57 protein-coding genes, 1 tRNA gene and 1 pseudogene (1 of these 59 only partly in view) are annotated in these 55962 nt (G+C 69.1%); 42 read left to right on the top strand and 17 right to left on the bottom strand.

Annotation, left to right across the window (positions count from 1 at the left end; translation table 11 throughout):
- The 5 genes from AB0F17_RS61170 to AB0F17_RS61150 form a co-directional block, all read right to left on the bottom strand.
- Nucleotides 1-1236 carry the beginning of an Ig-like domain-containing protein gene (locus AB0F17_RS61170; protein WP_358045102.1) on the bottom strand. 2772 nt of this gene lie to the left of the window's left edge, so the window shows 1236 of its 4008 coding nt (coding positions 1-1236); it begins with the start codon at nt 1234-1236; its stop codon lies beyond the left edge, outside the window.
- 20 nt (nt 1237-1256) lie between these two features.
- Nucleotides 1257-3365 (bottom strand): beta-L-arabinofuranosidase domain-containing protein, encoded by a 2109-nt coding sequence (locus tag AB0F17_RS61165; RefSeq protein ID WP_358045099.1) that lies wholly within the window; start codon nt 3363-3365, stop codon nt 1257-1259.
- Nucleotides 3358-4122: a carbohydrate ABC transporter permease gene (locus AB0F17_RS61160; RefSeq protein ID WP_358045096.1), complete on the bottom strand. Its 765-nt coding sequence runs from the start codon at nt 4120-4122 to the stop codon at nt 3358-3360. The genes AB0F17_RS61165 and AB0F17_RS61160 overlap by 8 nt, the downstream gene beginning before the upstream one ends.
- Entirely contained in the window at nt 4119-4988 is an 870-nt protein-coding gene (locus tag AB0F17_RS61155; protein WP_358045093.1) for a sugar ABC transporter permease, read from the bottom strand. The genes AB0F17_RS61160 and AB0F17_RS61155 overlap by 4 nt, the downstream gene beginning before the upstream one ends.
- Nucleotides 4989-5086: 98 nt before the next feature.
- The gene (locus tag AB0F17_RS61150; protein ID WP_358045090.1) at nt 5087-6352 is read right to left on the bottom strand and encodes a sugar ABC transporter substrate-binding protein; all 1266 of its coding nucleotides are present in this window, start codon (nt 6350-6352) and stop codon (nt 5087-5089) included.
- A 124-nt stretch (nt 6353-6476) separates the two neighbouring features.
- Here AB0F17_RS61150 and AB0F17_RS61145 point away from each other — a divergent pair, with 124 nt between their 5' ends.
- The 9 genes from AB0F17_RS61145 (at nt 6477) to araA (ending at nt 17217) form a co-directional block, all read left to right on the top strand.
- On the top strand, nt 6477-7484 hold the full coding sequence (locus AB0F17_RS61145) for a LacI family DNA-binding transcriptional regulator (protein ID WP_358045087.1): 1008 nt from the start codon (nt 6477-6479) through the stop codon (nt 7482-7484).
- Nucleotides 7485-7822: 338 nt separating this feature from the next.
- A complete protein-coding gene (locus tag AB0F17_RS61140) occupies nt 7823-8806 on the top strand; it encodes a LacI family DNA-binding transcriptional regulator (RefSeq protein WP_358045131.1) in 984 nt (327 codons plus the stop codon).
- A gap of 74 nt (nt 8807-8880) precedes the next feature.
- Nucleotides 8881-9858: an ABC transporter substrate-binding protein gene (locus AB0F17_RS61135; RefSeq protein WP_358045084.1), complete on the top strand. Its 978-nt coding sequence runs from the start codon at nt 8881-8883 to the stop codon at nt 9856-9858.
- Nucleotides 9859-9919: 61 nt separating this feature from the next.
- Nucleotides 9920-11443, top strand: a complete 1524-nt coding sequence (locus AB0F17_RS61130; protein ID WP_358045081.1) for a sugar ABC transporter ATP-binding protein — start codon at nt 9920-9922, stop codon at nt 11441-11443.
- On the top strand, nt 11440-12453 hold the full coding sequence (locus AB0F17_RS61125; protein ID WP_358045078.1) for an ABC transporter permease: 1014 nt from the start codon (nt 11440-11442) through the stop codon (nt 12451-12453). The genes AB0F17_RS61130 and AB0F17_RS61125 overlap by 4 nt, the downstream gene beginning before the upstream one ends.
- Nucleotides 12450-13433: a galactofuranose ABC transporter, permease protein YjfF gene (gene yjfF / locus AB0F17_RS61120; RefSeq protein ID WP_358045075.1), complete on the top strand. Its 984-nt coding sequence runs from the start codon at nt 12450-12452 to the stop codon at nt 13431-13433. Before AB0F17_RS61125 ends, yjfF begins: the two co-directional genes overlap by 4 nt.
- Nucleotides 13434-13475: 42 nt before the next feature.
- Entirely contained in the window at nt 13476-15122 is a 1647-nt protein-coding gene (gene araB, locus AB0F17_RS61115; protein ID WP_358045072.1) for a ribulokinase, read from the top strand.
- The gene (locus AB0F17_RS61110) at nt 15119-15766 is read left to right on the top strand and encodes an L-ribulose-5-phosphate 4-epimerase (protein WP_358045069.1); all 648 of its coding nucleotides are present in this window, start codon (nt 15119-15121) and stop codon (nt 15764-15766) included. The genes araB and AB0F17_RS61110 overlap by 4 nt, the downstream gene beginning before the upstream one ends.
- Nucleotides 15763-17217 (top strand): L-arabinose isomerase, encoded by a 1455-nt coding sequence (gene araA, locus AB0F17_RS61105; protein WP_358045066.1) that lies wholly within the window; start codon nt 15763-15765, stop codon nt 17215-17217. The genes AB0F17_RS61110 and araA overlap by 4 nt, the downstream gene beginning before the upstream one ends.
- On the opposite strand, the gene AB0F17_RS61100 is transcribed toward araA, so the two are convergent.
- Nucleotides 17214-17558: a PLDc N-terminal domain-containing protein gene (locus AB0F17_RS61100; RefSeq protein WP_358045063.1), complete on the bottom strand. Its 345-nt coding sequence runs from the start codon at nt 17556-17558 to the stop codon at nt 17214-17216. The genes araA and AB0F17_RS61100 overlap by 4 nt on opposite strands.
- Before the next feature lie 117 nt (nt 17559-17675).
- Between AB0F17_RS61100 and AB0F17_RS61095 the strand changes: the two genes are divergently transcribed.
- The 3 genes from AB0F17_RS61095 to AB0F17_RS61085 all read left to right on the top strand — a co-directional run bounded on the left by AB0F17_RS61095 (nt 17676) and on the right by AB0F17_RS61085 (nt 20126).
- Entirely contained in the window at nt 17676-18878 is a 1203-nt protein-coding gene (locus AB0F17_RS61095) for an FAD-binding protein (protein ID WP_358045060.1), read from the top strand.
- A gap of 90 nt (nt 18879-18968) precedes the next feature.
- Entirely contained in the window at nt 18969-19697 is a 729-nt protein-coding gene (locus tag AB0F17_RS61090; protein ID WP_358045057.1) for an LLM class flavin-dependent oxidoreductase, read from the top strand.
- Between the two features lie 36 nt (nt 19698-19733).
- Nucleotides 19734-20126, top strand: coding sequence for a DUF3224 domain-containing protein (locus AB0F17_RS61085; protein ID WP_358045055.1), 393 nt, complete (start codon nt 19734-19736; stop codon nt 20124-20126).
- Here AB0F17_RS61085 and AB0F17_RS61080 read toward each other — a convergent pair.
- Complete coding sequence (locus tag AB0F17_RS61080; RefSeq protein WP_358045053.1) at nt 20114-20824, bottom strand: SDR family NAD(P)-dependent oxidoreductase; 711 nt, start codon at nt 20822-20824, stop codon at nt 20114-20116. The two genes, AB0F17_RS61085 and AB0F17_RS61080, sit on opposite strands and share 13 nt — an antisense overlap.
- Nucleotides 20825-20905: 81 nt before the next feature.
- Between AB0F17_RS61080 and AB0F17_RS61075 the strand changes: the two genes are divergently transcribed.
- On the top strand, nt 20906-21439 hold the full coding sequence (locus AB0F17_RS61075) for a helix-turn-helix domain-containing protein (RefSeq protein ID WP_358045050.1): 534 nt from the start codon (nt 20906-20908) through the stop codon (nt 21437-21439).
- Between the two features lie 86 nt (nt 21440-21525).
- Nucleotides 21526-22617 (top strand): class I SAM-dependent methyltransferase, encoded by a 1092-nt coding sequence (locus AB0F17_RS61070; protein ID WP_358045047.1) that lies wholly within the window; start codon nt 21526-21528, stop codon nt 22615-22617.
- 6 nt (nt 22618-22623) lie between these two features.
- Here the strand turns inward: AB0F17_RS61070 and AB0F17_RS61065 are convergent, their stop codons facing one another.
- The gene (locus AB0F17_RS61065; protein WP_358045044.1) at nt 22624-23598 is read right to left on the bottom strand and encodes a helix-turn-helix domain-containing protein; all 975 of its coding nucleotides are present in this window, start codon (nt 23596-23598) and stop codon (nt 22624-22626) included.
- A gap of 6 nt (nt 23599-23604) precedes the next feature.
- On the opposite strand from AB0F17_RS61065, the gene AB0F17_RS61060 reads away from it, so the two are divergent.
- The 4 genes from AB0F17_RS61060 (at nt 23605) to AB0F17_RS61045 (ending at nt 26997) form a co-directional block, all read left to right on the top strand.
- On the top strand, nt 23605-24660 hold the full coding sequence (locus AB0F17_RS61060) for a 3-oxoacyl-[acyl-carrier-protein] synthase III C-terminal domain-containing protein (RefSeq protein ID WP_358045041.1): 1056 nt from the start codon (nt 23605-23607) through the stop codon (nt 24658-24660).
- Nucleotides 24657-25160, top strand: coding sequence for an isoprenylcysteine carboxyl methyltransferase family protein (locus AB0F17_RS61055; protein ID WP_358045038.1), 504 nt, complete (start codon nt 24657-24659; stop codon nt 25158-25160). The genes AB0F17_RS61060 and AB0F17_RS61055 overlap by 4 nt, the downstream gene beginning before the upstream one ends.
- A 94-nt stretch (nt 25161-25254) precedes the next feature.
- Nucleotides 25255-26775 (top strand): von Willebrand factor type A domain-containing protein, encoded by a 1521-nt coding sequence (locus AB0F17_RS61050; RefSeq protein WP_358045035.1) that lies wholly within the window; start codon nt 25255-25257, stop codon nt 26773-26775.
- A gap of 149 nt (nt 26776-26924) precedes the next feature.
- Nucleotides 26925-26997 (top strand) — tRNA-Ala (locus AB0F17_RS61045).
- A gap of 304 nt (nt 26998-27301) precedes the next feature.
- Here AB0F17_RS61045 and AB0F17_RS61040 read toward each other — a convergent pair.
- Complete coding sequence (locus tag AB0F17_RS61040) at nt 27302-27547, bottom strand: helix-turn-helix transcriptional regulator (RefSeq protein ID WP_358045032.1); 246 nt, start codon at nt 27545-27547, stop codon at nt 27302-27304.
- Nucleotides 27548-27661: 114 nt separating this feature from the next.
- Nucleotides 27662-27988, bottom strand: coding sequence for a DUF2625 family protein (locus tag AB0F17_RS61035; RefSeq protein WP_358045030.1), 327 nt, complete (start codon nt 27986-27988; stop codon nt 27662-27664).
- A 232-nt stretch (nt 27989-28220) separates the two neighbouring features.
- Here AB0F17_RS61035 and AB0F17_RS61030 point away from each other — a divergent pair, with 232 nt between their 5' ends.
- From AB0F17_RS61030 to AB0F17_RS61015, 4 genes and pseudogenes are all read left to right on the top strand, one after another.
- Entirely contained in the window at nt 28221-29057 is an 837-nt protein-coding gene (locus AB0F17_RS61030; protein ID WP_358045027.1) for a hypothetical protein, read from the top strand.
- Entirely contained in the window at nt 29054-29680 is a 627-nt protein-coding gene (locus AB0F17_RS61025) for a hypothetical protein (RefSeq protein ID WP_358045024.1), read from the top strand. The genes AB0F17_RS61030 and AB0F17_RS61025 overlap by 4 nt, the downstream gene beginning before the upstream one ends.
- A gap of 129 nt (nt 29681-29809) precedes the next feature.
- Nucleotides 29810-30718 (top strand): hypothetical protein, encoded by a 909-nt coding sequence (locus AB0F17_RS61020; RefSeq protein ID WP_358045021.1) that lies wholly within the window; start codon nt 29810-29812, stop codon nt 30716-30718.
- Nucleotides 30719-30956: 238 nt separating this feature from the next.
- Nucleotides 30957-31385: pseudogene (locus tag AB0F17_RS61015) on the top strand (group II truncated hemoglobin); the annotation flags it as partial.
- A gap of 165 nt (nt 31386-31550) precedes the next feature.
- Here the strand turns inward: AB0F17_RS61015 and AB0F17_RS61010 are convergent.
- The gene (locus AB0F17_RS61010) at nt 31551-32183 is read right to left on the bottom strand and encodes a hypothetical protein (RefSeq protein WP_358045018.1); all 633 of its coding nucleotides are present in this window, start codon (nt 32181-32183) and stop codon (nt 31551-31553) included.
- 648 nt (nt 32184-32831) lie between these two features.
- On the opposite strand from AB0F17_RS61010, the gene AB0F17_RS61005 reads away from it, so the two are divergent.
- The 3 genes from AB0F17_RS61005 to AB0F17_RS60995 are packed head-to-tail and all read left to right on the top strand — an operon-like array spanning nt 32832 to nt 35792.
- Nucleotides 32832-33509 carry a TetR family transcriptional regulator gene (locus AB0F17_RS61005; protein WP_358045015.1) on the top strand — a complete coding sequence of 226 codons (678 nt, stop codon included), beginning with the start codon at nt 32832-32834 and terminating at the stop codon, nt 33507-33509.
- Nucleotides 33506-35002: an FAD-dependent monooxygenase gene (locus tag AB0F17_RS61000; protein WP_358045013.1), complete on the top strand. Its 1497-nt coding sequence runs from the start codon at nt 33506-33508 to the stop codon at nt 35000-35002. Before AB0F17_RS61005 ends, AB0F17_RS61000 begins: the two co-directional genes overlap by 4 nt.
- Before the next feature lie 25 nt (nt 35003-35027).
- Nucleotides 35028-35792 carry a class II aldolase/adducin family protein gene (locus tag AB0F17_RS60995; protein WP_358045010.1) on the top strand — a complete coding sequence of 255 codons (765 nt, stop codon included), beginning with the start codon at nt 35028-35030 and terminating at the stop codon, nt 35790-35792.
- A gap of 164 nt (nt 35793-35956) precedes the next feature.
- Here the strand turns inward: AB0F17_RS60995 and AB0F17_RS60990 are convergent, their stop codons facing one another.
- Nucleotides 35957-36904: a helix-turn-helix domain-containing protein gene (locus tag AB0F17_RS60990; protein ID WP_358045007.1), complete on the bottom strand. Its 948-nt coding sequence runs from the start codon at nt 36902-36904 to the stop codon at nt 35957-35959.
- A gap of 71 nt (nt 36905-36975) precedes the next feature.
- Between AB0F17_RS60990 and AB0F17_RS60985 the strand changes: the two genes are divergently transcribed.
- Both AB0F17_RS60985 and AB0F17_RS60980 read left to right on the top strand, forming a co-directional pair.
- Entirely contained in the window at nt 36976-38238 is a 1263-nt protein-coding gene (locus tag AB0F17_RS60985; protein WP_358045004.1) for an MFS transporter, read from the top strand.
- Nucleotides 38235-38894, top strand: a complete 660-nt coding sequence (locus AB0F17_RS60980; protein WP_358045001.1) for a peptidyl-tRNA hydrolase — start codon at nt 38235-38237, stop codon at nt 38892-38894. Before AB0F17_RS60985 ends, AB0F17_RS60980 begins: the two co-directional genes overlap by 4 nt.
- Before the next feature lie 9 nt (nt 38895-38903).
- Here the strand turns inward: AB0F17_RS60980 and AB0F17_RS60975 are convergent, their stop codons facing one another.
- Entirely contained in the window at nt 38904-39869 is a 966-nt protein-coding gene (locus AB0F17_RS60975) for a DUF3616 domain-containing protein (protein ID WP_358044998.1), read from the bottom strand.
- 165 nt (nt 39870-40034) lie between these two features.
- Here AB0F17_RS60975 and AB0F17_RS60970 point away from each other — a divergent pair, with 165 nt between their 5' ends.
- From AB0F17_RS60970 to AB0F17_RS60935, 8 genes are all read left to right on the top strand, one after another.
- Nucleotides 40035-40832, top strand: a complete 798-nt coding sequence (locus tag AB0F17_RS60970; RefSeq protein ID WP_358044995.1) for a hypothetical protein — start codon at nt 40035-40037, stop codon at nt 40830-40832.
- Nucleotides 40833-40867: 35 nt separating this feature from the next.
- The gene (gene ftsH / locus AB0F17_RS60965; protein WP_358044992.1) at nt 40868-42826 is read left to right on the top strand and encodes an ATP-dependent zinc metalloprotease FtsH; all 1959 of its coding nucleotides are present in this window, start codon (nt 40868-40870) and stop codon (nt 42824-42826) included.
- A 29-nt stretch (nt 42827-42855) separates the two neighbouring features.
- Nucleotides 42856-43398, top strand: a complete 543-nt coding sequence (locus tag AB0F17_RS60960; RefSeq protein WP_358044989.1) for a DUF937 domain-containing protein — start codon at nt 42856-42858, stop codon at nt 43396-43398.
- A gap of 16 nt (nt 43399-43414) precedes the next feature.
- Nucleotides 43415-43996 (top strand): nucleoside triphosphate pyrophosphatase, encoded by a 582-nt coding sequence (locus AB0F17_RS60955; RefSeq protein ID WP_358044986.1) that lies wholly within the window; start codon nt 43415-43417, stop codon nt 43994-43996.
- Between the two features lie 10 nt (nt 43997-44006).
- Nucleotides 44007-44741 (top strand): EI24 domain-containing protein, encoded by a 735-nt coding sequence (locus tag AB0F17_RS60950; RefSeq protein ID WP_358044983.1) that lies wholly within the window; start codon nt 44007-44009, stop codon nt 44739-44741.
- Between the two features lie 106 nt (nt 44742-44847).
- Nucleotides 44848-45918 (top strand): DUF4192 domain-containing protein, encoded by a 1071-nt coding sequence (locus AB0F17_RS60945; RefSeq protein WP_358044980.1) that lies wholly within the window; start codon nt 44848-44850, stop codon nt 45916-45918.
- 101 nt (nt 45919-46019) lie between these two features.
- The gene (locus tag AB0F17_RS60940) at nt 46020-46280 is read left to right on the top strand and encodes a type II toxin-antitoxin system prevent-host-death family antitoxin (RefSeq protein ID WP_358044977.1); all 261 of its coding nucleotides are present in this window, start codon (nt 46020-46022) and stop codon (nt 46278-46280) included.
- Entirely contained in the window at nt 46265-46672 is a 408-nt protein-coding gene (locus AB0F17_RS60935) for a PIN domain-containing protein (protein WP_358044974.1), read from the top strand. Before AB0F17_RS60940 ends, AB0F17_RS60935 begins: the two co-directional genes overlap by 16 nt.
- A 121-nt stretch (nt 46673-46793) precedes the next feature.
- Here AB0F17_RS60935 and AB0F17_RS60930 read toward each other — a convergent pair whose 3' ends face one another.
- The 3 genes from AB0F17_RS60930 to AB0F17_RS60920 form a co-directional block, all read right to left on the bottom strand.
- Complete coding sequence (locus AB0F17_RS60930) at nt 46794-47585, bottom strand: arginase family protein (protein WP_358044971.1); 792 nt, start codon at nt 47583-47585, stop codon at nt 46794-46796.
- Between the two features lie 58 nt (nt 47586-47643).
- A complete protein-coding gene (locus AB0F17_RS60925; RefSeq protein ID WP_358044968.1) occupies nt 47644-47826 on the bottom strand; it encodes a hypothetical protein in 183 nt (60 codons plus the stop codon).
- A gap of 461 nt (nt 47827-48287) precedes the next feature.
- Nucleotides 48288-48413, bottom strand: coding sequence for a hypothetical protein (locus AB0F17_RS60920; protein ID WP_358044965.1), 126 nt, complete (start codon nt 48411-48413; stop codon nt 48288-48290).
- Between the two features lie 154 nt (nt 48414-48567).
- Here AB0F17_RS60920 and AB0F17_RS60915 point away from each other — a divergent pair, with 154 nt between their 5' ends.
- The 6 genes from AB0F17_RS60915 to AB0F17_RS60890 all read left to right on the top strand — a co-directional run bounded on the left by AB0F17_RS60915 (nt 48568) and on the right by AB0F17_RS60890 (nt 54722).
- Nucleotides 48568-49593 (top strand): LacI family DNA-binding transcriptional regulator, encoded by a 1026-nt coding sequence (locus AB0F17_RS60915; protein ID WP_358044962.1) that lies wholly within the window; start codon nt 48568-48570, stop codon nt 49591-49593.
- Between the two features lie 131 nt (nt 49594-49724).
- The gene (locus AB0F17_RS60910; RefSeq protein ID WP_358044960.1) at nt 49725-50966 is read left to right on the top strand and encodes a sugar ABC transporter substrate-binding protein; all 1242 of its coding nucleotides are present in this window, start codon (nt 49725-49727) and stop codon (nt 50964-50966) included.
- Nucleotides 50967-50985: 19 nt separating this feature from the next.
- Nucleotides 50986-51936 (top strand): sugar ABC transporter permease, encoded by a 951-nt coding sequence (locus AB0F17_RS60905; RefSeq protein WP_358044957.1) that lies wholly within the window; start codon nt 50986-50988, stop codon nt 51934-51936.
- 7 nt (nt 51937-51943) lie between these two features.
- Nucleotides 51944-52768 carry a carbohydrate ABC transporter permease gene (locus AB0F17_RS60900; RefSeq protein WP_358044954.1) on the top strand — a complete coding sequence of 275 codons (825 nt, stop codon included), beginning with the start codon at nt 51944-51946 and terminating at the stop codon, nt 52766-52768.
- Between the two features lie 44 nt (nt 52769-52812).
- Nucleotides 52813-53592, top strand: a complete 780-nt coding sequence (locus AB0F17_RS60895; protein ID WP_358044951.1) for a ThuA domain-containing protein — start codon at nt 52813-52815, stop codon at nt 53590-53592.
- Entirely contained in the window at nt 53589-54722 is a 1134-nt protein-coding gene (locus tag AB0F17_RS60890; protein WP_358044948.1) for a Gfo/Idh/MocA family oxidoreductase, read from the top strand. Before AB0F17_RS60895 ends, AB0F17_RS60890 begins: the two co-directional genes overlap by 4 nt.
- A gap of 44 nt (nt 54723-54766) precedes the next feature.
- On the opposite strand, the gene AB0F17_RS60885 is transcribed toward AB0F17_RS60890, so the two are convergent.
- Nucleotides 54767-55108 (bottom strand): hypothetical protein, encoded by a 342-nt coding sequence (locus tag AB0F17_RS60885; RefSeq protein ID WP_214642774.1) that lies wholly within the window; start codon nt 55106-55108, stop codon nt 54767-54769.
- 130 nt (nt 55109-55238) lie between these two features.
- Between AB0F17_RS60885 and AB0F17_RS60880 the strand changes: the two genes are divergently transcribed.
- Nucleotides 55239-55832: a DUF1707 and DUF4870 domain-containing protein gene (locus AB0F17_RS60880; protein ID WP_358044945.1), complete on the top strand. Its 594-nt coding sequence runs from the start codon at nt 55239-55241 to the stop codon at nt 55830-55832.
- Nucleotides 55833-55962 lie beyond the last annotated feature (130 nt).

Raw genomic sequence — 55962 nt, 5'->3', positions numbered from 1 at the left:
GCGCAGGATCGCGGGCTGCCCGCCGTGGAGCTGGTAGCTCTCCAGCGCCGAAGCCGAGATGTACTGGGTGTAGCTGTTCGACCAGTTCTCCGGGTCACCCGGGTTATCCGTATATTTCGAGTTACGCGATACTTCCCCGGCCGAGACCCAGGGGCCGTACGAGTAGATCGGATTCCGCAGGTATTTCAGGTCCTGAAGGAACATCGGCACGGTCAGCACGATCGCGTTGTTGTAGCCGAGCGCCCCCTCCACCGACGTCGGGAACTGGAAGTCGTTCCCCGGAATGTCGGCGTCGAGGAAGTTGAACCTCATCAACCACCAGCGGTAGTAGACGAACTTCTTGATGTTCTCGTCCGGTACGTCGATGTACGGCAGGTTCTCCGCCCACCAGGCGTTGTAGTCCTGGAGCTGCCGACGTAGCGCCTTCTCCGGCGAGCGCCCCTTGTAGCCGTCGTACTCCGACCGCGACCCGGCCAGTTCCTCGGTGACGAACCCCAGCTGCACCTTGGTCCGTACGGTCTTGCCCGGTTCGACGGCGAGCGTCCCCTTGAGCGTGCCGTCCGCGACCTTCAGGCCGTCACCGCTGAGCCGGGGGAAGATCGTGGTCAGCCGGTTCTTCGCCGCCACCACGCCGGTCAGCTCGCGGTCGCCGTCCGCGGTCTTCGTGTACGGCGAGGTCACCGTGACCGGTACGTCCACCTTCGCGGTGCCCGTGTTGGTGACCGCCAGCGTGGTGACCGCGACGTTCTCCTGCGTGATGAACTTCTTGACGGTCACGGCCAGCCCGCCGCCCGCGTACTGGCCGGTCCAGTGGCTGGGCATCTGCAACCGCTTGCTCACGTCCTCCTTGAGGTCCGTGCCGAGCGACACGGTGTAGGCGTCGCGGTTGTCGATGCTCTCCCAGTACGCCACGCTGCCGCCGAAGCCGATGACCGAGGGGTCGTGCTCCTTCATGAACACCGCCCGGCCACGCGACATCAGCCACGTCCCCGCCGGGTCGTCGCCGGGGCGGGCCAGCATGCGGTCGATCCAGTACGAGTCGCCGCCCTTCTCCTTCTTGTAGATCTCCGCCATCATCTTGCGCGGCTCGTAGCGGACGGGCTCGGCCGGGACGGGATCTTCGCCGGTGAAGACCGGCATGCCGAGGTCGTCCTGGACGGCTGTGGCCGGGGAAGCGGCGCCGAGCAGGCTGCCCGCGACGGCTAACGCGACCAGGCCCGGCAGGGTTCTGCGCACAAAGTCCTCCATGGGGGGTGCTACTCGGCGGCGGGCAGCCAGACGCGCATGGTGGCGGGGCCGCGGTTGCCCCACCGGTGGTACGGCACCAGCCGCAGCACGGTGTCCACGCCCTCCACCGGATCGGACGCCGTCCCGTACGGCCAGCCATTGGCCTCCGGAGCGCCGAGCACAACGGCGACCTCCACCTCGACAACGGGATCAACCGCGGGCCCAGCGGGCTCGACGGGCGCGCCCGCGACGGGAACGGGCGCGCCCGCCTCGGAACCGGCCGCTTCCGGCGCGGGGGCGGCTGCGGACGCCCCAGCCGGAGAGTCGGCCAGGTGGCCGGTGGGGTGGTTTGTGGGGTGGTCGGCCAGATGGCCGGTCAGGCGGTCAGTGGGTGGGGACGAGACGCGGGCGGCCACGTCGGCGAGTGGGGGCTCGTCGGCGACGGACTCCGCGCAGTAGACGAGCGGCCCGCGCTCCACCGCGACGCTCCCGCGCACCGCGTCCACGCGCCGGTCGGGGAAGGTCCACCGGGGAGCCATGGGCAGTTCGAGGCGGATCTCGTCACCGGGCCGCCAGTCGCCCTCGACGACCGCGTACCCGGGCTCGACCTCCCGAGCTCCCGACATATACGAAATGCCGGACGTGGCCGCGCCCGGCCCGGCGCCCAGACGCGAGCCGGGCCCCGAGACCGGCCCCCCGCCCGGTCCGTTCGCGCCGCCTGGTCCGTGAGCACCGTCCGGTCCGCTCGCGTCGGACGGCGCGGCCGGCCCGTACGAGAGCGTCGCGCCCTTCGCCCAGGCGGGGACCCGCAGCGAGATCCGCCCGCTGCCGCCCGACAGCACCCGCACGCACACCCCGCCCGACCACGGATACCCGGTCTCCACCCGCACCCCGAGCGACCCGTGGGTGATCTCGCCGGGCGTGAAGTGGTGAATCTGCAACCCGCCCGCGTCGGAGGTCGCCACGTAGGCGGCCAGTGAGGCGAGCGTGCGGGCGATGTTGTGCGGGCAGCACGACACGTCGAACCACGGCGACCGCAGCCCGCCCTCGGCGGCGTGGTTGACCCCCTCCAAGGGCTCGGCCGGCACCCGCACGCGCAGCGGGTTGGCGTAGAAGAACGACTTCCCGTCCAGCGCCACCCCGGTGGCCAGCACGTTGTACAGCGTCCGCTCGGCCAGGTCGGCGTACCGGGCGTCGCCGGTGGCCAGCAGCAGCCGGTGCGCCAGCATGATCGACCCGATGCCCGCGCAGGTCTCTGAGTAGGCGCGGTCCGGCGGCAGCTCGTAGTCCTCGCCGAAGGACTCGTCGGAGTGCCGCGAGCCCATGCCGCCCGTCAGGTGGGTGCGCCTGGCGACCGCGCGCTCCCACTGCGCCTCGACGGCCTTGAGCAGCTCCCCGTCACCCGTCTCCACGGCCACGTCCACGACGCCGCTGGCCAGGTAGAGCGCCCGTACGGCATGCCCGCGCAACGACTGCGCCTGCCGTATCGGGACGTCGTCCTGGAAGTAGGCACGGCCGAACGGGATCTCGCCCAGGGCGGGCAGGCCGCGGCGTTCGACGAAGCGGCGGGCCATCTCCAGGTAGCGCTCGGTGCCGGTGGCCCGGTACAGCTCGACCAGCGCCATCTCCACTTCGGGGTGGCCGCAGGTCTCCGAGGTGTCCATGAAGCGGCGGCAGATGTGGTCCGCCGCCCGTATGACCACCTCGGTCAGCCGGTCCTCGCCGTGCATGCGGAGCCTGGCGACCCCGGCCTGGATGAGGTGGCCGTAGCAGTACAGCTCGTGGCCCCACTCGAAGTCGGTGTAGCGGTTGCCGGTCCAGCGGGTGTTGAGGTAGCCGTCGCCCTCCTGGGCTCTGGCCACGGTCTCGGCCAGCTCGGGCAGCGCGGGGTGGTCGGCCCACGCCATCGCCTCCAGTAGCTTGTAGGTCTCCGAGTCGCTGAACTCCCTGCCCTTGCGGGGGAGACGGCCGCGGAAGTTGCCGATCCAGCCTTCGCGTTCCTCCCATTCCTGGCAGTGGGCGATGGTGACGTCCCGGTTGAGGGCGACGCGGTCGCCCCAGAAGCCGGGCGCCAGGCGTACCGCGTCCAGGCCGAGGGGGGACAGCACGCCCGATGAGGGCAGGACAGGATTAGCCACGCAGAGCTCCCGACATGAATCCGCGCACGTAGTGGCGCTGCAGAATGACGAACAAGATGAGACAGGGGAGGGCCATGACCATGACGCCGGCCTGGAGCATGCCGTAGTCGATGGCGCCGAACGTGCCCTGGGTCATGCTGACCACCGCCACCGGCAGGGTGAACGACGAGCCGTCGTTGAGCAGGATGAGCGGCGCGAAGAAGTCGTTCCACGAGGCCAGGAAGGCGAACAGGCCGACCGTGACGAGAGCCGGCCGTACGGCGTGCAGCAGGATCCGGGAGAAGGCCCGGAAGGTGCCGCAGCCGTCGACCAGCGCCGCCTCCTCCAGCTCGCGCGGGATCGCCTCGAACGCGTTGCGCATCATGAACAGCGCGAACGGCAACTGGAACATCACGAACACCAGCGACAGCCCCAGCAGCGAGTTCTGCAGGCCGAGGTAGCCGAGCAGCACGTAGAGCGGAATGAGGATCGTCGCGTAGGGCACCATGAGGATCGCCAGCGTGGCCAGGAACAGCAGGTTCTTGCCGGGGAAGTCGAACCGGGCGAACGCGTAGCCGCCGAGCGCGGAGACGATCAGCGTCCCGGCGACGGTCATCGACGACACCAGCACGCTGTTGGTGGCGTAGGTGCCGACGCCCTCGCCGTACGCGGCCATGTTCAGGTAGTTCTGCGGCTTCTCCAGTGACGCCCAGCCGCTCCACAGCAGCGGGAACAGGAACAGGATGGCCAGCGCCGTGACCGTGGGGTAGTACCTCACCTGAGCCTCCGCATCAGCAGCGTGTTGAGCCCGACCAGGGCGATCAGCAGCACGACGGACAGCGCCGCCGCCCCGCCGAGGTCGAAGCGGAAGAACGCGTCGCGGTAGACGACCATGACGATCGAGGTCGTGCTGTTGTCCGGGCCGCCGTTGGTGAAGATGAAGAACTGGTCGAAGGCCAGCAGCGAGCCCGTCACGCTGAGGATCAGCATCAGCGCCAGCGTCGGGCGCAGCAGCGGCAGTGTGATCTTGGTGAAGATCTGCCAGCGGTTCGCGCCGTCGCTCCTGGCCGCCTCGTACACCTCGACGGGGATCGACTGCAGGCCGGTCAGCAGGATGAGCATGTTGAACCCGGCGAAACGCCACAGCACCAGCGCGATCGTGGAGAACAGCGCCATGTTCGGGGTGCCGATCCACTTGATCGGCTCCTTGGTGATGCCGAGGTTCTGGAGCAGCGGGCCGATCGGGCCGAAGTCGTTGTTCAGCATGCCGTAGAACAGCAGCGCGGCGGCGGCGAAGCCGACGGCTCCGGGCAGGAAGAACGCGGTGCGGAAGAAGGCGACGCCGGGCCGCCGCTCCTGCACCAGCAGGGCCAGGCCGAGCGCCACCGCCGACAGCAGGACGGTGGTGATGGCGGTGTACTTCAGCGTGAAGAGCACCGCGTCGAAGAACAGCGGGTTGTTCGGGATCTTGGTGTAGTTGTCGGGGGCGTTGAACACCGCCTGGCCCAGCAGCGGCCAGCGGTTCAGCGACATCCAGACGACCAGCACCAGTGGTGCGATGAACAGGGTCCCCACGATGACGGCGGTCGGCGCGGCGTACAGCCAGCCCTGGGCCTGCCTGCCCCGCCATCGGGCGGACGGCACCGTGTGTGCCGCCCGCCTGAAGGGAGGTCGCGCTCCCGACGAAGTCGGGAGCTTCTTGAGCGACCGACTCGCCGAACGGAGTGAGGCCATAAGCAGAGTCATTGCTGGAGGGACTTCGTGATCTCGGCGTTCAACTGGGGGACCTTCGAGGCGTCGCCGAACACCGCCTCGCGGGCCAGCCGCAGCCAGGGTCCCTGCGGGTCGTTGAACGTCTGGCCGAAGCGCAGCGCGAACGGCGTCTGCCCCTTGGCGACCAGCGAGTTGATCAGGACCACTCGCGGGTCCTCCGCCGAGTACTTGTTGCTGGACAGGTCGGTACGCGCGAGCACGTCCTTGTTCTTCGCCATGACCTCGACCTGCGCCTCGTCGGACACGGTCCAGGACAGGAACTCCCAGGCCGCGTCGGCGTTCTTGGAGGTCGAGGAGATGCCGATCGAGTCGCCGCCCACGAACGTCGACTCGCCGCCGTCGGGACCGGCGATGGGCGTGACGCCGATCTTCATCTCCGCGGGCATCGTGCCGAGCGTGGTCGACGGCATGGGCATGACGCCGATCTCACCCTTGGGGAAGAAGCCGGTCCAGGTCGGGCCCTGCTCCTCCTTGGCCGTCGGGCCGGTGACCTTCTTCGCGTACAGGTCGCGGTAGGTCTTGAACACCTCGGTCATCGCGGTCTGGTCGTTGAGCGAGGTGGTGCCCTCGGGGTTCATGACCTGGCCGCCGGCCGCCCAGACCGAGGGCCAGAAGGTGAAGACGTAGCAGCCGCCGCAGTTGCCGCCGAAGAACGTGCCGTGCACCTTGCCGTCCTTGCCCAGCTTCTGCTGGATCGTGGTGGCCTGCTCGGCGAACTCCTTCAGCGTCTTGGGCCCCTTCTCCGGGTCGAGCCCGGCCTTGGCGTACAGGTCCTTGTTCCAGAACCAGACCGACAGGTCCAGCGTGTGCGGGAGGGTGTAGAGCTTGCCGTCCAGCGTGCCGAGCTTCATGTGGGAAGGAGCGAGGCTGTCCTTGTACGGCAGGGCGCCGACCCTGTCGGTGATGTCCATGAACAGGCCCTGCGAGGTGTAGTTCGGGACGAAGATCACGTCGGCGGCGAACACGTCCGGGAGCTGTTTCGCCCCCGCCGCGGCCGCGATGCGCGGCTGGTAGTTGTCCGTCGGGATGACGGTCAGCTTCACCTGGTTCTTGTGATTGCTGTTGTAGGCCTTCACCAACCGCTCGCTCTGGGCCTGCGTCGCCGCGCGGGTCCACATGGTGATCGTGACCGGGCCTGCCGCCTGTGGCTGCTTCTCGCTCCCACCGCTGCCGCAGGCGGCGGCTGTGAGCGCTAACAATCCGAGGAAGGCGATCCCAGCCAGCCGTAGTCTCATGGTTGTCTCCTTCGGGACCCCCGTGAACTGAAAGGTTTTCGGAAACGTAGAAGAAACATCCGGGCCTGTCAATGGGTGTTAGGGTTTGACCCAGATATCGGTGACTGAAAAGGGTTTCGAAAATATGGCAGGTAGGCGCGCGACCATCAACGACGTGGCCTCCCTGGCAGGGGTGTCGATCGCCACGGCCTCCAAGGCGCTCAACGGACGGCAGGACGTGCGGGCCTCGACCCGGCAGCGCGTGCTCGCCGCGGCGGAGGAGCTCGCCTTCCAGCCGAACGCGCTGGCCAGGGGGCTGCTGTCCGGGCAGACACGCACGGTCGGGCTGCTCACCTCCGACAGCGCGGGCCGGTTCGGCATACCGGTGCTGCTCGGGGCGGAGGACGCGTTCGGCGCCGGGGAGATGGCGGTGCTGCTCTGCGACGCCCGCGGCGACGCCATCAGGGAGCAGCACCACCTGCGCGCGCTGCTGTCGCGCCGCGTCGACGGGCTGATCGTGGTGGGCGAGAGCACCAACCCGCGGTCCTCGGTCAGCAGGGACCTGCCGGTTCCCGTGGTGTACGCCTACGGGCCGTCCGAGGATCCCGAGGACGTGTCGTTCGTGCCGGACGACGTGGGCGGGGCGGCGATGGCCGTACAGCATCTGGTGGCGCTGGGCCGGCGCAGGATCGCGCACGTCACCGGGCCCGCCCACTACAAGGCGGCGCGCGACCGCGTCGAAGGGGTGGAGCTGGCGCTGGGTGAGGCGGGTCTCGCGCAGGCGGGGGAGGCGCTCTGGGGGGCGTGGTCGCAGCGGTGGGGGCGGCACGCGGCGGAGATGCTGCTGATGTCACAGCCGGAGATCGACGCGGTGTTCTGCGGCAGCGACCAGATCGCGGCCGGGTTCGTCGAGGGCGCCCGCGAGCGGGGGCGGCGGGTGCCCGACGACATCGCGGTGATCGGCTACGACAACTGGGAGGTGCTGTCCACCGAGACGCGCCCGGCCCTGACGACCGTGGACATGAACCTGGAGCTCCTCGGCAGGACGGCCGCCCAGCACCTGTTCGCGGCCATCGACGGGCGGGCCACGCCGGGCGTCCACCGCATGCCCTGCCAGCTGGTGATCCGCGACTCCACCGCGTCGTCGTCGTGAACGTGCCCGGGCGGGAAGGGCAGGTCCCCGCCCGGGCACGGCTCTTGGTGAGCTGGACGAAGGTCACCCGGCTCGCGGGCCCCTGATCAGCGCGGATAACACCGTTCGCGGCATGGCTAGGGACTCCTCAGCTATGTTAGCGTTAACATTTCGGGTGAGCGTTCACAACCAGGACGGTCGCCAAGTTAAGAGGATCGCGCCGCGACGTCAAGAGGCCTCGTGTGACGCGACCGTAATCGGACGACCCCTTGACGAGACCTGTTGTTAACGTTCACAGTCATGCCAAGCCAGGAAGGGAGCACGCAGTGGGATCGACCCAGGGGCGTCGCCCGCCGGTCATGGCCGACGTGGCCAAAGAGGCCGGGGTATCGCACCAGACGGTCTCACGCGTGCTCAACGAGCATCCCAACGTGCGCAGCGAGACTCGCGCGAGAGTGCAGGAGGCGATCGACAAGCTCGGCTACCGCCGCAACCTCGTCGCTCGCGCTCTTGTCACCAAGCACTCCAGGACACTCGGCGTCGTCAGCTTCGACACCACGCTGTACGGCCCGGCCAGCACGGTCTACGGCATCGAGCAGGCGGCCCGGGCGGCCGGCTACTTCGTCAGCATCGTGAGCCTCAAGTCCATCGACAAGCTCGGCGTCAACGACGCCCTCGACTACCTGACGGATCAGGGCGTCGACGGCATCGTCGTGGTCGCGCCGCAGCGGTCGGCCGCCCAGGCGCTGGCCGAGCTCCCGTTCGGGGTGCCCACGGTCGCCGTCGAGGGCGGCGAGGCCGGCGAGGCCTCGGTCGTCTGCGTGGACCAGGTCGAGGGGGGCAGGCTGGCCACCGAGCACCTGCTCTCCCTGGGACACGAGACGGTCTGGCAGATCCGCGGCCCCTCCGACTGGCTGGAGGCCGAGGGACGCGTGGCCGGGTGGCGGGCCGCGCTGGAGCAGGCGGGCCGTCCGGCCCCGGAGCCGCTCGCCGGAGACTGGAGCCCACGCTCGGGATACGAGGCGGGCCGCAGTCTGGCGAGCATGAAGGACGTCACAGCGGTGTTCGTCGCCAACGATCAGATGGCGCTGGGCGTGCTGCGGGCGTTCACCGAGCAGGGGGTGAGAGTGCCTGATCAGGTGAGCGTCGTCGGTTTCGACGACATCCCCGAGTCGGAGTTCTTCTCGCCGCCGCTCACCACCATCAGGCAGGACTTCGGCGCGGTGGGCAGGCACAGCATCGAGGTGCTCCTTCGGCAGATCGAGGGCCAAGGCTCCCACGAGCGCGAACGCCTCGTGGTCCCGCCCTCGCTCATTCCCCGGGCCAGTACGGCCCGGCGGTAGCCCGTACACGAAAGACAGGGCGGCGCTGACACGACGCGGTTCGATGTTAGCGCTCACACCAGAAGGGACCCCACGTGTTGAAGAGGATCTCGGCTTTGATGCTCGCCGGGCTCACCGCGATGGCGGTGGGCGGATGCGGTGGCAGTGGCGGGGGCGGTGCCGCGTCGGGCGGTGGCGCGATCACTATGGGCTTCTCGCAGGTCGGCGCGGAGAGTGGGTGGCGCACCGCGAACACCAAGTCCGTGCAGGACTCGGCCAAATCCGCGGGCATCACCCTGAAGTTCTCGGACGCCCAGCAGAAGCAGGAGAACCAGATCAAGGCGATCCGCTCCTACATCCAGCAGAAGGTGGACGTCATCGCCTTCTCGCCGGTGGTGGAGTCGGGCTGGGACACGGTGCTCAAAGAGGCCAAGAACGCCAAGATCCCGGTGATCCTCACCGACCGGGCCGTGGACTCCAAGGACACCACGCTCTACAAGACCTTCCTCGGCTCGGACTTCGTGGAGGAGGGCAAGAAGGCCGGCACGTGGCTGGTGGATGAGTACAAGGACAGCAAGGACCCGGTGAACATCGTCGAGTTGCAGGGCACCACCGGCTCGGCCCCCGCCAACGACCGCAAGTCGGGCTTCCAGGAGGTCATCGGGGCCGATCCCAAGTTCAAGATCGTCGCTTCGCAGACCGGCGACTTCACCAGGGCCAAGGGCAAGGAGGTCATGGAGGCCTTCCTGAAGTCCACTCCGGACATCGACGTCCTTTACGCGCACAATGACGACATGGGGCTGGGTGCGATCGAGGCCATCGAGGGCGCGGGCAAGGTGCCCGGCAAGGACATCAAGATCATCACGGTCGACGCCGTCAAGGACGGCATGCAGGCGCTCTCCGACGGAAAGATCAACTACATCGTCGAGTGCTCCCCGCTCCTCGGCCCGCAGCTGATGGACCTGGCCAAGAAGGTCGTCAAGAACGAGACCGTACCGGCCCGTGTGATCACGGAGGAGACGGCGTTCAACCAGGAGCAGGCCAAGGCCGCGCTGCCCAACCGCCAGTACTGACCGTTGACCGGGCCGGCCCGCGCGGCCGGCCCACTCCCAAGAGGAGGAGAGGGGCGCCGAGATGGCCGTACCCGCGCCGATCCTGCAGATGAGCGGAATCGGCAAACAGTTCCCCGGCGTGAAGGCTCTCGACGGCGTGGACCTGCGACTGCTGCCGGGCGAGGTGCACGCGCTCATGGGCGAGAACGGCGCGGGCAAGTCCACCCTGATCAAGGTGCTGACCGGCGTCCACCCCATCGACGCCGGCACCATCGAACTGCTCGGCGAGCCCGTCGCGTTCGGCAGCCCGCTGGCGGCGCAGGGGGCCGGCATCAGCACGGTCTACCAGGAGGTCAACCTCTGCGCGAACCTCTCGGTCGCCGAGAACATCTTCGTCGGCCGCGAGCCGCGCCACTGGGGCCGGATCGACTGGCCCCGGATGCGGGCCCGGGCCGCGGAGCTGCTGGCCCGGCTGGAGCTCGACCTCGACGTCTCGGCGCCCCTGTCGACCTACTCGCCGGCCATCCAGCAGATGGTCGCCATCGCGCGGGCCATCGACATCGAGGCTCGGGTGCTGATCCTCGACGAGCCGACCTCCAGCCTCGACGCGGTCGAGGTCGAGCAGCTCTTCAAGGTGATGCGCAGCCTCAAGGAGGAGGGCATCGCGATCCTGTTCGTGTCGCACTTCCTCGACCAGGTCTACGAGATCTCCGACCGGATGACGATCCTGCGCAACGGGCGGCTGGTGGGCGAATACCTCACCAAGGAGCTCAGCCAGATCGAGCTGGTCGCCAAGATGATCGGCCAGGAGCTCGCCGCGCTGGAGAAGCTGCACGGCGAGGCCAAGGTGTTCGACCGGTCGCTCATCGAAGCGCGCGGGCTCGGCCGGGCCGGGGCGATCGAGCCGTTCACGCTGACCGTCCACGAGGGCGAGGTCGTGGGGCTGGCCGGGCTGCTGGGCTCGGGCCGTACCGAGATCGCGCGGCTGCTGTTCGGCGCCGACCACGCGAGCGCCGGCGACGTGACCGTGGACGGCACGGCCGTCTCGTTGCGCACGCCGCGTGCCGCGATGAACCACCGGATCGCGTTCTGCTCGGAGAACCGCAAGTCGGACGGGCTGATCCCCGACCTCACGCTCCGGGAGAACATCATCCTGGCCCTGCAGGCCACCAGGGGCTGGACTCGGCCGGTCCCGCGTGAGCAGCAGGACGAGCTGGTCGGTAAGTACATCACCGCGCTGAAGATCAGCCCGCCCAACCCGGAGCACCTCGTACGCGACCTCAGCGGCGGCAACCAGCAGAAGGTGCTGCTGGCCAGATGGCTGATCCTGGAGCCCCGGCTGCTCATCCTCGACGAGCCCACCCGCGGCATCGACATCGGCGCGAAGACCGAGATCCAGCGGCTGGTCGCCCAGCTCTCCGACGGCGGCATGGCGGTGCTGTTCATCTCCGCCGAGCTGGAGGAGGTGCTGCGGCTCAGCCACAAGGTCGGCGTCCTCCGCGACCGCAGGCTGGTCGCCGAGCTGCCCAACGACGACGACCTCACCATGGACGTGCTCATGGAGACCATTGCAAGTGGCGGCGCGAGCGGAGGCCGAGCCGAATGAGACGCCTGCTCTGGCCGGCCGTCATCCTGGCCGTGCTGCTCCTCGTCAACGTGTTCTTCACCGCGAACTTCTTCTCGATCCAGATGCGCGACGGCCACCTCTACGGCAGCCTGATCGACATCCTGCGGTTCGGCGCCCCGCTGATCCTGGTGTCGCTCGGGATGACGCTGGTCATCGCGACCGGTGGCATCGACCTGTCGGTCGGCTCGGTGGTGGCGATCTCGGGGGCGCTGGCCTGCCTGCAGATCAGCCAGGACGCCGGCGTGTTCACCGCCGTGGTGCTGGCGCTCGGCCTGTCGGTGCTGCTCGGGGCGTGGAACGGCCTGCTCGTCGCGGTCGTCGGCATTCAGCCGATCATCGCCACGCTGATCCTCATGGTCGCCGGGCGCGGCCTGGCCCAGCTGATCACCGGCGGGCAGATCATCACCATCAACAGCCCCGCGTACAAGATCATCGGTGGCGGCTACTGGCTGACCGTGCCCTTCGGCATCCTCCTGGTCGCGGTGGTCCTGGCGATCACCCTGTTCCTCACCCGCAGGCTTGCCCTCGGGATGCTGATCGAGTCGGTCGGCGGCAACGCCGAGGCCAGCAGGCTGGCCGGCATCCGGTCGCGCGGCATCATCATCATGGTCTACGCGTTCGCCGCGCTCTGCGCCGGCGTCGCCGGGCTGATGATCAGCTCGAACGTGTCCAGCGCCGACGGCAACAACGCCGGCCTCTGGGTCGAGCTCGACGCCATCCTGGCCGTGGTCATCGGCGGCACCTCGCTGTCGGGCGGGCGCTTCTCGCTCGGCGGCACCGTGCTCGGCGCGCTGATCATCCAGACGCTGACCACCACCATCTACTCGATCGGCGTGCCGCCGGAGACCACGCTGCTGTTCAAGGCGCTCGTGGTGACCGCGGTCTGCCTCATCCAGTCGAAGTCGTTCCGCGAGAAGGTGTTCGGCCGGCGTCGCCGAGCCGTGCCGCCCAGCCCGGCGGCGGAGGAGAAGGTCCGGGTGACGGCATGACGACCGTGACGCTCAACGGCCTCAGGACGATCCCGGCCAAGTACGTGCCCGTCCTGGTGACCGCCTGCCTGTTCGTGGCGATGTTCGTCGCGGGCGGCATCCGCTACGAGGGCTTCGCCAGCGGGCAGGTGATACTCAACGTCTTCATCGACAACGCCTTCCTGCTGGTCGTGGCCGTCGGCATGACGTTCGTGATCCTCACCGGGGGGATCGACCTGTCGGTCGGCTCGGTGGTCGCGCTGTCGACGATGATCTCGGCGAGCCTGATGAAGGGGCCCGGGTGGCCGCCGTACCTGGTGATCCCGCTGGTGCTGCTCATCGGCTCCGCGCTGGGGATGGTGATGGGGTACATCATCCACGCCTTCGAGATCCAGCCGTTCATCGTCACGCTGGCCGGGATGTTCCTGGCCAGGGGGCTGTGCTACACGATCGGCACCGACTCGATCCCCATCGAGGACCCGACGTTCACGGCGTTCGCGCAGACCAGGATCGACCTGTTCGCCGACCTGTGGATCTCGCCGAGCGTGATCATCGCGGTGGTGGTGGTGCTGGTGGCGGCGTACGTGCTGCACTACACGCGCCTGGGCCGCTCCGTCTACGCCACCGGCGGCAGCGAGCAGTCCGCGTTGCTGATGGGCCTGCCCGTGGCCCGGACGAAGATCACGGTCTACACGATCAGCGGGTTCTGCTCGGCGCTCGGCGGGGTGCTGCTGTCGTTCTACATGCTCTCCGGGTACGGTCTGCACGCCGTCGGCATGGAGCTCGACGCGATCGCGGCGGTCGTCATCGGAGGTACCCTCCTGACCGGCGGCTCAGGATTCCTGCTTGGTACCGTGCTGGGCGTGCTGGTCCTGGGCCTGATTCAGACGGTCATCAGTTTCGAGGGCACGCTGAGCTCTTGGTGGACCAAGATCTTCATCGGCCTCCTGCTGTTCGTCTTCATCCTGCTTCAGCGCCTATTCTCGGCACGCCGAACCTGACCTCCGGGGCGACCCTGTCGTGGCGGATCCAAGGGAGATTATGTGAACGCTAACAACACCTACGTGATCGGTGTCGACTTCGGCACGCTGTCCGGCCGCGCCGTGGTGGTGCGGGTGGGCGACGGCGCCGAGGTCGGCACCGCCGTGCACGAGTACACGCACCGCGTCATCGAGGAGCGATTGCCCGGCTCCGAGATCCGGCTGGGACCCGACTGGGCGCTGCAGTCCCCGCAGGACTGGCTGGACGTGCTGCGCACCGCCGTGCCGGAGGCCGTGGCCGCCGCGGGGATCGACCCGGCGCAGGTCGTCGGCCTCGGCACCGACTTCACCGCGTGCACGGTGCTGCCGACCACCCGTGACGGCACGCCGCTCTGCTTCCTGACGCCCGAGCGGCCGCATGCCTGGCCCAAGCTGTGGAAGCACCACGCGGCGCAGGCGCACGCCGACCGCATCAACGAGCTGGCCGCCCGGCGCGGGGAGAGCTGGCTGCCGCGCTACGGCGGCAAGATCTCCTCGGAGTGGGAGTTCGCCAAGGGCCTGCAACTGCTCGAGGAGGACCCGGAGACGTACGGCCGGGCCGAGCGATGGGTCGAGGCGGCCGACTGGATCATCTGGCAGCTCGCCGGGGTCGAGACGCGCAACGTCTGCACCGCCGGATACAAAGGCATATTTCAGGACGGGAGCTACCCCTCCGAAGACTTCCTGGCCGCGCTCAACCCCGATTTCTCCGGATTTGTCGGCAAATTGGGGCAGGAGCTGTCGCCGCTGGGCGGGCTCGCCGGGCGGCTGACCGCGCAGGCCGCCGAATGGACCAAGCTGCCCGAGGGCATCGCGATCGCGGTCGGCAACGTCGACGCGCACGTCACCTCCGCCGCGGCCGACTCGGTCCGGCCCGGCCAGATGGTCGCGATCATGGGCACCTCCACCTGCCACGTGATGCCGTCCGACCAGCTCGCCGAGGTGCCCGGCATGTGCGGGGTGGTCCGCGACGGGATCGTGCCGGGGCTGTGGGGATATGAGGCGGGACAGTCGGGCGTGGGCGACATCTTCGCCTGGTTCGTCGACAACGCCGTGCCCGCCTCGTACGCGCGGCTCGCCGCGGACCGGGGCCAGTCGGTGCACGACTACCTGACCGAGCTGGCCGCCGCGCAGCGGGTCGGGCAGCACGGCCTGGTCGCGCTCGACTGGCACAACGGCAACCGTTCGGTGCTGGTCGACCACGACCTGTCCGGCGTGATCGTCGGCCAGACCCTGGCCACCAAGCCCGAGGACGTCTATCGCGCGCTCATCGAGGCCACCGCGTTCGGCGCCCGGGTGATCGTCGAGACGTTCGAGGCGTCGGGCGTGCCGGTGGCGGAGTTCGTGGTGGCCGGCGGCCTGCTGAAGAACCGCTTCCTCATGCAGGTCTACGCCGACGTGTTGCGCAGGCCGCTCTCGGTCATCGTCTCCGAGCAGGGCCCCGCGCTCGGCTCGGCGATCCACGCGGCCGTCGCGGCGGGCGCGTACGACGACATCGAGCAGGCCGCGGCCGCGATGGGCGCGCGGCAGGAGAACGCCTACGTGCCCGACGCTGAGCGGGCCGACGCCTACGACCGGCTCTACGCCGAATACCGCACACTGCACGACTACTTCGGGGACGGACGAATGCTGCACAAGCTGCGCGCCATCAGGAACGAGGCGAGCGCATGAGGAAGACGGTCTGCGACCTGCACGCCGAACTGGTGCGCAACAACCTCGTCGCGTGGACCGCCGGGAACGTCTCCGGACGCATCCCCGGCGAGGACCTGTTCGTCATCAAGCCGTCCGGGATCTCCTACGACGACCTGACCCCGGAGAACATGGTCGTGTGCGACCTCGACGGCAACCTGGTCGCGGGTGAGCACGCGCCGTCCAGCGACACCGCCGCGCACGCCTACGTCTACCGCGTCATGCCGGAGGTGGGCGGGGTGGTGCACACCCACTCCACCTATGCCACCGCCTGGGCCTCGCGCGGTGAAGCCATTCCGTGCGTGCTGACCGCCATGGCCGACGAGTTCGGCGGTGAGATCCCGGTCGGGCCGTTCGCGCTGATCGGCGACGACTCCATCGGCCAGGGCATCGTGGCGACGCTCAAGGGACACCGCTCGCGGGCCGTACTGATGCAGAACCACGGTGTCTTCACCATCGGCCCCACCCCCAAGGCGGCGGTGAAGGCGGCGGTGATGTGCGAGGACGTCGCCCGTACCGTGCACGTGGCCCGGCAGCTCGGCGAGCCGCTGGCCATCCCCCAGGACGACATCGACCGCCTGTACGACCGCTATCAGAACGTCTACGGACAGAGGAGCCCGCGTTGAACATCTGGTTTCTGACCGGCAGCCAGGGGCTGTACGGCGAGGACACGCTGCGCCAGGTCGCCGAGCAGTCGCAGCGGATCGCCGCCGCCCTCCCGGTGACCGTCGAGTGGAAGCCCGTGCTCACCGACGCGGCCGCGATCAGGCGCGTGATGCTGGAGGCCAACGCGGACGACTCGTGCGCCGGCGTGATCGCCTGGATGCACACCTTCTCCCCGGCCAAGATGTGGATCGCCGGGCTCGACGCGCTGCGCAAGCCGCTGCTGCACCTGCACACGCAGGCCAACGTCGAACTGCCGTGGAGCTCCATCGACATGGACTTCATGAACCTCAACCAGGCCGCGCACGGCGACCGTGAGTTCGGCCACATCCAGACCCGGCTGGGCGTGCCGCGCAAGACCGTGGCCGGGCACGTCAGCGACCCGTTCGTGGCCGACCGGGTGCTCGCCTGGTCGCGGGCGGCGGCGGGCCTGGCGGAGGTGCGCACGCTCAAGCTCGCCAGGTTCGGCGACAACATGCGCGACGTCGCCGTCACCGAGGGCGACAAGGTCGAGGCGCAGCTCCGCTTCGGCGTCTCGGTCAACACCTACGGCGTCAACGAGCTGGTCGAGGTCGTGGACGCCGCCTCCGACGCGGACGTGACGGCGCTGGTCAAGGAGTACGCGGAGCTCTACCGGGTGGCGCCGGAGCTGCTGGGCGAGCGGCACGAGTCGCTGCGCTACGCCGCCAGGATCGAGCTGGGCCTGCGCGGCTTCCTGGAGGCGGGCGGGTTCCGCGCGTTCACCACGAACTTCGAGGACCTCGGCGGGCTGCGCCAGCTCCCCGGCCTGGCAGTGCAGCGGCTGATGGCCGACGGGTACGGCTTCGGCGGCGAGGGCGACTGGAAGACCTCGGTGCTGCTGCGCACGCTCAAGGCCATGGCGCCGGGCGGCACCTCGTTCATGGAGGACTACACCTACAACCTGACGCCGGGCGAGGAGCTCATCCTCGGCGCGCACATGCTGGAGGTCTGCCCGTCGATCGCCACGGGCACCCCGACCTGCGAGATCCACCCCCTGGGCATCGGCGGCCGGGAGGACCCGGTGCGGCTGGTGTTCGACGCCGAGCCGGGGCCCGGCATCGTCGTCGGGCTCGCCGACATGGGGGACCGGTTCCGGCTGGTGGCCAACGAGATCGACATCGTCGCGCCGCCGCACCCGCTGCCCAAGCTGCCGGTGGCGCGCGCGGTCTGGCGGCCCCGCCCGAACCTGCGTACCTCCGCCGAGTCCTGGCTGACCGCGGGCGCGCCGCACCACACGGTGCTCTCGACGGCGGTGGGCGCCGAGGAGCTGACGGACCTGGCCGACATGCTCGGCGTCGAACTGCTGATCATCGACGCGGACACGACGGCCCGCAGCTTCGCCAAGGAACTGCGCTGGAACCAGGCGTACTACCGGCTGGCGCAGGGCTTCTAGGCGTCTTCGTCGGGTGGTTTCGGGGCGTTCTTGCGCTGTTCCTCGGCTCGCTCCCGGAGGCGGCGCAGGAACTCCTCGTCGTCGTCGGGGTTGGTCGTGGTCGCGGGCCCCGGCCGGTCGTACTCGGGGAACCCGGTCGGCCGCGCCGCCTGGACCGCCTGCGGCCGCCCGGCCACCAGCCAGATCACGGAGCCGACCAGCGGGAACAGCAGCACGACGAGCACCCAGAGGATCTTCGGCAGGTTGCGGCACGCCTCTTCCGGCGTGGTGATCGCGTCGAACAGGCAGTACAGCCAGAGCACCATCGTGGCCAGGCCGAGAGCCTCGGACAGGTAGAGCACGGAATTCTCCTTGGCGACGCCCTCGTCAGGAACGCCTTTGTCGTCGGCGCTTTCGTCGCGGCACTCGAAACTAGCGCCCGCTCGCGGCGCCGACAAGAGGTATGGAAGGGTAAAGCGGTGACGCTGAAGAATTGGGCGGGAAATATCGCCTTTCAGGGGAAAACCGTCCACCATCCCTCCACCCTCGACGAGCTTCAGAACCTGGTCGCCGGCACGGCCACCATCCGGGCATTAGGCAGCGGGCACTCCTTCAACGACGTCGCCGACACGACGGGCGACCTCGTCACCCTGGACCGCCTGCCGTCCGAGGTGGAGATCGACAGCGCCGCGGCGCGGGTGCGGGTCGGGGCGCGGACGACGTACGCGGAGCTCGCGCCCGTCCTGCACGCGAACGGGTTCGCGCTCGGCAACCTGGCCTCGCTCCCGCACATCTCGGTGGCGGGCTCGTGCGCGACCGGCACGCACGGCTCCGGCGGCGGCAACCAGAGCCTGTCGGCGGCCGTGGCGGCGCTGGACCTCGTCACCGCCGACGGCTCCCTGACCACCCTCCGGCGGGGTGAGGCCGACTTCCCCGGCGCGGTCGTGGCGCTCGGCGCGCTCGGCGTCGTCACCTCGGTCACGCTCGACCTCGTACCCGCCTTCGAACTGCGCCAGTACGTCCGGGAGGACCTGCCCGACGACTTCGACTTCGAGGCCGTCATGTCGGCCGGATACAGCGTCAGCCTGTTCACCGACTGGCTGTCCACCCGCGTGTGGCTCAAGCGCCGCACCGAACTGCCCGCCGGCGACTGGCACGGCACCCGCGCGGCCGACGGCCCCCGCCATCCGGTGCCGGGCATGCCGGCCGGGAGCTGCACCGAGCAGCTCGGCGTGCCCGGGCCGTGGTACGACAGGCTGCCGCACTTCCGGGCCGACTCGCCGCCGAGCAGCGCGGGCGACGAGCTGCAGTCGGAGTTCCTGCTCCCCAGGGCGCGCGCGGCCGAGGCGCTGCGCGAGCTGCGGGCCATCGGCGACCGCGTCAGGCCGGTGCTGCAGATCTCCGAGGTACGCACGATCGCCGCCGACGACCTGTGGCTCAGCCCGTACAACGGCCGCGACACGGTGGGCGTGCACTTCACCTGGGTCAAGGACACGGCGGCGGTGCTGCCGGTGATCGAGCTGGTCGAGGAGCGGCTGGCGCCGTTCGATCCCCGGCCGCACTGGGGCAAGCTGTTCACCCGGTGGCCGTCGTGCCCGGAGCGCTTCCGTGACCTGGTGGGGCGCTATGACCCGGCGGGCAAGTTCCGCAACGACTTCGTGCGGATACTGCTGGGGGAGTAGGCGGGCCGGCCGGGCTTGCGCCCGGCGGGGTAGTGGATCACCGGTCTCGGGGACGATGTCTCGCCGGGGCCGGTGGCCGATCGTAGGAGCATGACCACGCACCCGTTCAGATTCGGCGCCGTCGCCGGTCACGATCTCCATCCCGACGGCTGGGGCGAGCTGGGCCGCCGCGCGGAGGGCCGCGGCTTCGACACACTGCTGGTGCCCGACCATGTGCCGGGTGCGCTGTCTCCGTTCGCCGCCGCGGGCGTCGTCGCCGCCGCGACGACCACCCTGCGCGTCGGGACGTACGTCGTGAACGGTCCTTCGTGGACGCCGGAGAGCGTGGCGCGGGAGACGGCCGGGTTACGCGCGTTCAGCGGCGGCCGGTTCGAGCTGGGCCTGGGCGCGGCCCCGCCGGTGACGGGCGACACGCCCGCCGAGCAGGTCAGGCGACTGGCGAGGACCGCCGCCGCGGTACGCGACGTGCCGATCCTGATCGCCGCGTCCTGCAGCGGGCTGCTCAAGGTGGCCGCCGAGAAGGCCGACACGGTGGCTCTCCGGCTGCCGCCGTGGTGCGCCGAGGCGCAGGTGGCCGCGATGCTGGACGAGCTCTACGAGCTGGCCGGTGACCGCTACGACCACCTGGAGCTCAGCATGGGCCTGGCCGTCGCGGGCGAGAGCCCGTACCAGGGCGCCGGAGTGCTCACCGGGACCGCGGACCAGATGGCCGACACCTTGCGGAAGTGCAGGGACAAGCTCGGCATCTCGTACGTGACAGTGACCGTGGGGTCCATGGACGACTTCGCCCCCGTTGTGGCCAGACTCAGCGGTACCTGACCGTTCCTGACAGGTATCCCCGTCACCATGGGACGCATGACAGCAAAGGGAACCTTCGACACCGCCGACTGGAACGCCCAGCCCCCGTACGAGGAGGCCGACGGCGTCTCGCTCGGCCACGTCACCATGGGTAAGACCTTCCACGGCGACCTGACCGGCACCAGCGTGGTCCATCTGATCGTGGCGGGGACCCCGGTGGAGAACTCGCGGGCGTACGTGGCGATGGAACGGGTCGTGGGCAGCTTGGACGGCAGGTCGGGCAGCTTCGTGTTCCAGCACTTCGCGGTGGATGACCAGGGCGAGCAGTCGCTGCGCGTCGCGGTCGTACCGGACTCCGGGACCGGCGAGCTGAGCGGCCTCAGGGGTGAGCTGGACATCCTCATCGCCTCCGACGGCTCGCACTCGTACGTCTTCGACTACCGGCTCTGAGCAGGCGGGGGCGAGGCCGGGGCGGTGTTCAGCCCGTTGATCGCGGCCTGGACCGTCGCCAGGTCGCCCAGGATCACCTCGTTGCGGTCCCGGTCGGTGTGCAGGCGCCAGTGGGTTTCGGCCACCGCCTCGGGGGCGGCCGGAGAGCCCGGGGCGATGGCGGCGCCGATGGGGACGTGACCCACGTGGACGCCACGGCTCGACACCGCCTGCGCCAGGGCGAGGACATAGTTACGCAGCCCCGCCACGGCGATGCCGATGTTGCCCAGGAAGTCGATCGGGTGGACGGCCGAGATGCCCGAGGTGAACAGCAGCGTGCCGGAGCCGCGTTCGAGCATCCCGGGCAGCACCGCGCGGACGGCGGTGACCGCGCCCAGCACCGCCCCGTCGAAGGCGTCCTGCGCGCTCTCCCGCGTCACGTCCAGCGCCGAGGTACGGGAGCCGGCGACGCCGGCGCCGTTGTAGACGAGGACGTCGACCGGGCCGACACGATCGAGGGCCGTCGTCAGGGAGGCGGGATCGGTCAGGTCGGCGGGATGCGCCGACGCCACGACGCCGTCACGGGCGAGCTCACCGGTCAGCGCGGCCAGGTGTCCGGCATCCCGGGCGGTCAGCGCCACGTCGAACCCTTCCCGGCCGAACCTGCGGGCCACCGCCAAGCCGACACCGGGCCCCGCGCCGACGATCGCGATCTTCATGTCCGAACTCCTTAAGTCGAGGGTGATCCTCAGGTTAGCAGAAACATGAGGGCATGCCTCGACTTCGGTAGGATGGGCGGCGTGATCCGCCGCGACGCCCAGCGCAACCGTGAGTCCTTGGTCGCGGCCGCCCATGAGGTGCTGGCCGAGCGGGGCGTGGACGCGCCGCTGGAGGCCGTGGCCCGGCGGGCGGGCGTCGCGATCGGCACCCTCTACCGGCACTTTCCCCAGCGCGGTGACCTGGTCGACGCGATACTCGAGGAGAAGACGCGGGCCTGGGCCGACCTGGCCCGCGAGTCGCTCGCCGCCGACGACCCGTGGCGGGGGCTGGCGGGGTTCCTGGAGCGTACGTGTGAGCTGCAGGCCGCCGACCGGGCGTTCACCGAGCTGGCCTGCCTGTCCCACCAGGACGACGGGGCCGAGATCAATGAGCTGATCCAGCGGCTCGTGGCGCGGGCGCAGGGGGCCGGGGTGCTGCGGGCCGATGTGGGGCCGCTCGACCTGGCGTTCTTCATGATGGCCAACTCGCGCGTGGCCGAGGCCGCGCCGAGCCAGTGGCGACGCCACTTCACGCTGATGCTCGACGCCCTGAAGGCCGTCTCTCGGGCGGGCTAGAGTCCCGCGCGCACAGGACGGCCGTCGCGGGGCTTCCGGCGGACCGATTCGCCATCGACGGCCGTCCATGAAACGGTCGGAGTCTGATGACGATCCGATGGACTGAGGCGGGCGAGGAACGTTCGGCGCCGTGGCGTTCCGCGCTGGGCGCGCCGCCGCCCAAGCGCGTGGTGATCGCCGACGACCGGACGAAGGCCGACACCGCCTACCGCCTGGCCTGCGAGGGCACCGCCCTGCTGTGGCGCGGCGACTTCCAGAACGCCCGCCAGCTGCTCCAGGCGATGGGCCGCCGGTGCAAGCCGGCCGATCCCGGCGCCACGTTCTACCAATACCGCCAGGCCCAGGGTCAGCGGGCGCGCACGCTCGGCATGCTGCTGATCCCGTACGACGAAGGCCACCTCATCCCGCTCACCCGCGCTCCCGACGTACGGCAGGCGTGCGAGGAGGTCTACGGCCCGGCGGCGGGCCCGGTGGTGGGCCAGTTGCGCGAGCTGCTCGGCCTGATCGGGGCGTACGAATGGCGGAAGAAGGGCGTCGAGGTCCCGGCGCTGGGTGCCCGGATCCATCCGCACTACGGGGTGTTCTCCCCGATTCGCGGCGAATACGTTGATCTGGTGGCTCAGGCGCCCCTGCCCGACAAGCGACTGGCCTTCGACCTCGGCACGGGCACCGGCGTTCTGGCGGCGGTGCTGGCCAACCGGGGCGTCGAGCGGGTCGTGGCCACCGATCTCGACCCGCGCGCGGTGGCCTGCGCCCGCGACAACCTGGCCCGGCTGGACCTGGCCGATCGGGTCGAGGTGGTGGCGGCCGACCTGTTCCCGCCGGGTCGCGCGCCGCTCGTCGTGTGCAACCCGCCCTGGCTGCCCGCCAAGCCGTCGTCGCTGCTCGACCAGGCCGTGTACGACCCCGGCGGGCGCATGCTCCAAGGTTTTCTCGACGGCCTGGCCGATCACCTGGAGCCGGGTGGCGAGGGCTGGCTGGTGATGTCGGATCTGGCCGAGCACCTGGGGCTGCGGTCCCGCGCCGACCTGATGGCCGCCTTCGACGCGGCGGGGCTGCGCGTCGCGGACCGGATCGACACCCGGCCGCGTCATCGGCGCGCGTCGGATGACACCGATCCGCTCAGCGCCGCGCGGGCCGCCGAGGTGACGTCTCTGTGGCGGCTTGCGGTGGGTTGAAGCTGGTCAAGCGTCGCTGAAGGCGCGCCGGTAGGCCGAAGGCGACGTACGCATCGCGCGGGTGAAGTGGTGCCGGAACGTCACAGGGCTCTCGAACCCCACGGCGGCCCCGATCTCCTCCACCGGCGCGGCCGTGCCCTCCAGCATCGGCAGACTGGCCGCCACCCGCTGGGAGATCACCCAGCGCAGCGGGCTCGTGCCCGTCTGCCGCTTGAAGTGCCTGATGAACGAGCGTTCCGACATGTGCGCCACCCTGGCCAGGTCTCCGACGCTGATCGGCTGTGCCAGGTGGTCCATGGCCCAGGCCATCGCCCTGGCCACCGCGTCGTCGTCCTCGACCGGCGTCACCGCGGCCTGGATGAACTGCGCCTGCCCGCCCTCCCGATGCGGCGCGACGACCAGGCGGCGGGCCACCGCGTTGGCGACGTTCGGGCCGTGGTCGCCGCGGATCAGGTGGATCAGCAGGTCGAGCCCGGCCGCGCTGCCCGCACTGGTCAGCACGTCGCCGTCGTCCACGTACAGGACCGAGGCGTTGACGGACACCTTGGGGAAGCGCTCCTGGAGCAGCTCGGCGTACTTCCAGTGGGTGGTCGCCGCGCGCCCGTCGAGCAGCCCGGCGGCGGCCAGCGCGAACGCCCCCGAACAGATCGACACCATGCGCGCGCCCCGATCGTGCGCCAGCCGTAGCGCCGCGACGAGCTCGCCGGAGACCTGCCCGCGTACGTCGGCCACGCCGGGGACGATCACAGTGTCGGCCGAGACCAGCGCGTCGAGCCCGTGCGCCGCCTGCAGCGTGAACCCGCCGACCGCCCGGAGCGGCTGGGACGTCTCCGCGCAGACCTTGAGGTCGTACCAGGGCACGCCGAGTTCGGGCCGGGGAAGCCCGAAGATCTCCACCACACACCCCAGCTCGAACGGCGACATCCCATCGAACGCGAGCACGGCGACACTCGGCAGTCCAGCGCGTACGGGCATGAGCATGGCCGCATGTTAGCCCGCCCCTCTCAGCGGCAGAAGAGATATATGCATATTTCGGGGGTACAGACCGTTTTGCCCGATTACCGCTACGCGCAGGCGGAGATCACCGAGGCATTCTCCCGGTTGACCGAGGCCGACCACGACCAGCTCGAACGTTTCCACGAGGCCACCGGCGTCCAGAGCCGGAATCTGGCGCTCTCGCTGGACGACTACGCCAAGCTCGACTCGTTCGGTCGCGCCAACGACATCTATCTTGAGATCGCGCTCGATCTGGGCGAACGGGCGCTCCGCGGCGCGCTGGACAAGGCGGGCGTATCCCCGTGGCGGGTGGATCACCTGGTGTTCTGCTCGACCACCGGCCTGGCCACACCGTCCATGGACGCGCGGCTGATGCAGCGTGTGGGGCTGCGGCCGGACGTCAAACGGGTGCCGATGTTCGGGCTGGGCTGCGCGGCGGGAGCGTCGGGTCTGTCGCGGCTGAACGACTACCTGCGCGGCTGGCCCGAACAGGTCGCGGCGCTGGTCTGCGTGGAACTGTGCTCACTGACCATCCAGCGCGAGGACACCTCGATCGCGAACCTGGTCGCCAGCGGGCTGTTCGGCGACGGCGCGGCGGCCGTCGTCGCGGTGGGACGCGGCCAGGGCCCGGAGGTGGTGGCCACGCGCAGCAGGTTGTACTCGGGCACCGAGCACCTCATGGGCTGGCAGGTGAGCGAGAGAGGCTTCCACCTCATCCTGGACGCCGAGCTCACCGGCTTCGTGGAGAAAGTGCTCGCGGGTGACATCAGGAGCTTCCTCGCCGACAACGGGCTCACCCCGGAGCAGGTCGGCACCTGGATCTGCCACCCGGGCGGCCCGAAGGTGATCGACAAGATCGTGGAGCGGCTGGGCCTGGAACCCTCGGCTCTGGAGGTCACGCGGCGGTCACTTCGTGAGCACGGGAACATGTCGTCGGTCTCCGTCCTGCACGTCCTACAGGAGACGCACGGCCGTCCGGGTCAGCCGGCCGTGCTCCTCGCCCTCGGGCCCGGTTTCTCGGCCGAACTGCTCCTGCTGCACTGGTGAGTCCCTACACGATCCTGATCGGGCTGGTCGCCGCCGAACGGCTGGCCGAGCTCGCCGTGGCCCGCCGCAACCTGGCCTGGGCCAGATCGAAGGGCGGCATCGAGTACGGCAGGCGGCACTATCCCTGGATCGTCCTGGCCCACACCGGTCTGCTGATGGCCTGTCCGGCCGAGGTGTGGCTGTTCGACCGGCCCTTCATCCCGGTGCTCGGCTGGCCGATGCTCGCGATCGTCCTGCTGGCCCAGGGGCTGCGCTGGTCGTGCATCGCCGCCCTGGGCCGGCAGTGGAACACGCGTGTCGTCGTGGTGCCCGGGATGCCGCTCGTCAGCGCCGGGCCGTACAGATGGTCACGTCATCCGAATTATGTGGCCGTGGTGGCGGAAGGGGTGGCGCTGCCGCTCGTACACACCGCTTGGCTGACCGCGCTGGTGTTCACGCTGGTGAACGGGGTGTTGCTCGCGGTCCGGGTCTGGGTGGAGGAGGCGGCGCTGGCCGGCTGAGCGGATCACGTGTTGATCGCGGTTTGCGCTCGCTTGCGTCACCGGCCCGGCCACGCCATTTCCGGGAGCCGTCATAGGGCCGGAGGTGGTTGCGATGAAATTTCGTCCTTTAGTAGCCAGTGTCGGGGTTGTTGGGCTCCTGACACTGGCCGCCTGTGGCGGCTCGGGGGGAACCCACGAAGACTCCGCCGCGCGGGCGCCCGCTACCGGTCCCGCAGCACCAAGAGCGTCGGCCACATCCGGGGGCAAGCCGCCCGCGGATGCCAAGTCACAGTCCGAGTCTCAGGCGTCTGCCTCTCCGGAGACGCAGAAGGACACGTCCGCGGCGCAGATCTCGACGTTCGCCCTGGACGTGGACACCGCTTCGTACACCTATGCCCGCCGTACCCTCCAGGAAGGACGCTGGCCCGAACCGGGGCAGATCCGGCCGGAGGAGTTCGTCAACGCGTTCCGGCAGGACTACGCGCAGCCGTCCGACGACGGGTTCACCGTACACGTCGACGGCGCCAGGATGCCGTCACGCAACCAGGCCGTCCTGCGCGTCGGGCTGCAGACGCGCGGCTCCGACGCGGCGGCGCGGCGGCCCGCCAACCTCACGTTCGTGGTCGACGTGTCGGGTTCGATGGCCGAGCCCGGCCGGCTCGACCTGGTGAAGCAGTCCCTGCACACGCTGATCGACCAGCTCGCGCCGGGCGACCAGGTGTCGATCGTCTCCTTCAGCGACGAGGCCAAGGTACTGGCCTCGATGACGCCGCTGGCCGCGCGCTCCGAACTGCACGCGGCGGTGGACCAACTGGCCGTGGCCGGCAGCACCAACCTGGAGTCCGGGCTGGTCACCGGCTATGAGGAGGCGGCCAAGGCGTTCCGCCCCGCGGCCACCAACCGGGTCATCCTGCTCTCCGACGGCCTGGCCAACCAGGGCAGCACCGAGTGGCGTTCCATCCTGGACCGGGTCAAGGAGTACGCCGGCCGGCAGGTCACCCTGCTGACCGTGGGCGTCGGCCGGGACTACGGCGACGAACTGATGGAACAACTGGCCGACAACGGCGACGGCGCCGCCGTCTACGTCAGCACGCAGGAGGACGCGGACAAGGTCTTCGCCGCCCAGCTCCCGGCCACGATCGAACTGCGGGCGCGCGACGCCAAGGCGCAGGTCGTGTTCAACCCGTCGGTCGTGGAGGGGTACCAGCTCATCGGATACGAGAACCGGGCCCTGACCACCGAGGAGTTCCGCGACGACAGCCGCGACGGCGGCGAGGTCGGCCCCGGCCACTCGGTCACGGCTCTCTACGCGGTACGGCTCAAGTCCGGCGCGAGGGGGCAACTGGCCCAGGCGACCGTACGCTGGCAGGACCCCGACACCAGGAACCCCTCCGAGGCGAGCAAGGCGGTGGACGTGGGCGCGCTGACCGAGTCGGTGTGGGAGAAGGCGCCGATGCGGCTGCAGGTGGACGTGGTGGCGGCGGCCTTCGCGGTCTACATGCGGGACCGGGAGGCGTTCGGGATGGACCTGCCGACACTGCGGGATCACGCGAGGCGGCTGGCCGGGGCGGCGGAGGACCCGATGGTGACGGAACTGGCGGGACTCATCGACAAGGCCCGCTCGGTCGGGTAGCCACTGTCGGCGTACTGCCGGCTGGGCCGCTCTTCTGGCTGGTCGCTTTCCGCAGGCTGGGTCGCTTCTTCGGAAGCGGCCCGTTGCCTGTGGGCGGCGGGCTGGGACGTGGGTGGGGCTGGAGTCGGATAGACTTATGGACGGTTCGAGGGGCTATAGCGCAGTTGGTAGCGCGCCTCCATGGCATGGAGGAGGTCTGGGGTTCGAATCCCCATAGCTCCACTCAACAAAGGGCTTCATCGGGGCGCTTCGCGCTCAAGGGCCTCAGACGCTCTTTCCAGTCGGGCCTGGTCCCGACCCCTGGAGGGCCTCGCTGCGCTCGGACGCCCTTATCTGGGCGCAGGCTTCGCCTGCGCATGCTGCTATCGCCCTTCCTGAAGGGCTTGCTTGCCGCCCGGCGGCGTGAGTGTTCGAGGTAGCCGCTGGAAGGGCCGCTTGATCAGCAAGGGCCCGAGATCGCGGGTTATGAAGCCGCCCCCAGTGAGCATGTATGGAGAACTGGGGAGCGTTCAAGAACCTGATCGGGTCACATGGCCGCGGTCGCGTCGCCCATGCGATAGGTGCCGTCGTCGAAGGTGGCGGTCAGTTCCAGTCGTCCGCCGATGGCCTCGATGTAGCGGGCCAGCACTTCTACCGAGGTGACGTCGCCGTTCTCTATCTGGGACACGCGCATCTTGGTCACGCCCATTTTCTCGGCCACGTCGGACTGCGTGAGTCCGCCGTTCCTGCGCCGTTCGGCCAGATGCCAGGCGTGCACGTACGCCTCGATCATGCGCCGGGTCTTGGCCAGTTCCTCCTCTCCTCCAGCGCGCGCGCGACATGCTCCTCGCGGACATCGCTCCACTTCTTGAAGCTGGTCATCGGGTTTCCTCCTCGGCGCGTTCGATCAGGTAGGTCTGGTACAGCTCTTCAGCTTGCCGGATGGCCTTGCCGTACCAGTGGTCGGGAGCGGCGGGCTGCTCACGGATCTTGTCCCCGGCGACAAGCAGAATGGCACTGAGTCACCCACGTGCCGTATCCCATCTCCAGCGCTTGCCAGAGCCAGTGCACCGAGATACGACTCCACACTGACCTGGAGCTGCAACAAGCAGGAACGACCTTGATCAGGGTCGCCGGGAAGCACCTTCAGCGGCACGGATGTGGTTGCGAATTCCTCCTGCAACACCGGCCACGCCGGATCGTCCCCGTCGATCAGTTCACTGAGCTCCCGCATCCGCACATCGTCGCACCGCTCACGTCCGGGCCGGGCGCGGACGAGAGCCGTCATGTGCTTGGGCAGGCGAGAGCCCTTGGCCCGGAAAGTGCCGTCACTGCGATCGAAGCTCAGGAAGCCAACCTGACCTCACCGTAACCAATAATTGCTCTACGTGTGCTTAGGTGGACCTTTGACAGTTTGTGTGCCGGAGTGGGGTTAAAGGGTGTCAAGGTACGGTTGGCGTCACACGGTGTTCGCGCCTGTGGTGGGCTTGGTGCTCTCCGCGTTGCTGCTGGTGGCCGGAGTGGTGGGATCGCTGCTGGAGTCCGTGGGCGCGACCACGGCCCCGGCGGCCGCGGAGCTGGTGGTCACGCTCATTTTCGCGGTGTTCCTGACCACCGTGCTCAGGATCGTCAGGGCCGTACCGGACATCCGGCGGGAGAGCGCCGCGACGGCGCGGGCCGTGGCGAACGTCCAGGCGGTGAAGCCGACCGAGGACACGCTGGTGGGGCGGCGGCTCAAGCTGTTCAAGGAGGCGGCCGAGGCCGGGAACGACTGCGAGGCGGTGCTGAGCGCCCGGTCCGCGCTGGACGACAGCGAGATGGCCAACAAGCACCACCTTGACCACGCGCTCATCTGGGCGCTGCCGGTGTTCGGATTCATCGGCACCGCGCTGACGATGGCCGCGATGGTCAGCGCGTTCTCGAACGCCCTGGACAGCCAGGGCGACCCCGGCGTGCTGATCACCGCGCTCAAGCAGCACGTACTGCCCGAGCTGGCGTCCGCGTTCGGCGTCACGCTGATCGCGCTGTTCCTGAGCGTGCTCGCGTTCGGTGCGATGGCCCTGACCGAGCGGGCGGAGCGGGCCAGCGTGGTGGCCGCCGATGAGGTGTTCCTCATCTATATCGCGCGTCTGCCCGCGAAGCAGGCGGCGCCCGCCATGCACGGGCTCACCCAGGAGCTGGCCCAGTCCAGAGGCAGGACCGAGGAGCTGGTCAAGGGCCTGGACGCGCTGCGCACCGCGGTGGAGCGGCTGAGCGCCGCCGAGAGCCGGCCGCAGAAGTACACCCTGGTGAGGGACCAGTGAGGAAGCGTCCCGCCCGATCGTTCGCACCGCCGCTCGACCTGCGCTTCATCGACCTGTTCATGGCCATCGTCCTGGCGCTGTCCTTCGTGGCGATCATGCTGACCGTCGTGGCGCGGATGCTGCCGACGGACGTCTCCTCGCCGCCCGTGCGCCAGGAGAAGAGTGTGGCCCAGCTGAAGAAGCAGCTCGACGCCGCCGTGGTGGCCAAGCAGAAGGCCGAGGCCGAGCTCCGCACCACGCAGGCGCAGATCGCCGAACAGACCGCCTTCGCCCTGCCCTGGTGGCTGATCGGGTTCTGTGCTCTGCTCGGTGTGCTCACCGTGTTCATGAGCTGGCGGATCCGGCTGTGGAACAAGGGGAATCTGCCGCGGTTGCGGAGCTGGCTGATGGTCACCGTGCTGGTGGCCGCGGTCACGGTGGTGATCAGGTCGCTGAGCGACAGCGACGGTTATCTGCTGCTCGCCGAGATCCCCTGGTGGGCCGCCGACGCCCTCTGCCTTGGACTACTGCTGGTCGCATACGTGTTGATCTCCGACATCCGAGCCAGCCACGCCACGCTCGGCGAGATCAGGGTGCGGTCGCTCGGGCCACCATCGGTTTCGCCTCCCAGCGCTTCTCGCTAGTGGGCGGAAGGGGCTTGATCGGCGGGGGATGGCTGGCACTCTGCGGTGCCTCGCCGTCCGGGCAGGCGCCAGGGCGAAGGCATGCGAATGGCCATCACTTTCCGTAATTGTGATGTAACAATGAGCGTCATGCCGTCTCCCCCACATGACACCCTCGTCAAGCTGTTCTCCTACCGTCCTCAACTGGCGGTGGAGATCCTGCGCGACTTCCTGGGGGTGGACCTGCCCGCCACCCCGCTGGTCCGACTGGAGAAGAGCACCTTCAACACTCGCCCTTCCGACGATATCGAGGCCGATCTGGTCGTTGTGCTGGGGCCACCACAGTCGCCCGCCCACGCCATCATCGTGGAGATTCAGCAGGACAAGTCCAAGGAACCCCGGCAGCTGGCCCGCTACGCCGCCGCCCTGTGGCTGATGCTGGGTTGCGACGTCTCGGTCCTGGTCATCTGCCCCGGCCGTACAGTCGCGGACTACTACGCACAGCCGGTCGAGTCCGGGCTGACCGGCTACTGCCTACGGCCGTTGGTGCTGGGGCCGGACGGAGTCCCGGTCATCATCGACCCCAAGGAGGCCGCCGCCCACCCGGACCTCGCGGCCATGTCGGTCATGATCCACGGCCACAATCGCAAGGTCCTCGAGGCGTTCACCGCCGCACTGACGTACATGACCGATGAACACGCTCCGGAGTACTATGAATACGCTTACAGCATGTCCGCACCCGACATCCGCCGCCTCATGGAGGAGATCATGAAGTCCGCGTCCCCCACATGGCCGGTCTACAGCCCCTTCGCCCGCGAACACTACGGCCGCGGCAAAGCAGACGGCAAAGCAGAAGGCAAAGCAGAAGGCAAGACGGAGGGCAAAGCGGAAGAGGCTGCCAGGTCGGTGCTGCTCGTGCTGGCCGCCCGCGGCTTCGACGTCCCCGACGACATTCGCGTCCGGATCACCACCTGCGCGGACCTTGCCCAGCTCGAAACGTGGCTCGCCCGGGCGGCCACCGCCCAGACCCTCCAAGGTCTGTTCGACGAAGCGGGCTGAGCGCGGGCCGCCGGGTCGAGACGGGCTCGACCACCTGCTCCGTACGATGACCTTGACCGGATTCCGGTTCTGGGGCGGCGACTACTCCGGCAGGCCCTCTGTTGCCGCCTCGCCTGTACGCCTGCCTGGCAGGGATTGAGATCACCAAGCCGTCTCGGGCCGTCGCCGCGTGTCCGGGCCCAATCCAGCGCTTGGGTGAGAGATCGTGTAATGATGTAATCATGGAACTCTCTTTGAGCACGCAGGCGGCCAAGAAGGGCTCCGCAGGTTCATCGACATCTTCTACGGAAACCTCTTATGCGACCCACTGCTCCAGCCATTGTTCGGCGAGGGGCTTCCGCGACACGTGGCACATCTGACGGCCTTCACGGCCGAGACCTTCGGAGGGCCCGACACTTTCTCCCAGGAAATGGGCGGGTTTTCCACGCTGATCGACGCGCATCGGGGTCTGCGGATCGCCGAGGCGCAGCGTCAGCGGTTCGTCGAGCTGTATATGGCGGCTGCTGATCAGGTGGGGTTGCCCGACGACGCGCCTTTCCGGGAGGCGCTGCGGTCGCATGTGGAGTTCGGGTCGAAGGTGGCGATGCCGAACTCTCACGCCGAAACCGACGACCAGCTCCACCCGCTGCGGGAGGTTCCGCAGTGGGGGTGGTCCGAGCCGGGTTAGTTTCGCCTCGGCAGTAGGTCGATAGCGCCCTGGAGAATTCGCCGAAAGGCCGGCGGTGGTGAACCTGTGTTGCCCCCGTCCAGGCCCAGGCCCGGGCCTGGACGGGGAGTTTCCGTGGGACCGTGATCTCTGGTCGCCGCGAAGCTCGTAGCCACCACGCGAGACCTATTTGTGCTGCAACAGCAGGGTGAACAACACGTTGGTGGCCGTACTGAGCACGAACATGGTCACCGCGACGATCAGGTCATCGCGCTTCCGTGACAGCAGGCCGCCCTGCGAGCCTTCCGGGACATTGATGATGACCGCCTGAGTGAGGCCGGCGCCGAGCCGCTTCCACAGGTACTTGAACCCGAGGCCGAGAACCAGCGGGACCATCGTGACCGGGAGCAGGCTCAGCCAGACTGGGCTCGAGGACGAGCCGAGGAGGCCGCTCGCGATCGCGGTGCCGATGATCGCCGCGATCGTTCCGACGAGCAGGCCGGGGATATGGGCGACCTGTGCCCAGGTGCGCTTTCTCTCCTTGCAGATCTCCCTGATGCGGGCCGCGTCGTTCGCCGTCTCGTCCACCCGGTAGCGGACCAGCAGAGCCGTCCCCGCGGCGAGTGTCATCTCCATGATCCTGTCGTTGGTCGCGGGGTCGCGCCGGATCATCCTGACCCCCTTCAGGTTCGGGGTCATCTTCGCGCCGAGGTCGGTGATGTCCGCCGAGGAGGTGGACTCGTACACGAGGTAGTTGGAGTCGGTCCAGATGCTGAAATAGACCCCGGTGTGCTCGAATATCTTTGCGAGCTGCTCCAACTGCTCGCGGTGGAGCTTTGTCGGCCCGAGATTCTCTTTCCTTGGTGTTCCAAGGCATCGGGGGGTGATAGCCACTAGTCTGCCTTTCGATCTTCGTAGTTGTTCTGACCGGCTCTCCAGGCCCCCAGGCGCCAACTCCGAAGCGGCAACGAGTTGGTTAGCTCGCCTGTCCCGTTTTGTAGAAATCCACCCCTTGGTGGGGGGTATGTCCAGCTCTCACAATGCGGAGCTGTTGTTCACCTGCGCATGTGAACAAAATGGACATCAAGGCAATGTGTGCATAGTTCGCCCAAGTGATTATAAAGCGCTACTCTTCACGGTTTAATGAAGTGTGGCTGATCCTAGCCGATGTTCGCGGATCTATCGCGTAATCTCTTCGCGTTTGCCAAAAGAGGAGGTCGGGAGGGTGGTTATGGCGTCAAGGGTGGTGAGGTGCGACATGGACGGTTTCGGTGAGTTTTATTCGCGTTGGTGTGCGGAATGCCCTTTCCTGCTTCCATTTGTGAGCGGAAGATTGTGCATTCGCGTCAGCCTCTGATCACGTCGGGGCGGGCTGATGTGGTGGGCTGCCCGCCCGGGTGGGGGTGGGCGGAAAGTTGCGGAGTGCGAAAACTTGCCTAGTCCGCAAAATTCTGTAGTCTGGGATGCATGACCGGGCTACGCGAACGGAAGAAGCAGGCGACCCGCGACGCTCTGATGACGGCGGCGCTCCAGCTCGCTCTGGAGCGTGGTCTCGACAACGTGCGGGTCGAGGACATCGCCGAGGCGGCGGGAGTGTCGCCGCGGACGTTCAACAACTACTTCTCCAGCAAGTACGAGGCGATCGCCGCCCGCCACACCGACCGGACCAGGCACTCGGCACAGGTGCTGCGCGACAGGCCGCCGGGCGAGCCGCTGTGGGAGGCGGTGACGCGGGCCATGCTGGCGCCGTGGGAGCACGCGGAAGAGACCACGCTGCCTCCCGGCCCCGGGGTGCGGGCCGCCCTGCGGTTGCTGACCAGCGCGCCCGCCATGGAGGGGGAGTCGCTGCGGGTGCTCTTCTCCGCTGACGGCGAGCTGGCCGCGGCCGTCGCCGAGCGCACCGGCACCGACCCCGAACGCGACTTCTACCCGCAACTGGTCGCCACGGCGGTGATCGTGGCCACGCAGGCCGCCGTCCGCCACTGGCTGCTCGCCGAGCCCGCCGTGCCGCTCGTACCCCTGATCGAAGAGGCGCTGCGCCAGCTCGGCGCCGGCTTCCCCGACCCGTCCACACGGTCCGACCCATCCGCCTGGCTCCGCCTGTCCACACAGCCCGATCCAACGACGCAAGGAGAGTCCCCATGACCACGGACGTTGTCATCGCCGGTGGCGGTCCCAACGGGTTGATGCTGGCCTGTGAGCTGGCCCTGGCCGGAGTTCGGCCGATCGTGCTGGAGCGCCTGCCGGAGCGGAGTCAGGCGCCCAAGGCCAACGGCATCGTCGGGCAGGTCGTCAGGCTGCTCGACCAGCGCGGCCTCTACCGGCGCTTCCTGGGTGTCACCGAGCCGCCGCGGCCGATCCCGATGTTCCTGTTCGGCGCGCTGCCGCTCGATCTGGTCGGGATCGAGGACAACACGATGTACGCCATGGGCGTCAAGCAGGCCCGCCTGGAGGAGCTGTTCGAGGAGCGGGCCCGCGAGCTGGGTGTCGAGATCAGGCGTGGGCGGGAGCTGGTCACGTTCACCCAGGACGAGGAGGGCGTGACGCTCGAGCTGGACGGCGGCGAGCGGCTGCGCACCCGCTACCTGGTCGGCTGCGACGGCGCCCACAGCACGGTCAGGAAGCAGGCGGGCATCGGCTTCCCCGGCGTGAACTCGGCCTCCGTCACCTCACGCACCGCCCACGTCGTCTTACCGGATGCGACGATCCGGCTGGACCGTGCCGAGCTCGACCTTCCCGGTGTGGGCACGCTCGGCCTCTACGCCTGGCACCGCACCGAGCGCGGCGCGTACGCCCTGCTGCCCATGAGCTCCGAGATCCTGACGATCAGTTCCGTCGAGTGGGACGGCGACGATCCCGGTGAGGACGTCGAGATGACGCTCGGCGAGCTGCGCGAGAGTCTGGCCAGGGTGGTGGGGGCCGACATCCCGATGGCCGCCCCGCCGGGCCCGGGGCCGCAGCTGCTCCGCCGCCAAGCCGGGCGCAACACCCGGGTGGCCGACCGCTTCCGCGCGGGCAGAGTGCTGCTGGTCGGGGACGCCGCCCACGTGCACGCGGCGATCGGTGCGCCGGGGCTGAACCTGGGCCTCCAGGACGCGGCCAACCTCGGCTGGAAGCTGGCGGCCACGGTACGCGGCACGGCGCCGCCCGGCCTGCTCGACAGCTACGAGCGGGAGCGCCACCTGGCCGCCGAACGGGTGACCATGCACAGCAAGGCCCAGCTCGCGCTCATGTCGCCGGGGCCGGAGGTGACGGCGCTGCGCGAGGTGTTCGGCGAACTCCTTCAGGACGAGAGCGCCCGTCGCCGGATATCCGCGCTCATGTCGGGTGCGGATGTCGCCTATCCCACGGCCGCCCCCGCACACCCGCTGACCGGCCATTTCGTCCCGGATCTTGAGCTGGAGCCGGTGTCTCTGGCCACGCTCATGGGGACGGGCCGGCCGCTTCTGCTCGACCTCGCCGGCGGCCTTCAGGAGCCTGGCCGGGCGAACACGTGGGGCGACCGGATCGATGTGGTCACGGCCAAGTGCGTGGCGCCGCCCGCCGACGCGCTGCTGATCCGCCCGGACGGGTACGTGGCCTGGGCGGGCACGCCTGACGACTCGCTGGACGAGGCCGTCAGAACCTGGTTCGGTTAACCTGATCCGGACTCTAGGAGGGCCCATGCCAGAGAACCTGATCTTTCGCCTGCCGCCGACGTTCGAGACGGTCGAGGAGGAGCGGCGGCATCGCAAGGAACGCCTCGCCGCCGCCCTGCGGGTCTTCGGCAAGCTCGGCTTCGAGGAGGGCGTCGCCGGGCACATCACCGCCCGCGACCCCGAGCTGACCGACCACTTCTGGGTGAACCCGTTCGGCATGTCGTTCAAGCACGTCCGGGTGAGTGATCTGATCCTCGTCAACCACGAGGGCAAGGTCGTCGAGGGCCGCTACCACGTCAACGAGGCGGCCTTCGCCATCCACTCGCAGGTGCACCAGGCCAGGCCCGGCGTCGTGGCGGCCGCGCACAGCCACTCCGTGTACGGGCGCGCGCTGTCGGCGCTCGGGCGGATCATCGAGCCGATCACGCAGGATGCCTGTGCCTTCTACGGCGATGTCTCGCTCTTCGACGACTACACGGGCGTGGTGACGGACCTGGAGGAGGGGAAGCGCATCGCCGCCGCCCTGGGTGGCAACAAGGCCGTCGTCCTGCGTAACCACGGGTTGCTGACCGTGGGCGACAGTGTGGACGCGGCGGCGTGGTGGTTCATCACGATGGAACGCTCGGCGCAGGTGCAGCTCGTCGCTCAGGCGGCGGGGCAGGTGGTGCTCATCGAGCCGGACAACGCGGCGCTCACCCACCAGCAGATCGGCAACGACCTGGTCGGCTGGATCAACTACCAGCCCCTGCACGACCAGATCACCCGCGAACAACCAGACCTCTTCGAGTGATCGGCCCCATGTGGCTGGGCTTTCGGGCAAATCTCTTCTTTCGGTTACGGCACAGCCGCCCCCACCGCCACCCGCCGCACGTGCCTGAGGGCCTCCAGGAAAACGGCCGCTGAACCCGCACGGGGCCGGCCGCCGTTACGTGCGTCCACTTGACCGTGGCTTCCCTAGCGCCGGAAGGTGTGCCGATAGGTCAGCGGGGCGACCCCGACCGCCGCGTGGAGGTGCTGCCGGAGCGAGACCGTGGTGGTGAAACCCGCTCTGCGGGCGACTTCCTCCACGCCCGCGTCCGTGGTCTCCAAGAGGTGCCTGGCGTGGTCGACGCGTTGTTTCGTCAGCCATCGCGACGGGCTCATGCCGGTTTCCTCGCGGAAGCGTCTGGTGAAGGTGCGGACGCTCATTCTCGCGTGCTCGGCCAGGGCGTCCAGGTCCAGCGGCTGGTCCAGGTGGGCGAGCATCCACGTGCGGGTCGGCGCCGTACTGGTGCCCGTCGGGTCGGGGAAGGGGCGGTCTATGTACTGGGCCTGGCCGCCCTCCCGCCAGGGAGGCATGACGCAGCGGCGGGCGGCCCGGTTGGCCACCTCGGTGCCGTGGTCGCGCCTGATCACGTGGAGGCAGAGGTCCAGGCCGGCCGCAACGCCCGCCGAGGTGAGGACGTCGCCGTCGTCGATGAACAGGACCGAGGGGTCCAGCTTGACCCTGGGGAACAGCTCGGCGAAGTGGGGGGCCTCGCGCCAGTGCGTGGTGGCGGGGCGGCCGTCCAGCAGGCCCGCTGCGGCCAGGACGAACGCGCCCGTGCAGATCGACATGATCCGCTCGTGGCCGTGCAGCGCGTCGCGCAGATGGGGCGGGATCGTGCCGTCCTTCATCGCGCGTCCCGCGTAGATGCCGGGGACCAGAACGGTGTCGGCCGTGTCCAGGACATCCAGGTCGTGGTCGGGCAGGACGCTGTATCCGGCCGAGCAGCGGACCGGCTCGCGGCCGGGGGAGCAGGTGACGACCTCGTAGAGCTTCTCGCCCGCCGGTGACTCCGCAGACCAGAAGACCTGACCGGGGACGCCCAGGTCGAGCGGGGCGAAGTGGTTCAGGACGAGGACCGCGACGCGATGGGCCATGGCCGGATTCTTGCATATATTGGCTTTCCGGCCACTCGCGGCACCAAGCACGGATAAATCAGGATTAGTGGATGACCATAAGCACCACCACCCGCGCCAGGCGGCTGCATCGGGCCTGGTTCGTCGCGGCCGTCGCGTTCGTGGCCATCCTCGGCGCAGCCGGGTTCCGCGCCACCCCCGGCGTGCTGATCAACCCGCTCCAGGAGGAGTTCGGCTGGACCAAGGGCACGATCTCGCTCGCGGTGTCGGTGAACCTGGTGCTCTACGGGCTGACCGCGCCCTTCGCGGCCGCGTTGATGGACCGGTTCGGGATGCGGCGGGTGGTGTCCCTCGCGCTGCTGCTGGTGGCCACCGGCAGCGGGCTCACGGTGCTGATGACGGCGAGCTGGCAGTTGCTGCTGTTCTGGGGCGTGTTCGTCGGGCTCGGCACGGGCTCCATGGCGCTGGTGTTCGTGGCGACGGTGACCGACCGCTGGTTCGTCAGGCACCGCGGGCTCGTCACCGGCGTGCTCACCGCGGCGGGCGCCACCGGGCAGCTGATCTTCCTGCCGCTGCTCGCCCAACTGGCCGAAGGGCCGGGCTGGCGGGTGGCCTCGCTGACCGTGGCGGGGGCCGCGCTGGCCGTGGTGCCGTTCGTGTGGTGGCTGCTGCGCGACCATCCGGAGGACGTGGGCACCACGGCGCTGGGGGCGGAGCCCGGTACGGTCCGTACTCCGCCCGTCCAGGTGAACGCGGCCGTCAGAGCGATCACGGTGCTCAGGTCGGCGGCGCGGACCCGGGCGTTCTGGTTCCTGGCGGGCGGCTTCGCCATCTGCGGAGCCAGCACGAACGGCCTGGTCGGCACCCACTTCATCCCCGCCGCGCACGACCATGGCATGGCCGAGCCGGTCGCGGCGGGACTGCTCGCGGTCATCGGGATCTTCGACGTCGTGGGCACGATCGCCTCCGGCTGGCTCAGTGACAAGGTGAATCCGAAGATCCTGCTCGGTGTCTACTACGGGCTGCGCGGTTTGTCGCTGATGGTGCTGCCCGGCCTGTTCGCGGCGACCACCGAGCCCAGCATGCTGATCTTCATCGTGTTCTACGGGCTGGACTGGGTGGCGACCGTGCCGCCGACCGTGGCGCTGTGCCGCCGGATCTACGGGGCGGACGGGGCGGTGGTGTTCGGCTGGGTGTTCGGCTCGCATCAGATCGGTGCCGCGTTCGCCGCCGTGGGCGCCGGGCTCACCCGCGACCACCTGGGCGCTTACGACCTGGCCTGGTACGTCTCGGGCGCGCTCTGCCTCCTGGCCGCCGGCATGTCCCTGGCGATCGGGCATGCTAAGGGGCGATGAACGAGTCTGAACTGATGGTCCTGCCGCTGGTGGTCAGGATCGAGAGAGCGACGCCGCCCGAGCGTACCGACGCGCTGGAAGCGGCCGCGATGGCGGTGCTGAGCCTGCTCGACGACCCCGGCGAGTGGGGCGAGGAGCTGTATGCCTGGCAGTCCACCGGCAAGATCCGCAAGGTCGTGCGCAGGGCCAGGGGCGCTGAGTGGCGCAGGGCGCTCGCCCTGCCCGGCCGTACGATCGAGCACCGCACGGCCGAGGTACGCGTGCACCCGCCCGTGCCGCTCGACGACTGGCCGAGAGACCTCGCCAGGCTGCAGGTTTCGGGCACCGAGCTGACCGACGGCGGCGAACTCGCGCCCGCGGAGCCGCCGATCCTGTGGGCCAACCCCGGGCTCGCCATGTCGGCGGGCAAGGCCATGGCCCAGGCCGGGCACGCCGCCCAGCTCGCCTGGTGGGCCAGCGACCAGGCCGAGCGTGACGCCTGGCGGGCGGCCGGGCTGGGTGTGGCCGTGCGCACCGCGGCGGCGGCCGACTTCGAGTCGAAGGTGGCGGCAGGGCTGCCGGTGGTGCGCGACGCCGGGTTCACGGAGATCGAGCCGGGTTCGTGTACGTTCGTCGCCGACGCGCCGTGGCTGTATGGGCGGGTCGCCCGGTCCTAGGTCTTGCGGCTAGATCGTGATCACGTCGGCCAGGACGCCGCCCTCCGGGGTGATCCGCTCAGGCGACGGGCTGTCGTAGACGATCATCAGTCTGCCGTCCGGCAGCAGGGCCAGCCCCTCGGGATGGTCGCAGCCGATGCCGTACGGCAGCTCGGCGACCGTCTCCAGCTCCTCCGCCGGGACCACGTCGCCGGAGCGGTGAACCCGCCAGCGCACCACGCGTACCGGCCCGTCGAGGTCCATGGTCGGCCCGGCGAGCAGCAGTACGTCGCGGCCGTACGGGCACAGGTCCCGCACGCCCAGCCCGCCCAGGTCCAGGAAGTGCTTGCGGTACGGCTCGCTCAGCCGCAGCCTGCCGGGCTCGGTCTCGACCGGCCTGATCTCCAGGACCACCGCCCAGCCGCGCAACACCGGGCCGCGCAGGCCCAGGTAGACCCGCTTGTCCAGCACCGCGATGCCCTCGATGTCGAGGCCGTTGTCCTTGCCCGGCAGCGCGAGGAACGGCGCGAGGTGCGGGTCGTCCTCCAGGTGGGCGGCCAGGTTGTGCCGGCCCGACAGGATCGCTCCCGGCAGCGGGGCGTTGGTGGCGGGGTCCAGCGGCAGGCGTACCAGGATGAAGCGGTTCTCCTCGCGGAGCACGGTCGCCAGCCGTTTGGCGGCCTTGGCCGGGTCCGTCGACTTGACGCGGCGGCGCTTGAGGCTGTGTGACCCGACGGCCCACAGGTGGCCGTCGGCCCTGGCCAGGCCCTCGACGTCCGCTTCGTCCTCGGGGCCCGCGGGCAGCGGTACGTAGTCGGCCAGGCGGAAGGTGCGCTGCCCCGCGTAGTGCGCGCCGGTCCGGGCCAGATGTTCGATGGTGGCGGTCTCGTCGCCGGCCACCCATAGGCCGGTGTCGTCGTGCCGCACCGCGGAGAGGTTCGTGTGCGTCTCGGAGGCTTGAGAGGCCGGGTCAAATCGGAGCTCCACCTGTTCCACGAACCCATGATTGCACTTCGGTAGCTTCATAAGCGGAATGGCTGGATTTGTCGTACGCTCCCGATCGTGCTCGATGGGGATGATGGGACCGAAGGTTCCCGTGTGAGAACTGCTGCCAGACCGGGAACCCCTGTTTCTCCGCCCAGGCGCTCTCGCATCGGCGACATGCGGATGCGGGATCTATACCGGGGGCTCGCAGTGGCGACCGTGGTGGGGGTCGTCGCTGTCACGCTGGTCATGCTGCTCCCGCCGCGGCCGGACGAGGTCGCCGCACGGCCGGTTGCCGCGCCATCGACCGTGCCGGCCTCGTCCGGACCCGCCCCTTCCGTCTCGGCCGAGCCGTCGGCGTCCGCGTCCGCGTCGCCTTCGTCCGCGGCGCCCGCTCCGCGGACGACGCCCTCCCCAGGCTCGTCGCTGGCGCCCGGGTACACGGCCATGGAAGCCCTGTACGCCGACACCAGGCTCCCCAAGCTGCCGAAGAAGCCCGGGCGGGTGGCGATGGCCAAGCCCGGCAAGCGGGTGTTCCAGGACCGGCGCACCGGACTGGCCGTGCCCAGGCTGGCCAAGCCGTGGAAGGCGCACCGCGCGGCCCCGTTCACCAGCAAGCAGGTGCTCCCGCTGCGGCGCGGCTCGAACCAGCGGGGCATGCTCGTCACCTGCCCGCTCCCGATCGAGGCGCAGAAGTCGGTGCGCGACACCGCGCTGCTCGCCGCCCGCTGGACGCTCAACCACCACCCCAAGGGCGCGCGGATCCGCTGGCTGGCCTCCCAGCCGGCCAAGGGCGGCGGCTGGGTGCTCGTCTATCAGGTGCGGTACGGCAAGCACGTCTCCCGGGCGGCCGTGGTGGTGCTCAACGGGGGAATGGCCAAGCCGGGGCTGGCGTTCGTGACAGTGCCGGACTCACAGCGGAACAGGTGGCGTGACATCACGCGCGTGGTTTCCGGGGTGCGTGTCCTAGGCTAGAAGATCATGGTGCGGCGATATGGGGGAGTGACGCCGTGGAACGCTCAGGTCAGCCAAAGGCGCCTGACAAGCGCTCGGGTAAGCCGCAGGCGCCTGACAGGGAGAAGCCCAAGCCGCCCTGGCGCGCGGAAGGGCTGCCCGGCGCGAACGGCGGCCGCCCGAAGATCAACTGGTGGCGCTTCGTCATCACGCTGCTCGTCGTCTACGCGGCGTTCTTCCTGGTCTCGTCCTTCTTCGACACCGGCTCCGTCGAGACCGTGTCCTACACCGAGTTCACCAAGCAGGTGACGTCGAAGAACGTCAAGGACATCTACGCGACCGGCCTCTCGGTCGAGGGCGATCTGCGGGCCGCGGCCAAGGACCCCGACAGCGGCAACGCGTCGTACACGAAGTTCAAGACGGAGATCCCCGCCTTCGCCAACAACGACCAGCTCTACCAGCAGTTGGAGAGCTCCGGGGTCAACATCAAGGCCGACCCGATCAACGGCGGGCGCGGTTTCTTCGTCAACCTGCTGCTCTCCCTGCTCCCCGTGCTGTTGCTGGCCGGGCTCTGGATCTGGGTCATGCGCCGCGGCGCCAGCATGATGGGCGGTGGCGGGCTGGGCGGCCTCGGCAAGTCCAAGGCGGCCAAACCGGTCGAGGCGGGCCAGGTGCGCGCCACGTTCGAGGACGTGGCGGGCATCGACGAGGTCGAGAACGAGCTCGTCGAGATCGTCGACTACCTGAAGGATCCCGACAAATACCGCAGGCTCGGCGCCAAGCTGCCCAAGGGTGTCCTCCTCGCCGGGCCTCCCGGCACCGGCAAGACGCTGCTGGCCCGCGCCGTGGCCGGTGAGGCGAACGTGCCGTTCTTCTCGGCCAGCGCGTCGGAGTTCATCGAGATGATCGTCGGCGTGGGCGCGTCACGGGTGCGCGACCTGTTCGAGGAGGCGCGCAAGGTCGCCCCCTCGATCGTGTTCATCGACGAGATCGACGCCGTCGGCCGGTCCAGGGGCGGCGCCGGTGGCATCGGCGGGCACGACGAGCGCGAGCAGACGCTCAACCAGATCCTCACCGAGATGGACGGCTTCTCCGGGGTCGAGGGCGTCATCGTCATCGGGGCCACGAACCGGCCCGAGATCCTCGACCAGGCCCTGCTGCGGCCGGGCCGCTTCGACCGGACGGTCCAGGTGGGGCTGCCCGACGCCGCCGGCCGTACCGCGATCCTGGCCGTACACAGCAGGAGCGTGCCCCTCGACGGCGAGGTCAGCCTCGACCAGATCGCCAAGACCACGCCCGGCATGACCGGCGCCGACCTGGCGAACCTCGTCAACGAGTCCGCGCTGCTCGCCGCCAAGCGCGGAAAGGAGAAGGTCGGCATCGCCGACTTCGCCGACGCGCTGGAGAAGCTGCAGCTCGGCGCGGCGCGCAGCATCGTGATGCCGGAGGAGGAGCGCACCAGGACCGCCTTCCACGAGGCCGGCCACGCGCTGCTGGGCATGCTGCAGCCGGGCGCCGACCCGGTCAGGAAGATCTCGATCATCCCGCGCGGGCGGGCGCTCGGCGTCACGCTGTCCACGCCCGACACCGACCGATACGCCTACGACGAGCAGTATCTCCGCGGGCGCATCACCGGCGCGCTCGGTGGCATGGCGGCCGAGCAGGTCGTGTTCGGCGTCATCACCACCGGCGCCGAGAACGACCTGGAGCAGGTCACGATGATCGCCCGCGGCATGGTCGGGCGCTGGGGCATGTCGGAGAAGGTCGGACCGCTGACCATCCTGCCCAACGACGGCCAGCCGCCGCAGGCGTCGCCCGCCATGCTCGCCACCGTGGACGAGGAGGCGCGGCGGATCGTCGACGAGTGCTACGAACGCGCGCTGCGCGTTCTCGGCGACAACCGCGACAAACTCGACGCCATCGTCGCCGCCCTGCTGGAGCACGAGACGCTCGACGAGGCCAGCGCCTACGCCGCCGCCGGGCTTTCCGGGACCTTGGGCAAGGCCGGAACGTAGCTAGACGCCGCGCCGGGCACGTCTCCGGTGTGACACTCAACGACGAGCTTCTCTCAGAGCTCGGCGATGCCGGGCTGGAGGAGGTCGCCGGGCTGCTCGGTACCGATCTCGCCACGGCCCACAGCGTGCTCACGTTGGTGTCCGGAACGATCGTGGGCGGCCTGGCCCGCAACGCCGCGCACCCTGACGGCGCGGAGGCGCTGCGCGGCGCGCTGGACGACCATGTGGACGCGGACCCGTTCAACGGCGACGTGGCGTCGCTGTCGCGTGACGGGCAGAGCATCCTGGGGCACGTACTCGGTGGGCAGGGCACCGAGCAGGCGGCCGAGGGGCTGTCCCGGTTGGTGGGGATCCGCTCCAGCTCGATCATGAGGCTGCTGCCACTGGTCGCACCCATGATCATGTCGTTGCTGGCCGTACGGGCGACCCGCGGGAGACTGGGCACCGAGGCCGTCGCCGACGCCCTGAAGCAGGAGGACGCCGCGCTGCCCGACGAGCTGAGACACCTGCTCGCCACCATCTTCGACAACGACGCCATCGACACACCCGGGCAGCCGAACCTCGATCGGTGAACGGTAAGCTGGTGCGGTGATCGTCCTGGCCTCAGCGTCCCCCGCCCGGCTGGCCCTGCTCCGCAGCGCCGGATTCGACCCCAAGGTTATCGTCAGCGGTGTCGACGAGGAGTCATACTCCGCCTACTCGCCCGCGGCGCTCGCCCTCGAGCTCGCCAAGGCCAAGGCGTCCGCGGTCGCGAGCGGGCTCGAGGAGGGACTGGTCATCGGCTGCGACTCGATCCTCGAGCTCGACGGCAGGCCGTACGGCAAGCCGGCGACGCCCGAGGAGGTGGCCGAGCGCTGGCGGGTCATGCGCGGCCGGACCGGACGCCTGGTGACCGGCCACTGCGTCATCGACGTACCCGCCGGCCGGCAGGTGGCCGAGGTGTCCACCACCGTGATCCACTTCGGCATGCCGTCCGACGGGGAGATCGCCGCCTACGCCGATACCGGCGAGCCGCTCGGCCTGGCCGGGGCGTTCAGCATCGAGGGGCGGGGCGGCTGGTTCGTCGACGGCATCGAGGGCGACCACGGCAACGTGCTCGGCATCTCGTTGCCGCTCCTCCGCAACCTGTTCGCCGAACTGGGCTACGCGGTGACGTCCTTCTGGCGCTAGCCTGCCGGGCATGCGATCAGTGCGCGACTTCGTGGCGGGTGTCGGCTTCTTCTTCCAGGGTGTGGGCTGGGTCGCCAAGCACGGCCGGTGGTGGCTGTTCGGGTTGATCCCGGCGCTGCTGGCTTTCGCCGTGTACGTGGGGGCGCTGATCTTCCTCGGCACGAACGCCACGGATATGGCGGAATTTCTTACGCCATTCGCTGACACGTGGGGGTGGCGGGACTTCTTCCGGACGATGATCGCGATCGCGCTGGTCCTCGGCGGGTTGGCGCTGGCGGTGCTGACCTTCACGGCGCTCACGCTGGCGGTCGGGGAGCCGTTCTACGAGAAGCTGTCCGCCATGGTGGATCCGCTGCCGGGGGCGGAGGAGCAGCCGTGGTGGCGGACCTTGCCCCGGTCTCTGCGGGACAGTCTGGTGACGTTGGGGTACGTGCTGCTTTTCACCGTGCCGCTGTTCTTTCTGGGGTTCGTGCCGGTGGTCGGGCAGACGGTGGTGCCGGTGCTGGGGGCCATGGTCTCCGGGTTCTTCCTGACGGTGGAGCTGACGACGCTGGCGTTGGAGCGGCGGGGGATGGCGCGTAAGGAGCGGTTCGCGTTGTTGCGGGGGAACAAGGCGGGGGCGTTGGGGTTCGGGGTGGTGGTGTTCCTGCTGTTCCTGGTGCCGTTCGTGGCGGTCATCGCGATGCCGGCGGCGGTGGCGGGGGCGGCCCTGCTCGTCCGCAACCGCCTGGTCCCAACGGGCTGACTACGCGGCGCGGTCGTCCACAACCCTGCTCCACCTTCACCCCGCTATCCCCAGAACGCGGTTCGGCGCGTCGCGGACCCCCTCCGCCCAGGCACCCTCATGCATCATGACGACCAACGCCTCCGAGCCCTGCCTGACCCTGACCAGCCCCACCGACGTCCTGGCCGCCGTGCCCTACCTCGTAGGCTTCCACCCGGTCGACAGCCTGATCGTGCTCGGCCTCGCCCATGGCCAGGCCAAGGTGGCGACCCGCTGGCCTCTGCCCTTCCCGCCGGGCACGCTCGACCCGTTGGCCACGCTGTTCGAGCGGGAGGCCATCACCCACATCATCGTGATCGGCTACGGCCCCGGAGACCGGGTCACCCCGGCCGTGGACGAGGCCCGCCACCTGGCCGCCAGGTCAGGCGTCGGCGTGGATGAGGCACTACGAGCAGAAGACGGCCGCTACTGGTCCTACATCTGCGACACCCCGCGCTGCTGCCCGCCCGAGGGCACCCCGTACGACCCCTCGACCAGCCAGATCGCCGCCGAGGCGACCGTGCACGGCCTGGTAGCCCTCCCCAACCGCCAGAGCCTGGAACGCACCATCGCCCCCATCGCCGGCCCCATCCGGGTCGCGATGCGCCGCGCCACGGCAGAGGCGATCGCCGACCTGCGCACCAGGCTGATGGAGGCCACGGACGTGAACGCGTTCGCCCAGCAGTTCGTCGCCCGAGGCATCATCAGAGTCCGCGCCGCCCTGGCCACCCACGCCGCAGGCGGCCGCCTGGACGACGCGGAAGCGGCCAGACTCGGCCTGGACCTGGCGGTGATCAGAATCCGCGACGAAGCCTGGACCCTCGCCCGCGACACCCACGCCCCCCTCTGGAAAGACCTCACCCGCCGCCTGGAACCACGCTTCATCCCACCGGTGGCATCCCTGCTGGCCATGGCCTCCTGGCGCACCGGTGACAGCGTCCTGGCCACCATCGCCCTCGAACGCGCCCTGACCACCGACCCCAGCTACTCCATGGCCAACCTCCTCATGCACGCCCTCCAGCAACTCCTGTCCCCGGCCACCCTGCTCGACCGCCTCCCCACCCCATCCGAACTGGACACCGCAATGGGCCCCGTCCACGCAGGCTGGCTGATCCCCTTGATCAACATCCTCGACGAAGACCATGAAACAGCCGCCTGATCTGCACACCTCAACCCCGCCCCGAGCCCAACCGCCCCGACCCTTAAAAGGAAGATGGAGTTCATAGCCTTCGGCAGTACGAAATCAGATAATCTGATTCTATGAAGGTGATGACTGCCACCGAGGCGTCTCGGAGCTTCGCGACGGTTCTCGACGAAGCAGAGCGAGGTGAAACAATCATGGTGACTCGGGGTGGAAAGCGGATTGCGATGATCGGTCCCGCGCCCACTGCGCCAGGACGGATGGTCAAGGCCTTTTTGGCCAGAAGCGCGGGGACACTGGACGCCGACTTCGAGGGCGATGTGGCGGCGGCCCGCGAGACGGTCGACGACGAGATGAGGAACACGTGGCCCGACGCCTGATCCTCGACACGGGTGTGCTCATCGCCGCGGAGCGAGGCAAGGCGTCTGTGGACGCGGTGATCGAGGACGCCGACGATGTGGCGATCGCCGCTATCACCGTGGCCGAGTTGCTCGTCGGTGTAGAGATGGCCGATGCGGCACGGCGCCCCAGTCGGCAGGCTTTCGTGGATGAGGTTCTTGCGCTGATCCCGGTCGAGGAATACACGACGGACATTGCCAGGGTTCATGCTCGTCTGATGGCGCATGTCCGGCGAGAGGGGAAGAAGCGGGGAGCGTACGATCTGCTGATCGCTGCGACGGCCGCGACCACCGCGAGAACGGTGATCACGATGGACTCGTCCGCCGCGTTCGACGATCTTCCCGGTGTCAGGGCGCAAGTCGTTCCTCGTTGAGCGGTACCGCTTGGTCCGCTGGTTCTCCTCGCGACGCCGCCGTTTGTTGGATGCAGGCATCGGAGGCGGGTAGCCCGAGATCTGGATGTCATGCGCCGGCTGGGCGAGGACATGTCGACCGTCAGCGTGTCAGTGCGGCGCCCAGTCGGCGGATCGTGTCGGCCTCGTCGGGGTTGATGTCGTCGCTGGGTGGCGCGTGTTCGGTGATGGCTGCTCCGATGATGTCGTCCACTTGGGAGACGAGGTCGATCAGTCGCTGCGGCTGTACGCCGTTCGGCTCTGGGTAGCAGGTTGCGCCGAAGGCGGTGGGTTCCAGGACGTCCAGGTCGATGTGTACGTACACGGGGCCGCGCAGGCCGTCGAACGCGCGTTCCAGGTCGTCGACGCCGTACCTGAGCAGGCCGGTCTTCGCGAGGTACTCATGCTCGGACACGTCGCCCGCCCGCTCTCCGGCGATGATCACCTGCTTTGGTGTCAGCGGCTGTTCCGGTGTGAGGGCGGGCGGCCCGTCGCCCAGCAGCGCGCGTACCACCATCCCGTGGAAGGCGCCCGATGGCAGGGTCTGTGGACTGTAGACGTCCGGGTGCGCGTCGATCCACAGCACCGTCAAGGCGTCCCCATAGCGGGCGCGGGCAGCGGCGACAGGCGGGATGTCGACCGCGCAGTCGCCGCCGATGGTGATCACCCGGTCGTCGATGGCGGCCAGTGCCTTCCGCGTCAGCCGCTGGTTCTCCACGAGTACGTCGAACGCGCGGATCCCGGCCGTCTTGTCCCCTCCGGTCTCAAGCACCGGCACGGTCACCACCGCGTCGGCCGGAACCAGTTCGGCGGCGCGGCGGGCGCCGGCCATCAGTTGCGGCGCCTTGCTGGATGCCGAGCCTTGCCATTGTGGTACGCAGAGCACAGTCGTCATGCGGCGACCATACGAGGTGTCAGGATCAAAGGTCTAGATCGTCTTATGCCGGCGATCGCTAGACGGCGCAGGGCGCGCTGGCGCCCGTGCGGATCTCGTAGAAGATCGCGCGGCGTTGGGCCGGCGGCACGACGGCGCGGCCGGCGCAGAGCGTGAGGTCGCCGCTCAGCGCGTGGAGGATCACCTGGCAGCCGGGCAGTGGCCGGTTGTCGAAGGAACCGACCTGCTGGCCGGGGACCACGCCGATAAAGGCATCGCAGGAGCTGTAGCTAATGTCGGTCGTCGGCCGAGAGAAAGCCGTGTCGGTGAAGAATGTGAGCCGTCCTACGTCCGCATGTGCCGGGGCGGCCATAAAGATCGCCCCGGCGATTACTGTAATGGCCGCACATGCCGCGCGACCAGGGCGAATAGTGCGTAACATTGTCTCTCCCCGTAAAGTAGTCACCCGTTTACTGAAATGGAATGCGCGATCGGACTCCTGCATTCATGTGTAAACGCGTGCGGTGCCCGATGCAAGGGCATTCCCAGGGCAATTCTGGTGCCACCACGAGCTGGTCGATGAGGGTGACCGGCCGGTCGTCGTGGACGTCGTTGGCCAGACTCGCGAGTGTCACGGCATGGGCCCGATGCCCCTTGCTGTCCGGCGCCTCGGGTCGCGGCGGCGAGTTCCCGGTGGGGCACCAGCGCGGTGATCAGGGCCTGTCAGGTGGGCGACAGCACCAACTGGCCGACGCCGACGCCGACGGTGAAGGCGAGCAGCAGCGTCGGTGGTATCGGCCGGCGCGGCGGGGCCCGCGGCCAGACCGGCCCTTCGTCGATCCAGGGCACATGCCCTCCTGCCGCCACGGCTCCCCGACCACCCTGACGACGTGTCCGGATTGCGGAAATGTTGCCGGGAGATGTCTTGTGGGTCGGACGACGTCCGTCGTAGCCTGTCGGCACTTGCGATTGATACGCATCGACGATTCCCCCGGGAGGTGTCATGGCGGCGTTCACCAGCAAGGACGTCGCGCGTATCGCCGGTGTCTCGCAGAGCACCGTGTCCTACGTGATGACCGGCAAGCGACCCATCTCCGAGCGCACGCGGCGGCGGGTCCTTGACGCGATGGAACAACTCACCTACGAGCCGCACTCCGGTGCCCGGGCTCTCGCGGGGCGTCGTACCCGCGTGGTCGGTCTGGTCGTGCGCTTCGGGGTCGGGGGCGAGACCTTCGGGTTGCTGCCGTTCATCGAGACCATCGCCAGCTCGGCCCGCGCCCACGATCACGAGGTGCTGCTCGTGACCGCGGACGAAGGCTCCGCGGGTCTGCGGCGGCTCGCCGGACGGGCCCTGTGTGACGCGATCATCATGATGGACATCGAGGAGCAGGACGACCGGGTCCCGGTGGCCGCCGCGCTGTCCGTTCCGGTGGTGCTCATCGGTGTGCCGGCCGACCCGGCCGGGCTGCACTGCGTCGACCTCGACTTCGAGGCGGCGGCCCGGATGGCCGTCGACGAGCTGGCCGGCACCGGACACGACGAGATCGTCGTGGTGGGTTACCCGTCCTCGTCGATGGAGCGGGGTCTGAACTTCGTCGGTCGTGTTCTGCGATCCGCGCGGCGGCAGGCGCAGGTGCGCGGCCTTCCGCTGACGGTGATCGAACCGGTCGAACGTGGACAGGAGGCCGCCGCGGCCGATCAGCTCCTCGCCCGGCGGACCGGCGGGCGTCTTGGAGTAGTGGTGCCGCACAGCGACGCGATCGTGCCGCTGCTGAACGCGCTGCGCAAGCGGGACGTCGTGCCAGGCCGTGACATCTCCCTCATCGGACTCAGTACCGACCGTGAGGCTGAGCAGTCCGACCCGCCGTACACGAATGTCTCCGGGGAGCCGCGCGACGTCTCGCGGCGCGCGATGGAGACGCTGTTCTGGTTACTCGATCCGAGTTCCGGGGCGGAACGTCCCGCAATCGAGCTGGTCGCGCCACGACTTACCCGTCGTACGACCGTGATGCCCACTCCCTCCAACTGATCATCGATGGCCTCGGGCCGGTGATGCGCGTCGTCGATGCGTATCGACGGCCCCTCACACGACTGCAGTCGATACGTATCGACGCGGACCCGATCCAGCCCGGAAACCTTCCGTATCCGAAAGGACACGACATGATCCGCTCCCCCCGATCCCGCCGAGCCCAGGCCGCGCTCGCCTCGATGCTCACCCTGCCCCTCGCACTCACCGCCTGCGGTGGCGGCTCGAACGGTGGCGGCTCGAACAGCGGCGGCGACTCCTCGACCCTGCGGGTGCTCGACTACTACAACAACGAGCCGAGCAAGACGGTCTGGCAGAAGGCCATCGACGCCTGCGGCAAGCAGGCCGGTGTCACCATCCAGCGCGAGTCGGTGCCCGGCGCGACCCTGATCCAGAAGGTGCTCCAGCAGGCGTCCTCGCGGACCCTTCCGGACGTCCTGATGCTGGACAACCCCGATCTGCAGCAGATCGCCCAGACCGGTGCTCTCACTCCGCTGAACGACCTCGGGCTCAAGGCCGACGGGTACGTGGCCGGCGTGGTCAGCGCCTCGACGTACAAGGGCAAGCTCTACGGCCTGCAGCCGATCACCAACACCATCGGGCTGTTCTACAACAAGGACCTGCTCGCCAAGGCGGGCGTGACGCCGCCGACGACCTGGGCGGAGCTGAAGACGACGGCCAAGAAGCTGACCTCCGGCGGCACGTACGGGCTGGCGTTCTCGGCACCGGCGAACTACGAGGGCACCTGGCAGTTCCTGCCGTTCATGTGGTCCAACGGCGGCGACGAGAAGAACATCGCGACGCCGCAGACCGCGCAGGCAGTGCAGTTGTGGGTCGACCTGATGAACGACGGCTCGGTGTCGAAGTCCGCTCTCAACTGGACCCAGGCGGACGTCAACGACCAGTTCCGGGCGGGCAAGGCCGCGATGGCGGTCAACGGGCCGTGGCAGTTCCCCGCGTTGGACGAGGGCAAGAGCGTCAAGTACGGGGTGGCGCAGATCCCGGCACCGGTCGCGGGCAAGCCGGTCGTCGCGCCGCTCGGCGGTGAGACGTGGGCCGTGCCGCAGACCGGGAGCAAGGACAAGCAGGCCAAGGCGGCCAAGGTCGTCGCCTGTCTCAACTCGGACGACAACCAGCTCAGCCTGGCCAAGGACACCCAGACCATCCCCACCAAGACGGCGCTGCTGGAGAAGTTCAGCTCCAGCAACCCGAACATGGCCGGGTTCGTCGACCAGATCCCGACCGCACGGGCCCGCACCGGCGAACTCGGCGCGGACTGGCCGAAGGCGGCCACGAAGATCTACACCGCGTTCCAGTCCGCGCTGACCGGCCAGGCCACACCGGCCAAGGCCCTGGAAACGGCTCAGAATGGTTGAGCACCCACAACAGTCCACGATGGTGCGTCAGACAAGTCCACCGCCGACGACCGTGGCGGTTGCCGGACCCCGCTTCTGGCAGTCGCGCCGCTTCCAGAACCGCGCCGCGCAGGTGCTGTTCCTGGCCCCGGCCGTGATCTACATGGTGGGGTTCTTCGGCTACCCGATCGTCAAGAACTTCGTGATGGCCTTCCAGGAGTACTCGACGAGCACCTTCTACACCGGCGAGGCGCCGTGGGTCGGGTTCGCCAACTACTCCGCGGTGGTGTCCTCCCCGGTGTTCGGCAAGGCCCTGCTGAACACCGTCCTGTTCACCGCCGGCTCGATCGCCGCGCAGTTCGTCATCGGGCTGGCCCTGGCGATGTTCTTCCGGCGCCGATTCCCGCTCAACGGTGTGCTCCGGTCGTTGCTGTTGCTGCCGTGGCTGATCCCGCTGATCGCCTCCGGCGCGGTGTGGCGGTGGATCCTCGACAAGGACAACGGCGCGCTCAACCGGTTCCTGGCCGCCATCGGCGTGGCGAGCGACCACCCCGGCTGGCTGACCAGCACCTCACTGGCCCTGGTGGCGGTGATCATGGTGAACATCTGGATCGGCATCCCGTTCAACCTGACCATCCTCTACGGCGGACTCCAGGAAATCCCGGAGGACCTGTACGAGGCGGCCGCGCTGGACGGGGCGAACGGCCGGCAGCGGTTCCGGTATGTGACCTGGCCGTTGCTGCGCCCGGTGGTGAGCGTCGTGCTGGTGCTCGGCGTGGTCTACACGATCAAGGTGCTGGACGTGATCCTGGCGCTGACCGGCGGCGGCCCGGCCAACGCCAGCCAGACCATCGCGACGCAGTCGTACCACCTGTCGTTCGTGCAGTTCGACTTCGGTCAGGGGGCCGCGCTCGGCAACATCCTGATCGCGATCTCCCTGGTGTTCGCCATCTTCTACCTGCGCGCCAACCGGCGTGCCGTGGACGAGTGAGGCCGTCATGACCACCGCCACAAGGCGCACCCGGGCCGGCTGGGGCAGCACCGTCGCCGGGATCGTCATCCTCGCTGTTCTGCTGTTCCCGATCTATTGGATGGTCAACGTCTCGCTGCAGCCGAGCGGCTCGGCGGTCGGCACCCCGTGGCTGCCGTTCGACCTCAGCTTCGACGGCTACGCCACCGCGCTCGGTCAGCAGGGCCGCAACCTGGTCACGAGCCTGGTCGTCGCCCTCGGCTCGGTCGTGTTCAGCCTGCTGATCGCGATGCCGGCGGCGTACGCCCTGGCGCACTTCAAGGTCCGCTTCGCGGGCGCGTTCCTCTTCGGGATCCTGATCTCGCAGATGATCCCGGGGATCGTCATCGCGAACGCGCTCTACACCGCCTACAACGACCTGGGACTGCTCAACTCGATCCCGGGCCTGATCCTCGCCGACTCGACCGCGGGCATCCCGTTCGCGATCCTGATCGTCCGCGCGTTCATGACCAACATCCCGCGGGCGGTCCTGGAGGCCGGCCGGGTCGACGGGGCCGGCCACGTCCGGACGTTCGTCTCCATCGTGCTGCCGATGAGCCGCAACGCGCTCATCACCGCGGCCCTGTTCACCTTCCTCTTCTCCTGGGCGGACTTCCTGTTCGCCCTCACCCTCACCACGACCGAGGACGTGCGCCCGGTGACGCTCGGGCTCTACACCTACATCGGGACATACGTGAACGACTGGAGCTCGGTCATGGCCACCGCCGTGCTCGCCTCCATCCCGGCCATCGTCCTGCTCGTCGTCGCCCAGCGCTACGTCGCCGCGGGAACGACGGCCGGCGCCGTCAAGTGAATCCAGCAAACGCCCAGCAGAACCCCCAGCAGAAAAGGTTCGACATGACAAACGGAACTGCCGGCCCGCTGCGGGTGACGGTGTGGGGCGAGAACCGCCACGAGCAGATCGAGGAGCACGTGGCGAAGATCTATCCGAAGGGCATGCACACGACGATCGCGGAGGGCATCGAGGAGAACCTCGGCGACGGCTGCGTCGTCCGCACGGCGACCCTCGACGACCCGGAGCACGGGCTGACCGAGGAGGTGCTGGCCGGCACCGACGTGCTCACCTGGTGGGGTCACGCGGCGCACGACGAGGTCACCGACGAGGTCGTCGAGCGCGTCCACCGGCACGTGCTGTCCGGGATGGGACTCGTCGTGCTGCACTCCGGGCACTGGTCGAAGATCTTCACCAGACTGATGGGGACGAGTTGCACCCTGCGCTGGCGCGACGAGCACGACCGTGAGCTCATCTGGACGGTCGACCCCACGCATCCCATCGCCAAGGGCGTGCCGCACCCGCTGATCATCGAAGAGGACGAGATGTACGGGGAGTTCTTCGACATCCCGGCACCGGACGAGCTCGTGTTCGTCAGCTCGTTCAGCGGCGGGGAGGTGTTCCGCAGCGGCTGCACGTTCCGCCGCGGCCACGGCAAGATCTTCTACTTCCGGCCGGGGGACCAGGCCTACCCCACCTACCATCACAAGGACGTGCGCCGGGTCATCGCGAACGGGGTCGCCTGGGCCCGCACCGATCGGCCGGACCGGAGCCATCCCGTGCTCCTGCGGTACGCGACCGGGGAGTTCTTCCAGGGCCAGGGCTACACGGGACCGCTCCAGTGAGCTTCCGGACGATCTCCTCCAGCTCGGCGGATCCGCTCCGGGTGGTCATCGCCGGGGCCGGCAGCATGGGCCGGGCCTGGCTGGCCACCGTCGCCGACTCGCCCGAGGTGACGCTCACCGGCATCGCCGACCTGGACGTGGCGCTGGCCCGCGCGTCGGCCGACGGCGCCGGCCTGCCGGACCTTCCGGTCGGCACCGACGCCGTCGCGCTCGCCCGGCAGACCGGCGCCCAGGCGCTGATCAACGTGACCATCCCCGAGGCGCACCACCCGGTGACCACCGCGGCGTTGTTCGCCGGTCTGCCGGTGCTCGGTGAGAAACCGGTCGCGGAGAACGTGAGCCGGGCGCTGTCCATGGCCGCCGCGGCGGAGGTCACCGGTGAACTGTTCATGGTCAGCCAGTCCCGCCGCTGGAACCCGCAGCTCGCCGTGCTGCGGGGGATGACCGAGCGGCTCGGCGCGATCGGGACGGTGAGCACGGCGTTCTTCCGGTCCGAGCGGTTCGGCGGGTTTCGCGATCTGATGGCGTACCCGTTGCTCGTCGACATGGCGATCCACGCCTTCGACTCGGCGCGTTTCCTGCTCCGGGCCGAGCCGGTGACGGCGTACTGCCAGTCGTACAACCCGCCGTGGAGCTGGTTCGCGGGGGACGCCAACGCGACCGTGGTGTTCGAGATGGAGGGCGGCACCCGGTACGTCTACAACGGCAGTTGGTGCAGTCCCGGCGACATCACTTCATGGAACGGGACCTGGCGGGTCAGCGGAGAGAAGGGCACCGCGCTCTGGGACGGCGACCACGAGCCGGTCCTCGACGCCGAGGTGGAGGCCGGTGAACCGGCCGGCTCGCCGTACTCCGGGATCGCCGGCGCTCTGCAGGTGTTCGTGCGGGCGCTCCGGACCGGGGAGGTGCCGTCCGGCGAGGTGCACGAGAACGTGATGAGCCTGGCGATGGTGGAGGCGGCGGTGCGGTCGGCGACGAGCGGGCGGCCCGAGCGCCTGGACGACGTGCTCGAGCGGGCCCACGCGCAGGCGCTGCGGGAGGAGACCCAGGTGGACGTACGGAACGCCCTCGCCGGATGGTCCTCGGTGCGGGACGTGCTGGCCGGCCCCGAGCGGGTGGAGACGCGATGACGGAGTTGCGTGTCGCGATGGTGGGGGTGGCGTAGCGCCGACGGCTACAGATTCTCCTCGCGTCGCCGCCGTTCGTTGTAGGCCCGCATCCGTGGCGGGTAGCCCATGATCTGGACGTCGTACACCGGCAGGGCGAGGTCTCGGGCGACCTTGTGGATCACAGCGGGGGAGCCGACCCGGCGGCGGGTCCACTCGCCGTCGTCGGCCACGGCGACGGCCGTGGTGTCCGTCGCGAAGGTCTCCGGCTCGACGAAGAACTCGACGCCTCGCCGCGACTTGGCGAAGGCGATGAGCGCTTCGATATCGGCGTCAGTGGCTTCCCGGTCGAACTTCGCGATTTTGGAACCGCGCAGCCGCCGAATGCCGTAGCGGTCTCGCCATCTCATGAATCCTTTTTATACCGTCAAACGGCCGCGCGCGTCGGGGTGATCTAGGGGACACATCGGGGATTCTCCTGATGCCACGATGACGTGGGGCCGTCAGTATGGGTGGTGACCGCCCGTTCTAAGGAGAGGCATGGCTGTTATGGCTGGGGTACCCACACCCCCGGGCCCGGGACAGGTGCCGCCCGCTCATCTGCGCGTCACCAACCAGGACCGTGAGCACGTGGTCGAGCACGTCCAGGCCGCTTACGCGGAGGGCCGGTTCGACAAGATCGAGTTCGACGACCGGTTGGATCGCGCGATGACCGCGCGTACGCACGGTGATCTGATGCCCATCATGGCGGAGCTGTACGGCGCGGGCGCCGTCCCCAGGATCCGGCCGATGCCCGCGCCGGTTCGGCCGCAGGCGCCGACGGAGAGTAACGAACGGCTCGGGGCTTCGGCGGCTCATCTGCTGACGCTGGTGGGGTTCCCGATCGTCGGGCCGTTGATCCTGCTGCTGACGGGCGGCAAGACCTCGCCGTACATCCGACGGCACGCGCTGGAGGCGCTGAACTTCCAGCTCACCGTGGTGGGGGCGACGTTCCTGTTGCCGTTCACCGTGATCGGGGTGGTGCTCATCCCGGTCATCTGGGTGGCGGCGGTCGTTCTGTCCATCGCCGGTGGCATTTCGGCGCTGTCGGAGAACCCGTTCCGCTATCCCATGACGGTTCGCCTGGTGAAGTGACGCATAAGAGCTCGTGCGGTCGGCTGACGTCAAAGCATGCATGCGATGAAACCGCGGACATACGCCTGGTTGTGGTACGGCGACTTGTCCGGCGTCGTCGGGCCGGGCGCCGGGGGACCGGGGATGCCGG

The organism is Nonomuraea sp. NPDC026600, assembly GCF_040638335.1.
In the GTDB taxonomy this organism is placed as follows: domain Bacteria; phylum Actinomycetota; class Actinomycetes; order Streptosporangiales; family Streptosporangiaceae; genus Nonomuraea.
Note: the sequence above shows the minus strand (reverse complement) of the source record. Positions and strands in the feature narration are given on the sequence as shown.

Coding starts and splice junctions, on each gene's coding strand:
- AB0F17_RS61070 (WP_358045047.1), top strand. CDS start 21,526: ATGACGATCCGATGGACTGAGGCGGGCGAGGAACGTTCGGCGCCGTGG.
- yjfF (WP_358045075.1), top strand. CDS start 12,450: ATGACGACCGTGACGCTCAACGGCCTCAGGACGATCCCGGCCAAGTAC.
- AB0F17_RS61085 (WP_358045055.1), top strand. CDS start 19,734: ATGACAGCAAAGGGAACCTTCGACACCGCCGACTGGAACGCCCAGCCC.
- AB0F17_RS60885 (WP_214642774.1), bottom strand. CDS start 55,108: ATGAGATGGCGAGACCGCTACGGCATTCGGCGGCTGCGCGGTTCCAAA.
- AB0F17_RS60970 (WP_358044995.1), top strand. CDS start 40,035: ATGCGGATGCGGGATCTATACCGGGGGCTCGCAGTGGCGACCGTGGTG.
- AB0F17_RS60895 (WP_358044951.1), top strand. CDS start 52,813: ATGACAAACGGAACTGCCGGCCCGCTGCGGGTGACGGTGTGGGGCGAG.
- AB0F17_RS60995 (WP_358045010.1), top strand. CDS start 35,028: ATGCCAGAGAACCTGATCTTTCGCCTGCCGCCGACGTTCGAGACGGTC.
- AB0F17_RS61000 (WP_358045013.1), top strand. CDS start 33,506: ATGACCACGGACGTTGTCATCGCCGGTGGCGGTCCCAACGGGTTGATG.
- AB0F17_RS61080 (WP_358045053.1), bottom strand. CDS start 20,824: ATGAAGATCGCGATCGTCGGCGCGGGGCCCGGTGTCGGCTTGGCGGTG.
- AB0F17_RS60915 (WP_358044962.1), top strand. CDS start 48,568: ATGGCGGCGTTCACCAGCAAGGACGTCGCGCGTATCGCCGGTGTCTCG.
- AB0F17_RS61065 (WP_358045044.1), bottom strand. CDS start 23,598: ATGCTCATGCCCGTACGCGCTGGACTGCCGAGTGTCGCCGTGCTCGCG.
- AB0F17_RS61035 (WP_358045030.1), bottom strand. CDS start 27,988: ATGCGGGAGCTCAGTGAACTGATCGACGGGGACGATCCGGCGTGGCCG.
- AB0F17_RS60900 (WP_358044954.1), top strand. CDS start 51,944: ATGACCACCGCCACAAGGCGCACCCGGGCCGGCTGGGGCAGCACCGTC.
- AB0F17_RS60930 (WP_358044971.1), bottom strand. CDS start 47,585: ATGACGACTGTGCTCTGCGTACCACAATGGCAAGGCTCGGCATCCAGC.
- AB0F17_RS60945 (WP_358044980.1), top strand. CDS start 44,848: ATGACGACCAACGCCTCCGAGCCCTGCCTGACCCTGACCAGCCCCACC.
- AB0F17_RS61110 (WP_358045069.1), top strand. CDS start 15,119: ATGAGGAAGACGGTCTGCGACCTGCACGCCGAACTGGTGCGCAACAAC.
- AB0F17_RS60905 (WP_358044957.1), top strand. CDS start 50,986: ATGGTGCGTCAGACAAGTCCACCGCCGACGACCGTGGCGGTTGCCGGA.
- AB0F17_RS60880 (WP_358044945.1), top strand. CDS start 55,239: ATGGCTGTTATGGCTGGGGTACCCACACCCCCGGGCCCGGGACAGGTG.
- AB0F17_RS61125 (WP_358045078.1), top strand. CDS start 11,440: ATGAGACGCCTGCTCTGGCCGGCCGTCATCCTGGCCGTGCTGCTCCTC.
- AB0F17_RS61020 (WP_358045021.1), top strand. CDS start 29,810: ATGCCGTCTCCCCCACATGACACCCTCGTCAAGCTGTTCTCCTACCGT.
- AB0F17_RS61060 (WP_358045041.1), top strand. CDS start 23,605: ATGTTAGCCCGCCCCTCTCAGCGGCAGAAGAGATATATGCATATTTCG.
- AB0F17_RS60990 (WP_358045007.1), bottom strand. CDS start 36,904: ATGGCCCATCGCGTCGCGGTCCTCGTCCTGAACCACTTCGCCCCGCTC.
- AB0F17_RS60985 (WP_358045004.1), top strand. CDS start 36,976: ATGACCATAAGCACCACCACCCGCGCCAGGCGGCTGCATCGGGCCTGG.
- AB0F17_RS60910 (WP_358044960.1), top strand. CDS start 49,725: ATGATCCGCTCCCCCCGATCCCGCCGAGCCCAGGCCGCGCTCGCCTCG.
- AB0F17_RS60940 (WP_358044977.1), top strand. CDS start 46,020: ATGAAGGTGATGACTGCCACCGAGGCGTCTCGGAGCTTCGCGACGGTT.
- AB0F17_RS61140 (WP_358045131.1), top strand. CDS start 7,823: ATGGCCGACGTGGCCAAAGAGGCCGGGGTATCGCACCAGACGGTCTCA.
- AB0F17_RS61130 (WP_358045081.1), top strand. CDS start 9,920: ATGGCCGTACCCGCGCCGATCCTGCAGATGAGCGGAATCGGCAAACAG.
- AB0F17_RS60950 (WP_358044983.1), top strand. CDS start 44,007: ATGCGATCAGTGCGCGACTTCGTGGCGGGTGTCGGCTTCTTCTTCCAG.
- AB0F17_RS61005 (WP_358045015.1), top strand. CDS start 32,832: ATGACCGGGCTACGCGAACGGAAGAAGCAGGCGACCCGCGACGCTCTG.
- AB0F17_RS60980 (WP_358045001.1), top strand. CDS start 38,235: ATGAACGAGTCTGAACTGATGGTCCTGCCGCTGGTGGTCAGGATCGAG.
- AB0F17_RS61145 (WP_358045087.1), top strand. CDS start 6,477: ATGGCAGGTAGGCGCGCGACCATCAACGACGTGGCCTCCCTGGCAGGG.
- AB0F17_RS61040 (WP_358045032.1), bottom strand. CDS start 27,547: ATGATCGAGGCGTACGTGCACGCCTGGCATCTGGCCGAACGGCGCAGG.
- AB0F17_RS61150 (WP_358045090.1), bottom strand. CDS start 6,352: ATGAGACTACGGCTGGCTGGGATCGCCTTCCTCGGATTGTTAGCGCTC.
- AB0F17_RS61050 (WP_358045035.1), top strand. CDS start 25,255: ATGAAATTTCGTCCTTTAGTAGCCAGTGTCGGGGTTGTTGGGCTCCTG.
- AB0F17_RS61090 (WP_358045057.1), top strand. CDS start 18,969: ATGACCACGCACCCGTTCAGATTCGGCGCCGTCGCCGGTCACGATCTC.